The sequence below is a fragment of the Flavobacterium sp. genome (assembly GCF_044341265.1).
Taxonomy (GTDB): domain Bacteria; phylum Bacteroidota; class Bacteroidia; order Flavobacteriales; family Flavobacteriaceae; genus Flavobacterium.
This window is the reverse complement of record NZ_JBIISA010000003.1, coordinates 1-57,671: the sequence shown is the minus strand read 5'-3', so window position 1 is coordinate 57,671 and position 57,671 is coordinate 1. Positions and strand designations below refer to the sequence as shown.

Below are 57,671 nucleotides of genomic sequence, written 5' to 3'. Positions count from 1 at the left end.
GTATCTTAACTCCACTTATTTTAGGTGATGATCACTATAACTGTGCTCAAAGAGTAAAAGAAATTCTTCAAAAATACAAACAACTTCAAGATATCATCGCTATCCTTGGTATGGAAGAGTTGTCAGAAGAAGATAAATTATCGGTATCAAGAGCTCGTAGAGTTCAACGTTTCTTGTCTCAACCATTCCACGTTGCAGAGCAATTTACAGGTATTCCTGGAGTTTTGGTTGATATTAAAGATACTATCAAAGGATTCAACATGATTATTGATGGTGAATTAGACCACTTGCCAGAAGCAGCTTTCAACCTTAAAGGAACAATCGAAGACGCTATCGAAGCAGGACAAAAAATGTTAGCAGAAGCATAAAAAATAGTAATCAGTAATCAGTGTTCAGTATTCAGTCTGAACACTGAGCACTGAACACTGAACACTAAATAATTATGATTTTAGAAATAGTATCACCAGAAGCTACATTATTTAAAGGAGAAGTTACTTCGGTTTCTTTGCCAGGTGTAGATGGTTCATTTCAAATATTGAACAATCACGCTCCAATAGTTTCTATTTTAAAACAAGGAACAGTAAAAGTTACTGCAACAAGCTTTAAATTTGAAAAAGAAGTAGAAGATAAATTTACAAAAGTAAACGATCAAAACTACACTCTTGAAATCTCTTCAGGAACTATTGAAATGAAAGATAATAAAGTAATTGTTTTAGCCGACTAAGACAATTTAAAATAAAGTAAGAAAGCCAAGCATTTTTGTTTGGCTTTTTTTATTTTTGGAGAATGGATTTAGATAAAAAAGAAATAGTCGTTAGTCAAGGTAAAAGACCTTTTTGGCAAATAATTATAGCATCATTATTATTTACTTTATCTTTTTTTTTCCTTTTTTATGGGTTTTATAAATTTTATCTAATGGGTTTGCATGAAGCGAACACTAAAGTAATTAAAGGAAACGTTAGTTTTTTTTCATTATCAATTTATGCATTTTTAGGAGGTTTACACTTTTCAGTTTACAAGACTATTTTTATTAATACTGAAAAGCAAAAATTAAAAACACAGTTTTCTGTTGGAAACATTAAGGTTAATTACCACTCAGAAGTTCCTGAGTTAAAATATGTTTCTGTTTTTAAAAATCCGAATAGTGATTTTATCGAAGTTAATTTATGGTACGGCAAAAATAAACATTTCAACGTTTATAATTATGAAAACATTAATGAAGCAATGAGTTTTGGTTTATTATTCTCTAATAAATTAAATATAGATTTATTAGACGCAACCGAAAAAGGTAATTTCAAATGGATTGACAAAACTAAATCATGAAAAACTTCCCAAAATCATTAATCCAAAAACTGCAATTACGCGAGCAAAACAATGCCTTGCGAAAATTGCCAGTTTCTAATAATTTAATCGATTTTGCTTCCAATGATTATTTAGGTTTTGCAAATTCTGAGGAAATTTTCAATCAAACACATGATTTTCTTTTAGAGAATAACATCAAAATAAACGGCGCTACAGGTTCTCGATTAATTTCAGGAAACCACAATTTATATCAAAAGACAGAAGATTTTATTGCCAATTTCCATCAATCAGAAACCGCATTAATTTTCAATTCGGGTTACGATGCTAATTTGGGTTTCTTTAGTTCGGTTCCACAACGCAATGATATCATTCTTTACGACGAATTATGTCATGCATCAATTCGAGATGGAATCCAGATGAGTAATGCAAAATCTTATAAATTTAAGCATAATGATTTTGATGATTTAGAAACTATTATTAAACGTTGTCAAACTGAACTTATTGAAGTGTATATCGTTACCGAATCGGTTTTTTCCATGGATGGTGATGCTCCAAATGCAGAAGAACTAGTAACTCTATGCGAAAAATACAATTGCTATTTGGTCATTGACGAAGCACATGCACTAGGCGTTTTCGGAAATTCAGGCGAAGGTTTAATTCAATATCAAGGATTGCAAGATAAAGTTTTTGCAAGAATTATGACTTTCGGAAAAGGATTAGGTTGTCACGGCGCAGCCATTTTAGGCAGTCAAGAATTGAAATCGTATTTAGTCAATTTTGCACGAAGTTTTATTTACACAACTGGACTTTCTCCGCATTCAGTTGCCACAATTTTGATTGCTTATCAGTATTTAAAATCTGAAAAAGAAGAGATTCAAAAACTTAAAAACAACATTCAATTTTTCAATCAAGAGAAATTGCAAATGGGTTTGAAGCCAATGTTTGTTTATAGTAAATCAGCTATTCAATGTGCTATAATTCCAGGAAACGAAAAGGTAAAATCAATCGCCAATCAATTACAAGCAAACGGATTTGATGTAAAAGCCATTCTTTCGCCAACCGTTCCAGAAGGTCAAGAACGACTTCGTTTTTGTTTACATTCCTACAATTCTGAAAAAGAAATCTCGGAAGTATTGAAATTGTTGAGTACTTTTGTGTTTTAATTTTACACAGAGATTCACAGAGCATTTACACAGAGTTTTTTTAGCTCCTAAATCTCCTTTTCTCTGTGAATCTCAGTGAAAAAAACTATGAAACTATTCATCACAGGAATCGGAACAGATGTTGGTAAGACCATAACATCAGCCATAGTAACTCAAGCATTAGAAGCCGATTATTGGAAACCTATTCAAGCAGGCGATTTAGACAATTCTGATAGTCATAAAATTCAGCGTTATATTTGTAATGATAAAACCATCATTCACGAAAACAGCTATAAACTAAATACACCAGCAAGTCCACATTTAGCAGCTGCAATAGACGGAATTACAATAGATTTAAAAAAAATCGTCGAACCCAAAACTAAAAACTATCTTATTGTAGAAGGCGCAGGCGGATTATTAGTTCCGCTAAACGACAACGATACCATTATCGATTTAATCCAACCCGATTACAAAATAATATTGGTTTCACGCCATTATCTTGGTAGCATCAACCACACATTACTATCTTTTGAAGCTTTAAAAAGCCGAAATTTGAAAGTAGCAGGAATCATTTTTTCAGGTGATGAAAACAAAGCTACCGAAGAAATTATTCTGAATAAAACCAAAGCCAAATTCATTGGAAGAATTGACAACGAACCTTATTTCGATCAAAATGTAATTCAATATTACGCTGATTTGTTTCGAGAAAATCTCCAAAATTTATAAAGTCTTTGTGAAACCCTGTGCTATTCTCTGTGTATCTTTGTGTAATATTTTTACCCTATGAATTTATCTGAAAGAGACAAAAAACACAATTGGCATCCATACACACAACACAAAACAGTAGCCGATTTTCCTGCAATCGTTAAAGGAAAAGACGCATTGTTGTGGGATGAAAACGGTAAAGAATATATCGATGCCATCGCTTCTTGGTGGGTGAATCCTTTCGGACATTCCAACAAAGTTATGGCGGATGCTATTTATGAGCAATTAACTACTTTAGAACATGTGTTGTTTGGAGGTTTTACTCATAATAAAGCCGTAGAATTATCTGAAAAACTAATGGAAATTCTACCTTCCAATCAACAGAAAATTTTCTATTCAGACAATGGTTCCACTGCTGTTGAAGTAGGTATCAAAGTCGCTTTGCAATACAATCATAATAAAGGAATAGTAAAAACTAAAGTCATCGCTTTCGAAGATGCTTTTCACGGTGATACTTTCGGAGCTATGGCTGCCAGCGGAATTACTTTTTTTACAGAAGCTTTCAAAGGTTCGCTTTTAGAAGTTGTTCGCATTCCGGTTCCAACTCAAGGCAACGAAGACCAAACTATAAAAACGTTAGAAAATCTTGTAAAAACCAATGAATTTGCAGCGTTTATTTTTGAACCATTAGTGCTTGGAGCTGCAGGAATGGTAATGTATTCAGCAGAAGTTTTAGATAAATTAATTGCTATTTGTAACCAAAATAACGTCTTCACTATTGCTGACGAAGTTATGACAGGTTTTGGCAAAACAGGAAAAACTTTCGCTAGTGATTATCTAGAAAATAAGCCCGATATGATGTGCTTGTCTAAAGCATTAACTGGCGGAACAATTCCAATGGCAATCACGACATTCTCTCAAGAAATCTTCGAAGGATTTTACCATGATGACACCGACAAAGCGCTATTTCACGGACACACTTTTACAGCAAATCCTACAGGTTGCGCTGCAGCTTTAGCCAGTATTTCACTATTACAAACCGATGAAATCCAGCAAAATATTCAAACGGTTCATCAATCGCATTTAGCATTTCAATCCAAAATAAAAAACCATCCAAAAATAAAAACTACTCGAGTGCTCGGAGTAATTTTCGCCCTAGAAATCAAAACCGAAACCCAAGAAAGTTACTACGGAACTATGCGCAACAAACTCTACAATTTCTTCATCGAAAACGGAGTAATTTTACGACCTGTTGGAAACATAGTTTATATTTTGCCACCATACATCATCACCGAAAATCAATTGCAAAAAGTCTATCAAACCATCGAAAATGCTTTGGAAATAGTTTAAATTTGCATTCGTTAAACAAATATTCAAAGCAAAAATCAAAGACTTTATTTTTACTTAAAACTCTGTGATTCCTCTGTGAATCTCTGTGTTATTTAACATGAAAGAAAAAATTGCCATAACATCCTTAGCATCCATTTCACCATTAGGAAAAAATCCTGAGGCTATTTGGCGCAATTATCTTTCAAATGAAACCTTAATTTCAACCAAAGACTTTAATGGAACGCCACAATTTGTAGCCACAATTCCAGAAGAAATCAGACAAGAAATTGAAGAATTAAAAAAAAGTGAAATTAAGTACAAAGCTTTAGACGAAACCGTTTTACTTGCTATTTTAGTTTCAAGACAAGCAATAAAAAATGCAGGTTGGAAAAAAGGTGACGACTTCGGAATCAACATTGGTTCTTCTCGTGGCGCTACACAATTATTTGAAAAACACCACAAAGAATTTCTCGAAACCGGAAAAACGTCAACCTTAGCATCACCAACAACAACTCTTGGAAATATTTCTTCTTGGGTAGCACACGATTTAAAAAACAACGGACCAGAAATATCCCATTCTATAACGTGTTCAACAGCTTTACACGCAGTTTTAAATGCTGTAGCTTGGTTACAATCAGGAATGGCAAACAAATTTTTAGTAGGCGGAAGCGAAGCACCATTGACCGATTTCACTATTGCTCAGATGCACGCTTTAAAAATTTATTCTAAAGACTCGAGCAATAGCGAACTGGCGAAGCAAACTTCCGAATATCCATGTAGAGCTTTCGATTTTACAAAAACTAAAAATACTATGGTTCTTGGTGAAGGTGCGGCTGTTGCTTGTTTAGAAGTTGGAGAAAACCAAAATGCATTAGCTTACATAGAAGGAATTGGTTATGCAACAGACGATATTGAACACAATATTTCAATTTCAGACGAAGCTAATTGTTTTCAAAAATCCATGAAAATGGCGTTACAAAACACAAAATTAGAAGATGTTGACGCTATAGTAATGCACGCACCAGGAACTTTGAAAGGTGATACTTCTGAGTATAAAGCAATTCTAAAAGTTTTTGGCACTTCGACAGGCTCAGCACAAGCAAATCATCCAATGCTTACCACAAACAAATGGAAAGTAGGCCACACCTTTGGCGCATCAGGAATGTTAAACATGGAAATGGCAATTATGATGATGCAGCACAATCAATTCATCGAAGTACCATTTGCTGAAAAGCAAACCATAAGAAAAGAAATTAAAAAAGTACTAATTAATGCAGTAGGTTTTGGAGGAAATGCAGTAAGCATTTTGTTGTCAAAAGATTTCTAAAACTTCAAAATTCAAAATTCCAAGTTGAATATTCAAAATTCAAAAAACACAAAAAAACACAAAAAATAAAATCAGATTCCGTAAATTTCACTGAACACTGAACACTGAACACTGAACACTGAACACTGAAAACTATTTCTCCAACTCCTTAACTTTTTCATAAATCCTTTCGCTTTCCCATCCTTTACGAAGTAAGTAATCGCAGAATTTTTTACGTTTTTTCAAATCGTTTTTTTCGGTAATGGATTCCCAATGTTTTTCTGCTAAAGTTTCGAAAGTCATTTCATATTCTTCCGATGGGATTTCCTTCAGCGCTTTGGTAACCAAATAATCTGAAATTTTTCTCGCCTTCAATTCGTTTTTGATTCGAATTTTACCCCATTTTTTCTGATGAAATTTACTTATTGAAAAAATCGACGCAAAACGTTCTTCGTTTAGGAAATTACTTTCAATTAAATGAACAATTATTCGGTCTTTTTCGTCTTGATTTAAAACAAAACTGCGCAACTTTTCGGACACTTCAATATGGCATCTTTCTTGGTAAGAACAGTAATATTCCATCTTTTGTAGAATATCCTCTACAGAACTAGTTGATTTTGAGCTCAAAACGTTAAAAAGGCATGAAATTTGTTAATAATTTAATAACGCAAAAGTATTGAAATTGTGTGGATTAGAAGTAATTTTGTAGTCCCAAATTGTTATTGAAAAATTAAAAAAAAACTAAATTCATTTTTATGAAATTTAAATTACTTATTGTTGCGCTTTTGTTTAGTTGTTTTTCTTTTGGGCAATCAATTTTTACAAATCCAATTACCGGCGTTGATCCAAATACTAACAACCCATATATAATTGGTCAAACTATTGATCCTAATATAACTGTTTCAGGAATAGGAAGAGGTTCTGGAATCAATGGTACTGCAGCATCAAATAGATATAATGCAGACGGATGGAGTACTACGACTCTAGATTCCAATGATTATTTTGAGTTTACATTAACCCCAAATGCAGGTTATCAAATGAATTTTGTGAGTTTTGTTTATACTTCTCAAATTTCATCAGGAACCGCTAGTCATGTTTTTAGATCAAGCGTAGATGGTTTTACTACTAATATTGGTACACCCACTACCACAGGAACAACCATTTCTTTGTCAGCAGGTACTTATCAAAATATAACTTCATCTATCACATTTAGAATTTACTCATTTGGATTAACTGCAGCAACTACAACTTTTAGCATTAATGATTTTACATTCAATGGCACAGTAACAGCTGCTTGTACCTCTCCAACAACCCAAGCATCAACTTTTACAAGTCCTGCAATAACCACTACCACTGCAACTATAGGTTGGACAAGAGGTAATGGTAATAATGTTTTAGTAGTAGCAAGAGCTGGTAGCGCTGTTAATGCTGATCCAGTAAGTGGAACAACTTACACAGCTAACGCAGCATTTGGATCAGGTTCTCAAATTGGATCAGGAAATTTTGTAGTATACAATGGTCCTTTAGCAACCGTTAATCTTACTTCTTTGGCTTCTGGTACAACTTATCATTTTGCAATCTATGAATATAATACTTTAGGAACTTGTTATAATTTAACACAACTACTTGGAAGCTTTACAACAACAGCAATTAGTCCAGCTTCCTTAATGGCAAATAATGGAACTCAAGTAACGGCTGCAAATGTCTCTCAAGGTGTTACAGATCATGTTTTATATAAATTTCAGTTATCAATTACACTTGCAAATACTACTTTAGCAGGATTGACATGCACAACCACAGGTACCTATTTAACCACAGATATTACTAATTTAAAAGCAAGATATTCAACAGACAATGTACTAGATGCTGGCGACGCAACTTTAAGTACTATTCTAGCTCCAACTGTCGCTGGGCCAAAAGCTTTCTCAGGTTTTACGTCTCAAATTATAACAGCTGGCACAACAGGATATATATTTATAACAGCTGATATTTCTGCTACTGCAACAATAGGAAATACAATAGGAGTTAATACATTAGTTAATGGTAATGTTACTTTTATTTCAACTCCAGCAACAATAAAATCTGGTTCAACAACTGTTGGAGGTCTCCAAACCATTAGACCAATTGCTCCAAATACTCCAATTGCTTTAACCGAAATATGTACAACTAATACCACACAATCTTTATCGTGGTCGCCACCTGCAACTGGCACTTTTGATGGTTATATGTTAGTTGTTAGAGAAGCAGCAACACCTCACGCAGTAACATCGCTAATAGCATCTTCTCAAACATTTAATTCTAATTATACTTTAGCGCCAACCTATGGTTCAACTGCTGTTTTGTCAAGAGTTTTATATATTGGTACCGCTACAACTGCAACAATAACTGGTTTAACCCAAGGTGTAAATTATACTTTTGCAGTATATGCATACAAAAACGATGGTGCAACATCAATTTATTCAACTTCAGCTACGACAACAAATCAAACCATAAACTTACCTAATGTTTCAGGAGCAGGAAGTTCTCCAGCAAATGCTTCTGGTACAATTACTTGGAGTTCTCCTAACGCACTATGTTATAATGAGATTTTAGTAGTTGCAACAACAGCACCAGGGATAACATTTACTCCATCTGGAAACGGAAGTGCTTATATGCCCAATACTGTTTATGCAGGAAATAACAGTATTGTTTTCAACAATGCAGGAAACTTTGTAACTGTTACAGGATTGACCAATGGCGTTACCTATTATTTTGAGATATTTGTTAGAAATGGATTAGAGTGGAGCAGTGGTGTAGAGGTAAGTCTTACGCCTAATTTAGCAACCGTTTTTAAACCAGGTGAATTAATGTTTGTCGGATTTGATGGACAGGTAGAAGGTTCTGGTCAAAACGATGAGTATATGGTAGCTACGATGGTAGATATAATTGCTGGTACAACGTTCTCTATAGTAAATTCAAGATACGAAGCTGGTGCGGCCGCAAATGTAAGAACTGACAAATGGGGTGGATCAGGAGACGATGCGAGTTCTACGCCTGGAGTTGTAAATATAACTTACAATACAGGTCAACCATTAATTCCAGCAGGTTCTGTATTAGTTTTTAGAACAGATGGGACTACAGGAGTTTTTAGCTCAATTTTAGTAATTACAGGAACAACAGTTAGCGCAAATAGAATTAACGATTTTACAAGGACATTACCTTTTGTAACAGCAATTTCTGCCCCAAATATATCGACAGGCGCAAATGCTGGAGAACAAATATACTTAGTTCAAGGTAATTTTGTGTATGATGGTACTACAGAGCCCACAGAAGCTAACTATATATTATCTGGAACATTGTTACATGGTTTTACGTTAAAAATTGGTTGGATTCCCTTAACAACTGCATGCGATGGTTCAGTTGGATCAACTTTTCAAAGGCAATCTCGATTACCAGCGGCATTAACGTGCTTTAATGTTGAAAGTACCTCTAATAATGTTGTGGGTTATTATGAAAACTCAGCACAACATGGTTCCACTTCAGTAAGAAACATTATTCAAGGAATTGCAAATGTTACCACTAATTGGACAATAAGCAATAGCAGATATACGATTGATGCAACAAGTAATTTGGCTACAAGAGCAGGGAAAACCTTTATCATTGGAGCTAGTGAAACTGCTGGTCAATGGATTGGTGATTTTGATACCAACTGGTTCAATTGTGCCAATTGGGGTAGATTAACTGTTCCAGATGAAACTGTTGATGTAATTATAGATAATGTAACTTCTATTAATAATTCAGTAATAGATTACACAGCAACCTATTCAGATTTTTATGCTGATTTGGCGGTTTGTAACAATCTTAACATCAACGGAAGAAGATTAACTATTCAAGGAAATCCTAATAATGAGTTGGAAGTTTACGGAAATGTTACTATCGGAGCTTCTGGAACTTTAGACATGAATGATGGTTCTAACGGAACGCCAGATGGGCAACTTTATTTGTATGGAAATTGGAATAATAATGGTACAGAAACTAATTTTGATCAAGGCGAAAGCACTATTCATTTTAGAGGAAGCGTTGCACAAGTAATAAATAATGTTGCTCCAAGAGGAACAGAATTATTCTACAATGTAGTTTTAGATAATGACTTTAACACTGCTATTTCTAATGATTTAATTGCTCAAGGTGATTTAACAATTAACGCAACAAGAGCTTTAAATATTGATTCAAATGGATTTGTATTTGCCTATAGAAGATTAAATCACAATGGAGATTTGTCAATTGCTAATAACGGACAATTTATTCAAGTTGACGAAACAGATAACAATACAGGTGTATTTACAGGAACCAAATTTCAACTAACAAGAACTGCACAAGCTAAGAATTTTGATTATGTTTATTGGAGTGCACCAACAGAAAATTTTGCAGTTACTGGCGTTCCAACTAATAATCGTTACGAATGGAATACTTTATTTGCAAATGCTAACGGAACTTTAGGAAATTGGGCAACAGCATCTGGAAATATGACAAAAGGAAAAGGATATATTGCTAGAGCTTCTAATGGTTCTGCAACACCAGTTGGATTAAGTACAATCTTTACAGGAAAACCTCATAATGGTCAATTCAATTTTGATATTTATAGAGGAAATTATAATGGAGCAGACTATGATGCTGATTTAACCAATCCAAATAACGTATTGACAACAAGATTTGATGACAATTGGAATTTGGTTGGAAATCCATATCCATCAGCAATTGATGCTGAAGAGTTCTTGGTTCAAAATCAAACGAAAATAGAAGGTGCTGTATGGATTTGGACACACGGTTTGAATCCTACTTCAAATGTTAGTCCTTTTTATAATAATTATCAGTACAATTATTCGTCTTCAGACTATATCAAATACAATGGTTTAGGTTCAACAGATCCAGATACTTTTGCAGGAAAAATAGCTTCTGGACAAGGATTTATGGTGAACATGCTTCATACAACTGCAACTCCAAATACCATAACTTTTACTAATAATATGAGAAGTGATGCTTCAATGGTTCAGTATGATAATACCGATTTCTTTAGAGGTGTTTCAACAAATACTGTTGGTCCTGTTGAGGAAAAACACAGAATTTGGTTGGATATTATCAATACTACTTCTGGACAAATGGACAGAACATTGTTAGGATATTCAACAAGTTCAACCCTAGGTGTTGACCATTTGTATGATTGTATTTTTAGACCAACATCAGAACTAAGTATGTTTTCCATCATCAATTCAGAGCCGTTTATTATTCAAGGACGACCATTACCTTTCAATAATTTTGATCTTGTTCCAATGGGAATCAGAATTGTTGCTGCAGGAAATCATACTATTGCTATTAAGAAAGTAGATGGTTTATTTGAGCAAAATCAAGATATTTATCTAGAAGATAAGCAGTTAAATATCATTCATGATTTAAGACAAGCGCCTTATAACTTTACATCATCAGTTGGAACTTTCAATGATAGATTTGTTTTAAGATATACAACAGCAGCATTGAGTAATCAAGATTTCGAATCTATTGATAGTTCAGTTCTTGTATCTGCAAATGATGGACAAATTAAAATTAAATCTATAAATGAATCATTGAGTGAAGTATTAGTTTATGATGTTTTAGGAAGAGAAATTTTAAAGAAAACTAATATTGCTTCAAACGATTTAATACTAAATAATATTACAGCTACAAATCAAGCTTTGATTGTGAAAATAAAATTAGAAAATGGTGAAGTTGTTACTAGAAAAGTAATTCTTTAGTTAGTTTCTTAAAACTAAAAAGTCCCAATCTTATTAAAGGTTGGGACTTTTTTTATGCTTTAGATTTTTTATTTTCCTTTTCCAGAAGCTTCTAAATTTCTTTCAATTTTGTGTTCCGGACGAGACCATTTAGGTTTTTCTCCCAAAGCTTGAAATTGCGAATCTTCCGCCTCAACAGTTGTTGGTTGCATCAATTTGATGAAAGGTTTTTGAGGTTGTAATCCAAGAGTTTCAAACATTTTCATGTCTTCATTCACATCAGGATTTGGTGTTGTAAGAAGTTTGTCACCAGCAAAAATTGAATTAGCGCCAGCAAAGAAACACATAGCTTGACCTTCACGAGACATTTCAGTTCTACCAGCAGAAAGTCTAACTTGAGTTTCTGGCATTATAATTCTTGTAGTGGCAACCATTCGAATCATTTCCCAAATTTCAACTGGTTTTTCATTTTCCATTGGCGTTCCTTCAACAGCTACAAGTGCATTAATAGGCACCGATTCTGGTTGAGGATTTAAAGTCGATAGCGCCACAAGCATTCCGGCTCTGTCTTCTATAGATTCTCCCATTCCAATAATTCCACCACTACAAACCGTAACATTAGTTTTACGAACGTTGTCTATTGTTTGTAATCTATCTTCAAATCCACGAGTTGAAATTACCTCTTTATAATATTCTTCAGAAGTATCTAAGTTGTGATTATAAGCATACAAACCAGCTTCTGCCAAACGTTGCGCTTGATTTTCAGTTAACATTCCAAGAGTGCAACACACTTCCATTTCTAGTTTATTAATGGTACGAACCATTTCTAAAACTTGGTCAAATTCTGGTCCGTCTTTTACATTTCTCCAAGCGGCACCCATACAAACTCTTGATGAACCACTCGATTTTGCTCTTAGAGCTTGCGCTTTTACTTGGCTAACCGACATTAAATCGTTGCCTTCTATGTCTGTATGATATCTAGCTGCTTGTGGACAATAACCACAATCTTCTGGACAGCCACCAGTTTTTATAGATAATAATGTAGAAACTTGAACTACATTTGGATCATGATGTTCTCTGTGAATAGTAGCTGCTTCATACATTAAATCCATTAATGGTTTGTTGTATATCGCTATAATTTCTTCTTTAGTCCAATTATGTTTTGTAATGCTCATTGATAAGGATATTTAATGATGTTTCAAAAGTAGTTAATTACTTTGTAACAAACAATGATTTAAAAGTGGGTATTTATATAATTTACAGCAAAAATTTTATCTTCATTTATTTGATTTTTTAAGTCGTTTAAAGAATCAAATTTTTGTTCCTCTCTAATAAATTCAATAATTTCAATAGTTAAGGTTTCGTCATAAATAGTTTTATCAAAATCCAGAAAAAAGACTTCAATAGTTTGATTTGTTCCATCAACTGTTGGTCTTGTGCCAATATTCATTAATCCGAAAATTGTTTTTTTATCGTAATTACTTTTTACAATATAAACACCGTTTTTCGGAATCAACTTATAATCTTCGTTAATTTTAATGTTAGCAGTTGGAAATCCGATAGTGCGACCGAGTTGTTTTCCTTTTACAACAATTCCTGAAAAGAAATAATTGTAACCAAGGTAGTTATTAGCCAAAGTTATGTTTCCTTCTAAAATGGCATTTCTAATTTTGGTAGAACTTACCGCATTATCATTTATTTCTTGAGCTGAAATTTGCTCTACTTCAAATCCGTATTCTTTACCAAAAACTATTAAATCATTGATATTAGCAGTTCTGTTTCTTCCAAAACGATGATCGTATCCAATAATTATTTTTCTAATATTAAGCTGATTGACCAAGATTTCTTTAACAAATTCTTCGGCTGTAAGTCTTGAAAATTCTTGATTAAATGGATGAATGATTAAATTATCAATTCCTGTTTTTTCTAAAAGTAGTGTTTTTTCATCTACAGTATTTAGAAGTTGTACAACAGAATTATCTTGTAGCACCATTCTTGGATGAGGAAAAAAGGTTAAAACAACACTTTCACAATTAAGTTCTTTAGCGTTAAAAATTATTCTTTCAAGAATTTTTTTATGCCCGATATGAACACCATCAAAAGTACCAATGGTAACAACCGATTTTTTACTATTATATTCTTTAATATTGCTAAAGGTTTTCAAGAAAAATAAATTTTAGCTGCAAAGGTAATTTATTTATATTGATACTAAAAAATTAAGTGAATAGGCTACTATAGTGTTTTTTGAATTTTTTTTAATTCATAAATATATGAAATCTAGTTTTTTAGTTTTTTTATTAAACAACCTTTTATATATTTACCGCCTTATTAAACTAACTCAATTTATGAAAAAAACTACACTATTAACCTTGATTACTCTTATACTTAGTACAATAGGGTATTCACAATCTAACCGCTTTTGGATTTCTCATAATCCTAACGATAGAATAATCAATAAAGATAAAGCTGCTGAAAGGCTATCTTTCCCTAAAGATTTTAAATTATTTGATTTAAATATTACACCATTAAGACAACAATTGTTTTCAATTATTGCGAATGGAGCAACCACTCGCTCAACTATAATATCTCTTCCAAATGCTGATGGAGGTATTGAAGAATTTGAAGTTTATGAAGCTTCTAATTTTGAACCAGATTTGCAAGCACAATTTCCAGAAATTAGAGCCTATTCAGGAAAAGGTATTACAGATAGATATGCAACTTTAAAACTAAGTATTTCTCCTCAAGGAATTCAAACAATGGTTTTTAGAGCTGATAAAGAAAGTGAATTCATTGAAGCTTATTCTCAAGATCATACAACTTATGCAGTTTTTAAATCACAAAGACAAAAAGGTGGATTAGCTTGGACTTGCTCTACTGAAGAACAAAAATTAGTTCAAGATTTAAATCACAGAATTTCAACAAATCCAACGATTTTGTCAAACGCAGGACAATTAAAAACAATGCGTTTAGCTCAATCATGTAACGCAGAATACTCAAATTTTTTTGGTGCAAATAGTGCTGCTCAAGTAGGTTTAGTTCTTGCCGCATTCAATGCAACTTTAACAAGATGTAATGGTATTTACGAAAATGATTTAGCGCTTCATCTTAATTTAGTAGCTAGTTCAACCAATGTAATTTATTACAATCCTGCTACAGATCCATATACAACAATGGGAAACTGGAATACACAATTACAAATTGCTCTGAATACTACATTAACAGGAACAGGTACGTCGTTGGCAGTTAATAATGCAGCTTATGACATTGGGCATATGTTTGGCGCAAGTGGTGGTGGTGGAAACGCAGGTTGTATAGGTTGTGTTTGCGTTAATGGAACTGCAGCAGGAACAGGCGCAACTAAAGGAAGAGGAATTACCTCTCCATCTGATGGTGTTCCACAAGGAGATACTTTTGATATTGATTACGTTGCTCACGAAATTGGCCACCAATTAGGAGGAAACCATACTTTTTCCAATAGTAACGAAGGCGCAGGAGTTAATAAAGAAGTTGGTTCTGGTATAACAATTATGGGTTATGCAGGAATCACAGCTCAAGATGCTGCAAATCATTCTATAGATATTTTTCATCAAACTACAATTGAGCAAATTCAGAATAATTTAGCAACGAGGTTGTGTCCGATTACTACATCATTAACAGGAACAAATGCAACACCAGTCGTTGCTCCTTTTCAAAACTTCACTATACCAAGAAGTACTCCTTTTGTTTTAACAGGAAGCGCAACAGATGCAAATGTAAATGATGCTTTAACTTATTGCTGGGAACAAAATGACGACGGAGCCTCTTCTACAGGTGCAAATAGTGTGGCAAGTACTACAAAAACTATAGGACCAAATTTCCTTTCTTTTTTACCTACATCAAGTCCAACTAGATATTTCCCTACATTATCATCTGTTATAGATAATTCTGCTACTACAGAAACTACCACTGGAGACGCTGGAGTCTTAATTGAAGCTTTAAGTTCGGTTTCTAGAACATTAAATTTCAGATTGACTGTAAGAGATAATTCACCATATAGTTCAACAGCTCCAATAAAAGTTGGTCAAACAGCCTTTACCGATATGACAGTTACTGTTAATGCCGCAGCAGGACCATTCGTTGTAAATGCACCTAACACAGCAGTTTCATGGAATGTAGGTACAAACCAAACGGTTACTTGGGATGTGGCAGGGACAACAGGAAATGGAGTTAACTCTCCATTCGTAGATGTTTATTTATCTACAGACGGTGGTTTAACTTACCCAATTCAATTAGCTAATAAAGTTCCAAATAATGGAAGTACTGTGGTAACTGTTCCAAATAATGTTGGAAATAGTAATAGAATAATGGTAAAAGGATTTCAACATATTTTCTTTGATATTTCAAATGCAAACTTTACAATTACTGCGGCACCGTCAACATTTGCTGTAACTCAATCGAGCGAACAAAGTAGATTAGTTTGTTCTGTATCATCAATAACTTATAATTTTGACTATGTTGCGTTAGCTGGTTTTACTGGAACAACAACTTTTAGCGCAACTGGAAATCCAGCTGGAACAAATGTGACTTTTAGCCCAGCATCTTTAAGTTCTTCAAATGGAACTGTTGTAATGACAATAGATAATCTTTTAACTGCACCAGCAGGAGTTTATAACATAAATGTTAATGCAACTTCTGGGTCTGTTGTAAAAACCGTTCCTTTTCACTTATATTTAGGTTTACCTGATGTTACATTATCGACTCCAGCAAATAATGCAGTAGCACAAAATACATCACTTGCATTGACTTGGTCTGTGAATCCTAGTGCATCTTCTTATAATGTTCAAGTAGCTACAGACGCTGGTTTTAATACAATTATTAGTTCTGCAAATGTTACTACAAATGTTTACAACTTAAATGGATTAGTACAAGGTGTAGCTTATTTTTGGAGAGTTGCTCCAGTAAGTGCATCATGCACAGGTAATTTTAGTTCAGAATATAAGTTTGTTACAGGTATTATTACATGTGTAACGGCTACATCTACAAATGTTCCTGTTACAATACCAACAACAGCAAATGCAACAGTTAATTCAACATTGAATATTACTGGACAAACCAATACAATATCTGATGCAAACGTTACAATTGATATTACCCATAGTTGGGTAAATGATATGACAATTACATTAATAAGCCCATCAGGAACGCAAGTACAATTGGTAGCTCAACCATGTGCAGTTGCAGCGTTGGCTGGAATAACAGCTACTTTTGATGATGCAGGTGTTCCAATAGTTTGCGGAAACAATCCAGCAATTTCTGGTGTAGTTATTCCTACTCAAGCATTATCAGCATTTAATGGCGAGCCTATGAATGGTACTTGGACTTTAAGAGTACTAGATTCTTTTGCACAAGATGGTGGATCAATTAATGCTTGGAGCTTAAATTTATGTAATACAGCACCAGCATTGGCACTTAATCAAAATATATTTGAAAATTTTGCATTGTATCCAAACCCAAATAATGGAACATTCACTATTCAATTTAATTCATCATCTAACAATTCTATTTTAATTGGAATTCACGATATTAGAGGAAGAGAAGTGTTTTCTAAAGCTTATCAAAACAATGGATTTTTCAATGAAAAATTACAGCTAGACAATCTTCAATCTGGAGTTTATCTAATTAATATTCAAGATGGTGATAAGAAAATCACTAAAAAAATAGTAGTTGAATAACGATTATTAAAAATATTTTTTAAAGGGAAGTAATTACTTCCCTTTTTTATTTACTTTTGGAATCTTAAAAATTTTAAAAATGAAAAAGACTATTCTTATTTTATTAGCAATTAGTTCGTTAAATGCGTTTTCGCAACGAACATGTGCTACTACAGAAAAAATGAACGAGCTTAAAGCAAATAATCCTTCTTTTGCTATTCATCATCAAGAAACAATGGATTATTTACAAAATCCCAACACAACGCAATCTAATAAAAATGCTAACGTAGTTGTTACAATTCCAGTTGTATTTCATGTTTTGTATAAAACATCGATTCAGAATATTAGTGATGCTCAAATCAATTCGCAATTAACGATTTTGAACAATGATTTTAGAAAATTAAATTCAGATTTTTCTTCAGTTGTACCAGCCGCTTTTCAAGGTCTGGGTGCAGATACAGAAATATTGTTTTGCAAAGCAACAAGAACGCCTGCAGGAGATTCATCTACTGGTATTGAAAGAAAACAAGTTCCTTCGTCTTTTGTTTTTGAAAACAGCTATTATACAACAGCCGGTTTTACCGCATGGGATCCAACAAAATATTTAAACATCTGGATAGGAAGATTTTCTAATAATCAGTTGTTAGGCTTTGCATATTTACCATCAGCTGCAGGTCAAGCTTTTGATGGTTTATGTATTGGAGATCAGTTTTTTGGAAATACAGGTACAGCGACAGCTCCTTTTAACAAAGGCAGAACTGCAACTCATGAGATAGGACATTATTTTGGCTTGTTACATCCATGGGGAGATGATGGCAGTGCTTGTGGAACAGCAGAAAACAGTGATGGAGTTGCAGATACGGATGAAACAAACAATCCTTATTTTGGATGTCCTACTTTTCCTGATAATACTAATGCCTGTACTTCAACATCAGATGGATCAATGTTTATGAACTATATGGATTATGTTAATGATGCTTGTATGGCATTTTTTACAACTGGTCAAAAAACAATAATGCGAAATGCATTGAACGGACCTAGAGCAAGTTTGTTAACTTCAAATGGTTGTGCATCACTTGGTCTTGATGAAGTTGGAGCAATTGAAGCTATTGCGGTTTATCCTAATCCAGTTTCTCAGTATTTTATCATTACATCTCCTCACACCTCTATTGATTTTGTTGAGGTTTATAATGTAAATGGCCAGTTGGTAAAATCACAAAAACTTGAAGAAGTTAATAATAAAGTATATATCGAAGATTTAGAATCTGGAGTTTATTACTTAAGAATATACAATGGAGAAAGCTTTTTGAAATCAGATAAGATAATTAAAAAGTAATATTTTTTTGCTAAAATATTTTGCCTCAAATGTTAATAAACATTTGAGGCTTCTTTTTTTTTGATTCTAAATTGAGAAATTATCAATTTTTTTAATAAATTTGAACAATTAATAATAAAAACATTATGAAAAAAAACTTACTATTTACTTTTAGTGCGGTTTTAATTTTTGTTTCGAGTTTTGGTCAAGGTTCTCTATGGAATAAAACCACAGAGGAAAGAGTAAAAAATTTAAGCAAAATGGATCGTGCTTCAATGCCAAGAGAATATCAATTATTTTCTCTTGACTTCAATGCTTTAAAAGCACAATTACAACAAGCTCCTTCTGAAAATGCAAGAACTTCAAATGTAATTGTTGACTTTCCAAATCAAAATGGAGAATTTGCTAGTTATAAAATTTTTGATGCTCCAGTGATGGAAGCAGGTTTAGCAAATAAATATCCAAATATTAAGTCTTATTCTGGAGTAAGTGAAGATGGAACTTCTTCAATTCGCTTTAGTATTACTGATTTTGGTCTTCATGTAATGTCTTTTTCAGGCAAGTCTGGGACATTCTATATTGATACCTATACTAAAGATTTAAATAATTATATCGTTTATAGTAAAAGGAATATCGAAAAGACGAGAGATTTTGGATGTTTGGTGAGTGATGATGGGAATTCTCCTATAGATGCAGCTGTTTTAAGTAATAGAGTAAATGATGGAATGTTTAGACAATATCGTTTAGCTATTGCGTGTACTATAGAATATGCTGCTTTTCATTTAACTGCAGCAGGAACACCAGCAAGTGCAACTTTAGCAGTTAAAAAAGGGGTTGTATTATCTGCAATGGTAGTGAGTATGACAAGATTGAATGGTGTTTACGAAAGAGAAATGTCATTAAGAATGAATTTAGTAGCGAACAATGATTTAATTATTTTTATTGATTCTGATTCTTTCACTAATTCACCAGCTATGATTAATGAAATTCAACCAATTGTAGATGCAGCAATAGGTTCTGCAAATTATGATATGGGGCATGGATTTTGTACCACAGATTCAGGTATTGCTCAACTTGCATCGGTTTGTGGTTCAGGAAAGGCTAGAGGGATTACAGGTCAGCTTAGTCCAGTTGGTGATCCTTTTGATATTGATTATACAGCACATGAAATGGGTCATCAGTGGGGTGGATCTCACACACAAAATAATAATTGTAATCGTTCTACTGACTCTTCTTTTGAGCCAGGAAGCGGAAGCACAATCATGGGTTATGCAGGTATTTGTGCTCCAGATGTTCAAACAAATTCTAATGATTATTTCCATGCAAGAAGCATTTTACAGATGACAACATTTGTTGTTGGTTCAACCTCATGTGGTATTGCAACTTCAAATGGTAATATTGCACCAGTAGTTGAAGCAGGACCAAGTTATATTATACCAAGAGGAACTGCATTTATTTTAAAAGGAACTAGTACTGATGCAAACGGTGATGCATTAACATACTGCTGGGAACAATATAATAATCAAGTAAGCACACAACCACCAACTCAAACTGCAACAACTGGACCAAATTTCAGATCAGTTTCTCCAAGTACTTCTCCAAATCGTTATATGCCAAGATTTGCTGATGTTTTAAATGGTAATTTAGCACCAACTTGGGAAGTAGTACCTAATGTTGCAAGAACTATGAACTTTGCTTTAACAGTAAGGGATAATAGATCTGGCGGTGGTATGACAAATAGAGATGATATGACAGTTACAACTGCAAGTGTTGGACCTTTTACAATTACTAGCCCAAGTGTTCCTGATGTTTCATGGCCTATCGGTTCTTCTCAAACAATTACATGGGATGTTGCAGGTACAACTGCTAATGGAATTAATACGGCTAATGTAAACATTTTAATTTCTAATGATGGAGGTGTTACTTTTACAACATTAGTTGCTAATACTCCTAATGATGGAACACAAGCTATAGTTGTTCCTGGGCCAGCTTCAACAACAGGTAGAATTTTAATTGAAGCAGTTGGAAATATTTTTTATGCAGTTTCTAAAAATATTGCTATTGGTTATGCCGTTGTAAATTCTTGTAATACTTATAATGGTACTTCTTTGCCAATTGTAACTGCAGCTGGTATTCCTGCTAATCAAATAGGGACTGTAAATGTACCTATAACTGGTTCAATTAGTTCAGTATCTGTTTTCAATAACATTACTCATGCCTATTTATCAGATGTTGTTACAGACATCAGTAGTCCTCAAAATCCTACTACTTTCGTAAAAGTTTTTAATAGATTTTGTGGAAATAGTAATGCGTCGTTAAATATGAAATTTTTTGACGGTGCTGGAACATTAGATTGTGGTGCTGGAGGTACTACATTACAAAATGTTGCTCCAGGAGAGAGTTTTGCTCCTTTCGTAGGACAAAATCCACAAGGTAATTGGACATTGAGAGTATATGATATTTATACTGGAGATAATGGAACATTGAATTCTTGGGGTATTGAAGTGTGTACCCAAACGGTTACATTATTAACAGAAAGCTTTGGGTTTGATAACTTCTCATTATATCCAAATCCTAATGATGGAACTTTTACAGTTAAGTTTAATTCTAATACAGGAAATGATATTAATGTTGAAGTTTATGATATGAGAGGAAGATCTATCTTCAATAATGTATATCAAAATAATGGTGTGTTTGAACAAACACTTCAATTAGACAATGTACAATCTGGAATTTATCTTGTTAATATTCAAGATGGCGATAAAAAGATTGTTAAGAAAATAGTAGTAGAATAATTATTCTATTATAAATAAAAAGTCCCGATTTAATCGGGACTTTTTTAGTTTATAGAAGTTGTAATGGTTTTAATTATTTGAGGAACTTTAGTAATAGTAAAATCTAAATTTAAATTAATATTTTCGTTTATTTTTTTTAGATTTAATTTACCTTCTTCTACTTTATAATAACCTGTTTGTCCTCTGCAGAAACAAAATCTTCCAAAAAGCATTTTTGTTTGTTGAAGTTCCTTATTAGTTAAATTCAGTTCTGTATCGTTATTGTTTATTTCAAAAATTATTTCTTCTCTGTAACCAGCGTCTTGCAAATCACCTTTTACGATTCTATTGTACTGATAAACTATTACAGAAGTAGTTTCACTATCAATAATTTGTGTATACGTTGATCCAAATTCGTCAGTTTTAATAACTAAACTTTTGTTCTTCAGTATTTCTGTGGTGCAAACTCCGTCAGAAGGACAAGGAGATTCTGTCTTTGTAACGACTTTATTTTCTTCTTCTTTTTTCATTATTTCTTTGTTTGTGCAACAGAAAGAAAAGAGAATTGCTGTTGGGATTATGAATAGTTTTTTCATTGTTAACTTATTTAATTAGATAAAGATAATCAAAAAGAATACCATTATTTACCATTATAAATATTCATAGTGTTTGCCAATCCTGCCAAAGCAAAAGAGGATATAATTTCGCTACCCAATTCAAGTCGTTCAGGTAGTTTTGTTTTTTCTTCTTCATTCCATTCGCCAAGTACGTAATCTACTTGCCTTCCTTTTTTAAATTCGTCACTGATACCAAATCTAAATCTAGGATATTCAGTTGAATTTAATAAAAGTTGTATGTTTTTTAAACCATTATGACCACCGTCACTTCCTTTAGATTTTATTCTGATTGTTCCAAAAGACAAGTTTAAATCATCAGTAATAACTAAAATATTTTCTTTTTCAATGTTTTCTTTTTCCATCCAATATTTTACTGCCTTACCACTTAAATTCATGTATGTATTTGGTTTTAGTAAAATTAGAGTACGACCTTTTGTTTTAAACTCTGCTACATCACCAAGTTTTGCTGTTTGAAATGAAATGGATTCTTTTCTGGCAAAATAATCTAATATTTTAAATCCAATATTGTGTCGTGTGTTTACATATTCGGCACCAATATTACCTAGGCCAACGATAAGGAATTTCTTCATTGGGGTTTCTTCTTGTTTGTTGTTATTTTTGAAAATATTTGAAAACCAATTCATGTGGTAAAAATAGTATAATTGTTTTGAAAATGGAATTTTATGTAAATGGATTACTAACTAACCTTGATGGGAATGGAAATAAAAAAATGGTGGTTGAGGCTCTCGAAATCGCCATTTTTTATTGTAATGTACAGCAGGAATAAGGTTTGCAAGAATTCCTACTGATTCGTTCCAAATAAAAAAAAGCACCAGTAAATAAATACTGATGCTTTGATATAAAAGGTTTTGGAAAAATTATTTTTTCTTTCCTTTTGCAGCTGTTTTTTCTGCTTTTGCAGCTTCTTGAGCAGCTTTCATAGCAGCACGTGAAATCTTCACTTGACAAACTACAGTATTGTCTGGATGCATTAATTTGAAATTGTTTGTAGCTAATTTAGTTACATACAATTTATTACCCATTTGTAATTCAGAAATGTTAGCTTCTACGAAATCAGGAAGATTTTTTGGTAAAGCTTTCACTTTTAATCTTCTTTGATTTAAATTTAAAACACCACCTAAAAGTACACCTGGAGAAGTTCCTGTGATTTTTACTGGTACTTCCATGATGATTTCTTTATCATCTGACAATTGGAAAAAGTCAATGTGTAAAATTGCATCACTTACTGGGTGAAATTGGATGTCTTGTAAAATAGCATCAAATTTTTTACCTCCTAAATCAATGGCAACTGTGTGCGCATTTGGAGTGTAAACCAAACTTTTGAAAGCTTTTGCTTCTGCTTGAAAATGTACTGGTTGACTTCCTCCGTAAATTACGCAAGGAACCATTCCAGCATTACGTACCGCTTTGGTTGCTACCTTGCCCACGCTTTCTCTTTCTGATCCTTTAATCGAAATTGATTTCATTGTAAAAATATATAGTTAATAAATAATAAATTACATTAAAAATTTTCCACTGATGGAATTGTTGTGTTGCACCATGTGCATAACTTCTGCAAAAAGAGGCGCACAACTCACCACTTTTATTTTATTTGATTCTTTCTTTAACGGAATAGAATCGGTAACTATTAATTCTAATAATTTAGAATTTTCAATCTTTTCGTATGCGTCACCTGAAAGAATTGCGTGTGTACAAATTGCTCTTACACTTAAAGCGCCTTTTTCTATCATTAAATCAGCTGCTTTTGCTAATGTTCCTCCTGTGTCAATCATGTCATCAACAAGAACAATATTTCTTCCTTTTACATCGCCAATCAATTCCATTGAGCCAATTTCATTAGCGGCTTTTCTTTGTTTGTAACAAATAACTACGTCTGATTCTAAAAATTTAGAATAGGCATAAGCTCTTTTTGAACCACCCATATCTGGTGATGCTATAGTCAAATTTTCTAAATTTAAACTTTTCACATAAGGCAAGAAAATAGTTGAAGCAAATAAATGATCAACTGGTTTTTCAAAGAAACCTTGAATCTGATCGGCGTGTAAATCCATGGTCATGATTCGAGTTGCTCCAGCAGTTTCTAGCAATTTTGCTACTAGTTTTGCTCCAATTGGCACTCTTGGTTTGTCTTTTCTATCTTGTCTTGCGTATCCAAAGTAAGGAATTACTGGTGTTATATGTCTTGCTGAAGCTCTTTTTGCAGCATCAATCATTAATAATAACTCCATCAAATTGTCTGCTGTTGGAAATGTTGAGCAAACAATAAAGACGCGTAATCCTCTTATAGATTCTTCAAACGAAGGTTGGAATTCTCCATCACTAAATTTTGAGAACGTTACTTTGCCTAGCGGAATACCATAGTTTTTAGCTATTTCTTCTGCTAAATGAACACTTTGTGAACAGGCAAATATTTTTGCTTCTGGTTCTAAATGTGACATTATAATTTGTTGTTTTAATTCGAACTATTTTAATTCTAATTTGTCCTCAATTTTATAAGAGCAGAGAGAATTTAAATGCCTCGAATGTAGTTAGTTAGTTGTGTGTCGTTTTAACGAGGTGCAAATTTAGAAATAAAATCCGAGTCTGAAAGGATATTTTTAACTATTTTCTTGAAAATGTGTTTAAAATTTATTTACATTTGCAACGTGTTAAAACAAATTGATTTTTTTAATCGATTTTAATGCGATGAAATGACTGTTGTTATTTCTGTCTGCTAAGCCCGGATGGCGGAATTGGTAGACGCGCTGGTCTCAAACACCTGTGGGAAACCGTGCCGGTTCGACTCCGGCTCCGGGTACTGATAGAAACTCATCACTTTTTAAGTGGTGAGTTTTTTGTTTTTTACCATTGTAACCTTCATTAAATGAGTTAGTTAACTTAAAAAGTTTATTGGTTTTTGCGGTTCGATATTCTCTTTTTTTAATAGAGTAGGAGATACCTTCAGGAAATAGCATAGTTTGGAACTTTCTTTTTTTGTTGTAATCTAAAGAGGTATAGAATTTACTAGGGTTTTCAGCAATTTGTAAAAAATATTTTAGTACTTTTTCATGGTTCGACATTTTTGAAGGCAAATTTTCAGATTCTTTGATTTTTTCTAGAATCGACTCGTTTACCTTTTTACTTTGTCTTTCAAAAATATCTTTTGATATTTCTCCAATTGCATACTTATATTCCATTTTATCAAGGATATTCTTTAACTCATTTATTTCAGTTGTTAGTAATCTTTTACTTTCTGAAACATTAGACATAGAATCATTTAAAATTCTTTTCAACTGTTCGGAGAATAGTTTTAGGAGTTCATCTGATAACTGAAAATTGTCTAACTTTTCTAAAAACGCTTCATGTAAACCTTTGTTCAATGTTTTTTCTGTTGAATTTGCATTCAATGTTTTGTTGCATTTTGTGCATTTATAATAAAACAGATTTTTCTTCTTATTTAAATAGGAGGTCATGTTAACTTGACATTCATGACAAATTACAAATTTCGGTGCAAGAGGTGTTTCTTCTTTGCCTTCAAGATGAATAGCTGTTTTTAATGATTTGCCCTCTAATATTTTTTGAAGCTCAATAAATTCTTTTCTTGTGATTATTGGTTCCCAATTACCTTTCACATAAGTATCTTCTAAGAGTGAATTATTTACTTTTCCTGAGTAAAATTCTGTTCTCCACATGGATGAAATTGAGCTGTAAGATATGTTTATACCTTTTGTTTTTAACCACGTTATTATTTCTTTGTCATTGTATGACTTATATATCTTCATTTTAAAAGCCTCTTTCAATAGCTTTCCTTCTTCGTTTAATTTAATTTCTTGGAATGCTTGAACTTTCGCAGGGTCTGTAACTCTTGGTCCATAATGATCGTAACCTCGTGGACTTCTACCAAATGATTTACCATTGTTTAAAGCATTTATTAGTCCAGGGATTATAGTGTCTTGTCTGTTGAAGTTTTCTTTTTGCGCATAAAGAAGCTGCGTTGAAAATTCATTTTCCGCTCTTTCGTTAAAAGTATTGTGTTCTGTGCTTATTGAGTAAAGAAACACATTGAACTCTTTTCTAAGTTTTACAAACAATTGAATATGTTCTGAACCTGCTCTACCAAATCTACTTGGTGACCAAATCAATATAATTTTAGGTCTTTTATTGACGGAGGTTTTCTTTAGCTTATCAATAAGTTCTCTAAGAGTATTTTGGGTATTTATTCTTTTTGAGCTTTCATATTCTGCATCAAACTCTTCAGTAATAATCAAACCATGATCTTTGGCAAATGATTTGATTCTTTTTACTTGTGTTTCAATACTTCCATTATTTACAAATTGTTCTTTAGTAGAAACTCTTGTGTATGACCATACGTTTGCTCCATTGAAATCACTTAATGTTGGATTTTTCTTTTTCATCTTGGTATTGCTCAAAAATTAGATTAGTAAATTCATATAATTGTTTTGAAAACTCAAATGCGCTTTCTTCATTTAGTTGCTGTGATAAGTTAGGTGCAATTGCAATTATTTCATCATAGCTTAGTAAATGTTCTTTGTTTGAAACCCTTTCCTTCTGGCCCATATCTTGATATAGATAATACGGGCTGAATTATCAGGAACCGAATGGATTTTACATGTTTCATAAATTATGATTTTATCGTTACTTTATAATTTCCTTGAGATCTTTTTTCAACTAATGCGCTTGATCCTGTAGGCAGTTTTGTATTTTAAAAGAACTTTGCTAGTTCTTCTTGATTCTTATGACTTTCAGTTATGGAATGAATCTTTGATTTTCCATTTTCATTTACCACAACCTCCATTAGTTTTGGTTTATCAAAAATTATAGTTCTTCTTATTTGATTTTCTATATCGGATAAATATTGCAAATCCTCCTTGTGTCGTTCCATATCCAATCCAATTAACTTTGCCAAATGTGGTAAATATGGAATGGATATTAGAGTTTCACCATAAAAAAGATTATTCATTTCAGATGTTATGGCTTTATTGTAATAGGAAAACAAATATTCCTCAGTTCTCGGACAGTAGATAAATGTCACAATCTGTCTTTCCAATCGCAAACATGATTTTATAGAATCCATGTAAGGAGTAATATCTCTTCTAAATACAGAATGCATAGCAATCTCATCATTCAGCAAGTTTTTAAACCATTCAACATCTTCTTGTGAATGTTCTCCTTTTTTATTTTCAATGGCGCTTTTTAGTGCTTCGTCAGCATATCGACTGAATAATGGTTCAATCCAAATTTTATTAGTTAATGCTTCAATTTTGTCAGCAGGAATTCCAACATTTGATAATTCATTAATTATCGACACCCATAATGCTTCTGGCAACGTCATAAGTGCCATTCTATTTTTTTTGAGAAATGGGAATACATCATTGGTCCTCCAATAATTCATTGTTTCAGAAGTTGTCAAAAGATCACTGTCTGAATATTGCTTAAAGGAAATTATTTCACCAAGTTGATTAAATATGTTAGATTTCATGATGTATACTTTGTATCGTTATTTAAATTCCATTTTATCTTACTTTAAATAATTTTTTAATGTTTGTTAGTCAAGTACTAAATTCTACTTAGTCTTGATTTTTCTCTTTTCTCATGTTATAAAATGTAACAAGTTCACCTTTTCTATTTACTATTTCTGCTTTTTGATATTGTTTTAAACCAAGTATTCTTCTCAGTTCATTAGTTTGTTCTCCTTTTAATTCCTTAGAGTGCGTTGTCGTAATTGTATAATTATTTTCATTTTCTCTGTATATAGTAATCTCTTTAAAATCATCATTTCTGAATATCTCAAGTATTTGTTCCTCCTCTTTTGAAAACAACTTGTATTCTCTATTATACTTTTCAAGATTTTCATTTTCAAACAATTTAACAAAAGAATCTATTACTGGAATATTAGTAAAATAATGGTTTGAAAACTGATGCATAATCATGTTATAAAAATCATTTTCTCCAAATAATTTTATATGCCCTTCTTTATTAAGTATCATAAAATTCAAACCTTCCTCTGATTTTAGTATAACAATTGATGGTCTTTCATTCAATATTAAAATACCAAAAAAAAGGAATCCAAAATTCGAAGTAAAATAATTGATCTCTTTAGATTGAGTTTCCAACATCTTAAAAACTTGTTCCTTTGTCAATAAATTTCCATCTATTAAGTCTTTTATCTCCTTTGGCAATATAATTTGACCGGTTTCCACCATAAAATCAAAATCAACATTTTCAATACCGACATCATCAAACTGTCCCTTTTTAAGAAACTTTTTTAATTCAATTATTGTCTTTATATCAACATTCAAACTCCTTAAATCTTTGACCATTAAAAGCCAAATAGCTTCAAAAGCATTTAAAATAACCCATTTCCTTTTCTTTTGTTCTCCTTTTACACCAATATCATCCTCATTAACTGAATCATCATAATCTATAACTCCCTCTTTTTTCCATTTATGAAATACTCTTGGACTGATATTCAACTTTGAGAGAGGAATCTTTTTTTCTATTAAATTAGGAAAAAACTCAAATAAGTTCATTAGCTTTCTATTTTTATTACCCAAAAGTAATAAAAATATTTATCTTTGTACTTATAAATTAATTTTTATGAAAAAAAATACTAAACAATGTAAGAATCCTGAATGTAAAGACGATATTATTGATTACAAAAGTTCTAAACGAATTTATTGTAATGATAGTTGTCGAAATAGAGCAGGTTATTTAAAACGTCTTGTCGAAAACAAAGAATTTGATTTAGTGAAAAAGCATACTAAATTAAATTATCAAGCCTTAGAAAAATGTATTGAAAAAAGCGCTTTTGAGGTAGACTTTAAAACTTTAAACATACTTGGGTTTGACATCAATTATCTAACAAATCCTAAACTCTATAAAATAGATAATGAAGTTACATCTGTTTATTCTATTAAAGAGATACAATTCTATTATAATAAAACAAAAGAAATAATAACCATAATAAAACAATAACCATGGAAGAAATTTTATTAACACCGCACCAGAGATTGCTATCTCCTTTAGATCAAAGTATCGATCTAGGATTTATTGAAAAAGACTTAGTAATAGCAAATAGCAACATGAAAATGTATAGGTATTTACTAATAGGTTCTATTATTACATTAGGGTTTGTTATAGTATTAAACGCTTTTGAAAAAAGTAAGTTCAAAAAAAATGAAAATGAAATTATGTATTAAATACAAAAAATGAAAATCAGTGAAAATCAGTGAAAATTGATGATTATCGATTATAATCAATCTTCCCAACCACAAAGTTCTAATCCTAAGTCTTTGGCTTCTTTTAAGGTCTTTTTTACTACTTGATGCTTACATGCATTAAGACCTCTACAATCTTCTTTTAGGTGGTATTTTTTAGCACCATTAGTAACAAATATAAACATCCTGTTTTAATACGTTAAACGATGTAAGACAATACAAACTCAATAGTAAAAGCATTTTTTTCATATTAGGATATGTTTATTTTGTAAAACAAATATAATGTATTATTCTACTTCAAGTTCGTATTGATTACTATGATTATCTATAGCTTTCAGTTTTCCGTGACCTGTCCATTCAACGGTCACTTTTATTTTGTTTTGATTTGTATCAAATAGATAACCAATTCCTTCTTTTCCTTCTATTGAAATGTTACCAGTTACTTCGTTTCCTTTACTATCAAAACCTATTACATCATAGTTGTATTTATAGTTGCCAGAGGTGCCTGTTCTGTTTTCATATTGATACGTCGTGTCAATATGATAATTACTAGTATCTTCTATAGTAGAAACAGCATTTTGTATAGAAGTTTCATTTTTCTTTTCTATTGGACTTTCTTTACAATTCAATAGAAGTAATACAAAACTTAAAAGAATTGTTTTTGTAATGGTTTTCATAGGTAACGTATTAAGTTTACTATTGCTTTTACAAAAATATCTTTACTGTCTTTTACTATTTTACGGAAAACCGTAATTTGTGTTAATTAATAGAAAAATTTATTGCAGTTGGTATATGATCTGATATTTCTCTAGCGTCTTTTAATGAAGTAAAATTTTTGTAAAAATGAAGTACCTCTGCTTTAATAAGTACAATTTTAGATGATTTGAACCAAATGTTGTCAAATTCTGAAGCGAGACAATTATTTTCTTTACATTCTTTTTTGAGGGATGTTTTTTGATTTTGAAAAGCACTTACGTAACCCATTTTCTTTAATGGATTAAAAACGGTATGCGATTGCGGACAATTAAAATCTCCTACAAATAACAAATTTAGATTTGGATATTGTGCAGGTAAAAACTTGAAATATTTTATCTCAGTTTCGGGTTGTTTGCTTTTTGTGATGGCGTGAAAATTAACTAGGGTAAATTGTTTTTTGTTGTATTCAAAAGTGGCATAAAAAGGTTCTCGGTCTATTTCTAGATGGTACTTTTTTTCTAACCAAGCTTTGCCAATTTTCTTGACTTTTGATGTTTTCCATAGAAATGCATAACGCTCTGTTTTGTAGGCACTACTGCTAGTTGGATCGCTAACGACATAATCCCATTTTGCTCCTTTTCTATTAAGTTCATCTGCTAACTTGGCTACAGCTTGTGCGCCGCCATCACCTGCAACTACTTCCTGCAAAGCCACAACATCATAATTTTTAATAGTATTTGCAATGTAAGTTATAGTACTGTCTGACTTTGAACTGCCTAGGTTTTCTACATTCCAAGATAGGAGTTTTACTTGGGAGAAAGTTGTTGTGGTTAGGAGAAGGAAGAGGAAAATTGGGCGCATTGATTTTTTTTCAAAAATAGTTCATTATTTATCTATTAAATTACGGTTTTCCGTAAAATTAAAATTTTGGTTATTAATAAATTTAGCATAAAAACTGATTTATTATGCTAAAAAAAACTATTTTACTAGAAAATAAAGCTTCATTAACAGCTAAAAATCTTCAATTAGTTATTAAATCTGAAATTCGTGAAAGTTCTATTCCTATAGAGGATATTGGGTTTTTAGTACTTGATAATCCTGAAATTTATTTAAGTATTCCAGCAATGAATTTATTAATTGAAAACAACACCTCAGTTATTGTTTGCAATTCAAATCATTTGCCAAATGGAATGTTTTTAAACCTCAACAGTCATCACATTCAACAAGAAATTTTTAAAAATCAAATCAATGCAAGTATACCTTTGAAAAAACAATTGTGGCAACAAACCATTGTTGATAAAATTACTAATCAAGGAATTTTGTTAGAAAAGATAACTGGAACTAAAAACAGTTTTGATTTTTTAGCAAGTAAAGTTTTAAGTGGTGATAGTTCTAACATGGAAGGCGTTGCAGCAAGTCAATACTGGAAATCATTTTTTGAAATAAAATTTAAACGAGAACGTTTTGGCGATTATCCTAATAATTTTTTGAATTATGGATACGCCATTTTGAGAGCTGCAACTGCTAGAGCATTGTCTGGAAGTGGTTTGCTAAATACTTTAGGAATTCATCACAAAAGTAAGTACAATGCTTTTGCTTTAGCAGATGACATTATGGAACCTTTCAGACCAATTGTAGATGAGAAAGTTTATGAACTTATGCGAAATTATGATGAGCAAGAACTGAATACTTTACTCAAATCAGAATTATTGCAGATTCTTACTCGAACTGTTTATTTTAAAGAGGAAAAAAGCCCTTTGATGGTTGCTTTGCAAAAAACAGCAAGTTCATTGCAACAGTGCTACACTGGCGACAGAAAAAAGATAAAATATCCAAAATTATGGAACTAAACGGATACCGAATTATGTGGCTATTTGTATTTTTTGACTTACCGACCGAAACTAAAAAAGATCGCAAAAATGCCTCTGGTTTTAGAAACAATTTACTAAAAGATGGTTTTAGTATGATGCAATATTCTGTATATGTACGTCATTGTGCTAGTAGTGAAAGTACCGATGTACACGAAAAAAGAATTCACAGACTTTTACCTCCGATGGGAAAGGTTAGTGTTTTGCGTATAACCGATAAACAATTTGGAAATATTTTAAATTTTTGGGGTAAAGCAGAAGTACCTAAAGAACCTGAACCCACGCAATTGGAATTATTTTGAAATAAAAAAATGCTTCAGTCTTGCCTTATCACTGCAAAAAGAAACATTTTTTTTCACGACACAACACTTTATTTACTTGATTATTAGAAGGTAACAAGCCAACTAATATCGTGTTTTCTAATCTTTAATCAAACCACAACTACCAACGAAACAACTATTATTTATTGAAAAATATCGTGTTTTCTAATCTTTAATCAAACCACAACCAATCGCTAGGATTAGATTGCGCAAGGAGAATATCGTGTTTTCTAATCTTTAATCAAACCACAACAATGCCTGCGATTGGTCTTTATCGGAAGTAAATATCGTGTTTTCTAATCTTTAATCAAACCACAACATGTCTAAATTAAAAGCATCCACAAAGTTTAATATCGTGTTTTCTAATCTTTAATCAAACCACAACTAGAAGAGGACGTATAGAGTTGGCAGCAATAATATCGTGTTTTCTAATCTTTAATCAAACCACAACTTACTGCATAGTCCTCATACTCGTTGAAGTAATATCGTGTTTTCTAATCTTTAATCAAACCACAACGAAATTTGCTCTTTTTTCAAATCATCAAAAAATATCGTGTTTTCTAATCTTTAATCAAACCACAACTGCTATATGCTCATCGGTTAAACTTCAGTAAATATCGTGTTTTCTAATCTTTAATCAAACCACAACCAGTAATCAATAATGTAGATTCTATTTACTAATATCGTGTTTTCTAATCTTTAATCAAACCACAACCAATTCCACCACCAACTAAAACACGTAGAAAATATCGTGTTTTCTAATCTTTAATCAAACCACAACTACAAGGGTTTACGATAAAAGTAAAGTGCAAATATCGTGTTTTCTAATCTTTAATCAAACCACAACACGTTATAATTAATACAATGAAAAAAATTAAATATCGTGTTTTCTAATCTTTAATCAAACCACAACGACATACTGAAGTTTAACCGATGAGCATATAATATCGTGTTTTCTAATCTTTAATCAAACCACAACAGGAAGCTATCAATTAAAAATTGAATTAATAATATCGTGTTTTCTAATCTTTAATCAAACCACAACGGTTTAGCATTGCTTTTTTAGCATTATTGAATATCGTGTTTTCTAATCTTTAATCAAACCACAACTAACTGCAGGTTCTAGCGATTCATTGAATGAATATCGTGTTTTCTAATCTTTAATCAAACCACAACGGGGTCAATACAATAACTTAACACGTGAGTAATATCGTGTTTTCTAATCTTTAATCAAACCACAACTTTGATACTCCTATTACTCAAAGTGGTGTAAATATCGTGTTTTCTAATCTTTAATCAAACCACAACCTGGCATTAATGTTGGAATAACTTGATTTAAATATCGTGTTTTCTAATCTTTAATCAAACCACAACTAGCGGTAAAAGTTTACCCATTATTCAAAAAATATCGTGTTTTCTAATCTTTAATCAAACCACAACCATCAGGTTCGTTTATTCTGATACTTTCTAAATATCGTGTTTTCTAATCTTTAATCAAACCACAACTTCGCATATCGTCTTCACAATTCTCATATAAATATCGTGTTTTCTAATCTTTAATCAAACCACAACTGATGAAAATGGGTGCCAAAATAGGAATAGAATATCGTGTTTTCTAATCTTTAATCAAACCACAACCACACGAAAGCACCATTGAATTCAAGATTGAATATCGTGTTTTCTAATCTTTAATCAAACCACAACAGCGTGATGCGTTTATGAAATGTACTGATAAATATCGTGTTTTCTAATCTTTAATCAAACCACAACGGTAACGATTTTGAAAATTGGTTAGATAATAATATCGTGTTTTCTAATCTTTAATCAAACCACAACATCCAATAGGAGAAGTTTATATAGGACAAAAATATCGTGTTTTCTAATCTTTAATCAAACCACAACCAGTTGTTTTAATAAGTGTTTTAATACTTGAATATCGTGTTTTCTAATCTTTAATCAAACCACAACATGGTGGCGGTATTAAATTACTTTCTGGTTAATATCGTGTTTTCTAATCTTTAATCAAACCACAACACAAAGGTATTTTAATGTAGGTTTCTTCTTAATATCGTGTTTTCTAATCTTTAATCAAACCACAACAAAGGAATATTTGAACCATTGCGTTGTACTAATATCGTGTTTTCTAATCTTTAATCAAACCACAACTGCCTAACAGATTGGGTGCGTGAAATAGTAATATCGTGTTTTCTAATCTTTAATCAAACCACAACTGTCCATACAAAATCAGTATTATAGTCTGTAATATCGTGTTTTCTAATCTTTAATCAAACCACAACGTTCTGTTTATTCTCTTAGCATCTTCAAATAATATCGTGTTTTCTAATCTTTAATCAAACCACAACACGTTAAACGTTATCGGGTCAAAAGGAATGAATATCGTGTTTTCTAATCTTTAATCAAACCACAACAATATGAATGAAAGCGTTGCAATGCAATGGAATATCGTGTTTTCTAATCTTTAATCAAACCACAACCTGGCATAGGTTTTATTTTGTTTTAAATCGAATATCGTGTTTTCTAATCTTTAATCAAACCACAACGCAGGATTAGTAAATAATGTTTGTACTGAAAATATCGTGTTTTCTAATCTTTAATCAAACCACAACTGGTCAGAGGAGCTTCAAGAGAAATTTGAAAATATCGTGTTTTCTAATCTTTAATCAAACCACAACGATGATGTTGCTCAAAAAGCATTAGTTAATAATATCGTGTTTTCTAATCTTTAATCAAACCACAACTACTATGCAGGAAAAGACATAATGGATTACAATATCGTGTTTTCTAATCTTTAATCAAACCACAACAGTATTTTTCAAAATTGTCTAAAGGTTTATAATATCGTGTTTTCTAATCTTTAATCAAACCACAACAACCTAAATAGAACTAAGATAAACAACAGTAATATCGTGTTTTCTAATCTTTAATCAAACCACAACGTATCTGGAACAAATATAAAAACAATTAACAATATCGTGTTTTCTAATCTTTAATCAAACCACAACGATACGTCAATGTTAATCTATAAATGTCTTAATATCGTGTTTTCTAATCTTTAATCAAACCACAACTATAACGTTGTTTTATTTGCTCAATCGTAGAATATCGTGTTTTCTAATCTTTAATCAAACCACAACATGCGGGTCTTGATTCACTTGATTTCACAAAATATCGTGTTTTCTAATCTTTAATCAAACCACAACCCACCAGTTTCACCAATAACATTAAAATCAAATATCGTGTTTTCTAATCTTTAATCAAACCACAACAGTAACGAGAGTTCGAGTTACGAAATTAAAAATATCGTGTTTTCTAATCTTTAATCAAACCACAACAATGATAGTCGTAGAAGTGTTTTTATTCCAAATATCGTGTTTTCTAATCTTTAATCAAACCACAACACGCCCTCAAGGATTAGATTTTACAGATGCAATATCGTGTTTTCTAATCTTTAATCAAACCACAACCTAATGGAATAACATTTACAATAGTATGAGAATATCGTGTTTTCTAATCTTTAATCAAACCACAACTGTTTAACAATAATAAATACAAAATGGTACAATATCGTGTTTTCTAATCTTTAATCAAACCACAACCAATGATAAAGAAAGGACTATTACATTTATAATATCGTGTTTTCTAATCTTTAATCAAACCACAACTACTATGCAGGAAAAGACATAATGGATTACAATATCGTGTTTTCTAATCTTTAATCAAACCACAACTGGCAAGGATTTTTGCTTCCAGATATCTACAATATCGTGTTTTCTAATCTTTAATCAAACCACAACAATCCATGCGCTATATCTTCAATACAGATAAATATCGTGTTTTCTAATCTTTAATCAAACCACAACGTTTTTAGTTTTTAAATCTTTTGTTGTGTTAATATCGTGTTTTCTAATCTTTAATCAAACCACAACACGTTAATTATAACGCTAATTTCGTTGTAAAATATCGTGTTTTCTAATCTTTAATCAAACCACAACCATACCTTCAACCAAGTGTTACAGGTAAAAAATATCGTGTTTTCTAATCTTTAATCAAACCACAACAGGTTTAACTTATCTTTATGCTTTCTTTTTAATATCGTGTTTTCTAATCTTTAATCAAACCACAACGACCCATACATTGTAAGTTTTTATATTGATAATATCGTGTTTTCTAATCTTTAATCAAACCACAACACTCGGGTGTTAGTTTTGAAAGGTCGATGTAATATCGTGTTTTCTAATCTTTAATCAAACCACAACCGTGTGTGCCTAAAATGTCGCACTCTATTTAATATCGTGTTTTCTAATCTTTAATCAAACCACAACAAGTATGAAACAATTCTTTATAAAAAATAAAATATCGTGTTTTCTAATCTTTAATCAAACCACAACGCCACTTGCACGTCAACATATCCGTTTTGAATATCGTGTTTTCTAATCTTTAATCAAACCACAACGTATCATAATGCTTCAATTCATCCCAACATAATATCGTGTTTTCTAATCTTTAATCAAACCACAACTTAGAGCCAGTAAAAGATATTGCAGGAGAAAATATCGTGTTTTCTAATCTTTAATCAAACCACAACATCGATGGTGCTTATACTAAAGACACAAAGAATATCGTGTTTTCTAATCTTTAATCAAACCACAACATATAAAATCTAATTGTCAAAGCATTTGCAAATATCGTGTTTTCTAATCTTTAATCAAACCACAACACGATTACGATTACATAATGGCTGCATCTTAATATCGTGTTTTCTAATCTTTAATCAAACCACAACGATATGCATCCTACTTCAGAAATGAAAAGAAATATCGTGTTTTCTAATCTTTAATCAAACCACAACCGGTTTCGTCAATACATTCCCACTCGTTTAAATATCGTGTTTTCTAATCTTTAATCAAACCACAACGTTACACCTGTTTTAATTCCTAATCAGAAAAATATCGTGTTTTCTAATCTTTAATCAAACCACAACTGTAAGTTTAAAACTGTTATCATGGTGAAAAATATCGTGTTTTCTAATCTTTAATCAAACCACAACCGGTTTTTTCACTTGGTGTTACAAATACTCAATATCGTGTTTTCTAATCTTTAATCAAACCACAACTTGGTAATCAAAGTAACATACCATACCAAAAATATCGTGTTTTCTAATCTTTAATCAAACCACAACTTAAAAACCTTTGTAAGGTTGGTTGTAAATAATATCGTGTTTTCTAATCTTTAATCAAACCACAACAAGAGGTGCAAAGAGTTTTAACGATTGAAAAATATCGTGTTTTCTAATCTTTAATCAAACCACAACCGTTTGCATCTGTAACATCTACATTAACGAAATATCGTGTTTTCTAATCTTTAATCAAACCACAACGTGGTTCTACTACTTCGATGTTGTTTGCTAATATCGTGTTTTCTAATCTTTAATCAAACCACAACGGTGCAGACTTCCAATTAAATACTGGTGGTAATATCGTGTTTTCTAATCTTTAATCAAACCACAACTATTGTGGCTTACCAAAAGCAGTAACCACTAATATCTTGTTTTCTAATCTTTAATCAAACCACAACACTAAATTAAGATCCTGTAAAAATTCCTCAAATATCGTGTTTTCTAATCTTTAATCAAACCACAACAAGCTAAGCGTTGAATCAAACTCTAACAATAATATCGTGTTTTCTAATCTTTAATCAAACCACAACGTTGTAAACATTCTCTTTAAAATATTGTTGAATATCATGTTTTCTAATCTTTAATCAAACCACAACATTTAATTGGTTAAAAATTTCTACTGCTTTAATATCGTGTTTTCTAATCTTTAATCAAACCATAACTTATCGGTAAAATTACTAAAATAAGTAAGTAATATCGTGTTTTCTAATCTTTAATCAAACCACAACGCTCTTTGTGGGTTAACTATTGCGTCTGAAAATATCGTGTTTTCTAATCTTTAATCAAACCACAACAATTAGTCTTAACAAAATCTGCTAAATCAGAATATCGTGTTTTCTAATCTTTAATCAAACCACAACTACATACTTAAAACCTATGTTTATCTATTAATATCGTGTTTTCTAATCTTTAATCAAACCACAACATTTTTTACTTTTTTTATTAGTTGTTTTCTAATATCGTGTTTTCTAATCTTTAATCAAACCACAACTTATAAAGCGGTGCAGATATGAAAGAGTTAAATATCGTGTTTTCTAATCTTTAATCAAACCACAACGGAAAATCCGTAAGCAGAAAATCGCAAGATTTTCCGTTGTGCTTTGGTTGTTTAAGACTATGAAAAATTTATGTCAAAGAACTTTCTATTTTTACAATTTAAATCCTGCTCGATACTGGTCTAAAGTATCATCTGCTCTTTTATTCAGTAAATCTGTTTGAATAACTTTTGGGTTTTGTATTACAATAGTAGTATAGATTTCAATTGCTAACGCGTCAAACAAAACTTCTTTTGTATCTATTTTACTTATGAAAGCAGAAAACTCCACTCCTTGTTCTAACATATTGGCTATAGCAATGTTTTCATAAGCTGCTAAATATCCTAATTTATGTTTTTCACAATAAACTTCAACGGCAAAATGATCATAACTATTTTCAATTTCTCTTTTTAGAAAAAGTTGTTGACCAATTGCTAATTGGCTTCTTATTTTTTCAAATTGATAATGCGCTAATCCTTTTACGTAATTATCATAAATCTTTACAGGTCTTTGAGACCAAGTTGTATTAGGAATTATTAATCCTGTTGTTCCTAAGCCAAGTACTTTTAAAAAATCGGAACGGTTCATAACTTTTGAATTTTTCCAGAAACTGAAATTTTTACTTTGATTGGATTATGAGTTAACCAACCACCAATTCCTTCTCCATAGCCTGTAATTCTTCTGTAAAATGGCTGGAAATTATTTTGAATTGAAGCTTGTGAACTTTGTCTAAATTCATAAAACTTGGAAGATAATTTCTGAACTCTATACAACTTTTCTTTTAAAACATCATAATCAGGATTTTCCCAATTGATTTCATCTTCGCTTAGTCCCATTAAAAACATATCATTTATATGTAATGTGGTCACAATTTCTTTTCCGTCTGGTGGTAATTGGTATGCTGGAAATCCTTTACTTTTCCTTTCGACAACAGTCCAAAATGTAACTACATCTTCTTTAAGATTTCCTTTTTCATCTTTATATATTAAAACATGATGGTTGTTTCTTGGATTTACCCATTGATTTACATTGTCTTTCAGTTTTTCTGCACCACCAATATTTTCTTTTACTCTAACTTTTATGATTGGAACTGGATCTCCATTTTTATTGGGTAAAAATATTTGTGGTTGTTTTATTCCGTTTTCATCAACAACAAAAAAAGTATTGGCAGGAACTTTATCTTTTACAAATCCACCTAATTCGTTAACTCTTTTTAAAATTAATAATCTTGTTGTTTCATCAACAACTTTATCAATTTGTTTTGCAGTTTCTAAACTTTCAATTGGTTTTCTAACATGGTAAGCTTCTTCGCCATTAAAACTTCTTTTGCCAAATACAGTTTCTTTGTGCAATTGTCCGCGAGCAGCAACTCCTTTGTTGGTGTGCTTTTTGCCATTTTTTTCAACAGTTTTAAAACGAACCGTAATATCGTTTGAAACTTTTTTGTGAGAAATTAATATTTTTTCAACAGCAACCTCTGCATCTTTTCTAAATGTCTCCCACGGTAATGGAAAATTTTTTAATTCTGAATTTCTATTATATCTATTCCATTTTGCTAATTCTTGAACATAGGAAACTTTTGTACAAGCCATGACCAAAGCATCAACAGCATGATGACGATGGTCTTCTCTTGTTTTTTCGTTTTCATCATTCAAGATATTATTCATTCCCCATTTTTGTCTCAAATTTGAAGTTGCTTGACCAGGAGAAACTATAACATTTTTACAAATTTTAGAAAGATAATTTTTTGCTTCTTTACTTATAAATCGAGTATCATTTAACTGTCTAGAAGAAAAATCGTCATCAAATTTTTGTTGTACAAAACGTTTGAATTTTTGATAGGCATTTGGATATTCTTTGGTGTCTGAAAATAATTTTAAGGCTCTTTCTTTTAAGGCTGACCAATTTGATTCGTCATTTCCATAAAATTCAAAAGGTGTTTTATTTCCTTTTTTACGATTTTCATCGGCATAACAAAGCGTTTTATTTGAAAAACTATCATTTAAAGAACGACTCCAAGGATGAATATGTTCAATTTGAATTTCTCCTGAAAATAATTGTGTAACAGAAATAGGTTTTCCTGTATACGGACAAGTCTTTTTACATTCTTCCCATAATTTATAGAGTAAAATGTTATCATGAGTAATTCTAATTCCCTCTTCATTTAATCTTTCTTTTACCCTATCATTTTCACGTTCTAATCTTTTTTGATCTCTTCTTATTTTATTACGTTGCGATTTAGAAATTTTTAAGTCTCGAGCCATCTCGACTTTTATTTCATCTATTCTCCCATGTACGTCAATTAACTCATTAACTAACTTACGTAATTCGAATAACGCAGTTATCACAATTGGATTTCTAATAGCTTGAATTTCTTTATCAGCATCTTTGCCTAAAGGCAATTTTTCTGATAAGTCTGTTAAATCAATTGTGGCAGAGTGATGATATAATTTCCTCATTTGATTATCTGAAACACCATAATCATTTCGTAAAATATCTTTTATAACATCAATAAATCCTCCTTTAGTTTTAGAACGAACAATTCCTTCTACATTATCTATCAAAAAATTTCTTTTATCATCAGATAATTTTTCCCAATCAGAACCAAAAACATTTTTGATTCCACCAAGTACAACCGCTACATCATAGGTAAATCCTAATTTTAAATATGGTAATATATTAGATATTGCTTTTCTACTTAAACTTGAATATCCATCTTTAACATTAAATTTTGAGATAGAAGTAGCTTGCTCATCTGAAAAATTCCAATTCTTAATTGCATAATCTTTTAGGTTAGATTTACTGTCAAAGAAATATAATACATGCCAAATATCTTCTTGTTCTTTCTCTGAAAACTCAAACCATTTTTTCCCAAAATATTTTTTATTTGATAAATTTGAAATTGTATAAGTTCCTACAATTTTATCATCATCTTTATAATTGAACTTGAACTCTGCACTTTCTTTCCCAATTACTTTTTTAATCTTTTTGAAATCAGGCTTTTCATTTGCATACAGAAACTCAACTATTTTTTCTTTTTCTGCTTGTGAAATTTTCTTTCCATTATATTCAACTGTATTTACCCATTGCCAAACTCTAAATTGCTCAAAAGTAATGTTGCTTAAAGGACACTTTGTTTTAGTTGGTTCAAAAGAGCAATTGCCAACTAAATGTTTTTGTGAACGCAAAGGTCTCTGATAAAACAAAATCCCATCTTCTTTATAACCATCTAATTTTCTTCCTCCCAGTAAGGATTTTAAATCTTCATTTAAATTAGAATGAAATTGAGATTGCTTATTCCAAATCAATTCGAACTCATCAACATACATTTTTCTTGTTGTATATCTATTGCGAATTCTTTCTATACCATCTTGATAAGGTTGATTCTCTTTTGGATAAATTTCAAACAGATAAGATCCTAAGGTTTTATCTTGAATATTATTTTGTGTTTCTGTAATTCCAATTTTCCCTTCTTTTGGATTTCCTTTAAAAATAGCTCCATCATCAGATCCTCCTTTTCTACTATTACTTAAAAATCCTCTTCTTTGAATTAAATGGTAAAATATTCTACCAATTTCCTCTAGAGATAATTTTTCGAACAATGCTTTTTGACGCAACTCATAAGGATTTAAAGCAAACCAATTAGCTAATTTTTCAGATGGAAATTCTTTTGTTTTTTTCCAATCTTCAAAATCTTTAGCAACCATGGGACACATACTGTTTTCAGATAATGCTTTTAGTAATATTTTTTTTCGCAATCTTCTTCTAAAGAATTGTCTTCTTACTCCTCTTGCTCCAGTACGGCTTGCATTTTTAGATATTTCTCCATCTCCATCTCCTAAATTCTCAACTCCCATTGGAAATATTCTACTTCCAACTCCTAAAATTTCACTCTTAACATCATCAATTAAAGCCCAACCGATCGAGTTTGTTCCTAAATCTAATCCTAATATTTTTGCCATAATTATCTGCTTTTAAATCAATTTTTAAAGATAAATAAAAAATAATTTACTATTTTACGGTTTCCCGTAAACCAATTAAAAAAGTTTTTGTATATATTTGTAACAGATTAAAACAATTCTAATCTTTAATCTTATCACAATAAGGCTATATGCCGTAGATGAAAATCTTTAGTCCTGCTTCGGTGGGACTTTTTTATTTCTAAATAACATCAAAATGATATTTGCACTGTATGAAATCGAAATAAAATTCTTCGACGTCGTCGGCTTTCATAAAAGCCACAAACTCGTCTAGTGGCACTTCAAAATAGTGGTGAATTACATTGAGTCTGAACTCTATTTCTAAAATTTGGTTGATTTCGTCATATCCTACAGCAAGGATGTTTGTGGCGTTTATTGGGTATTTTGACATGTTTTCTATACTTATTTGTTCTTTTCTTTAAATCCATATATCAAAAACATAAATCCGGTAAAGATGTCTATGGGCATCCAAATTGATTTTTTGTAGAGATAAATAGGGATTATGGGATTGAAGAGAATTGCTAAACAAATGAAGATTATCCCAAAAAGGTTTACGTCTTTTTGAACCTCTTTGAATAGCACCAAAATGGATCCGATTGTAATTGCTATTCTTAAAAAAGTATAGTAGGCTATGGGCATATCAAAGCAAGCTATCAAAGCAATAGCAGCGCATATTATACATATTGTTCTCATGAATGAAATCTTATTTTTAAATAATTTTTCAAACTTAAAACCAATAAAAGAGCATTCCTTACGGGAAACCGTAAAGAATACTTTTTTTTAAATTAAATAGTTTAAGTAATAAGATTTTCGATTACTTATTGTAGTCGTAGTATTTGTTAACTTTGGCTATGCAAGATTCGCAAAAACGCAATTGCCATGTTAAAGAAAGCTCATGTATTCCTTGTGTTCTTCCGATTTTTGACGTGCTAAAATCATATGAATACCCAAAGTTAAAATCACTAAAGTGAACAGAAATATAAGGATTGATTGAAGTAATTAAATGACTGTTTTTGCTTTTACCCTCAGGATTAGTTGCTAGATTAGCACCAACTGTTAATGCTTGAAATTTTAATGCCGTTCCAATATCCAATCGATTAAACTGTGATTGTCTCATATAGTTAGCATTGACTAATAATTTTGTTTCTTCAGGAAATAAACCAGATGGTGTTCCATCCATATCAAATGCATATCCAGCGTGAAGTGACAAAAATAAATCTAGTGGTACATGATTATCGTTTAAAAAAGAAATATTTGGTCGAGTAAGATGTTTAACACTTAATCCAAACCAACCATCTTGATTATCAATTACAAAACCAGCAGAAACATCAAAAAAATTGATATTATCCTTTTGATTTAATACTCCTAAATCTACACTACCACTACTAATTACTCCAGTATTGATATTTATTTGATCTTCTAGCAATAAATTTTTGAAGTTGTAACTTTTTCTGCCATAACCAACTTCAAGTCCAGGTCTAAAACTCCATCTATAATCTATCTCGACTTTATAGGAATAGGCCATATTTACTTGAAGAAAATTGTAATTAGTAAATGCCTCTCTGTTGTTCAAAATTGTCATTCCAACTGCTGCGTGCTCACCTACCATTTTATTTACAAAACCAAAGTCTGTATCTACTACTCTATTGCCATCTGGCCATTGCCTTCTGTGTAAAAGTCCTGCTCTCCAATTGTATTGAAAACCAGTAAATCCTGGATTCAAGGTTTCAGGCATTAAGGTAAATTGAGTGAATATTGGATCTTGAGCATTGCTTTGAAGAGTGAAAAAACTCAGTACAATAAACAAAACATAATTTAATTTGGTTTTCATTTCGTGTTTATTTTATTAGTACAAAAGTTTGATTTTCATTTATGATAGTTCCATAGAAAGTTTCACCACTTACTTTAGCATAGTAGTTCCCATTTTCAGAATTTACTTCTTTTATTTTTCCATTCCATCCTACCAAAACTTCTCCAACTTCGGAGTAAATTAATGATCCCCAAGTATCGTAAATATCAAGACGAACATTTTTTAATCCTTTAGTGACGGGTCTAAAGGTGTCATTGATGCCATCATTATTGGTTGGTGTGAATGCAGTTGGTACAACTAGCAAATATCCTTTTTCAACTTTCAAAGTTATAATTTGACTGTAAACACATCCAAAAGGATAAGTAACCGTTTGAGTGACTACATAATCGTTTGGTGAAGAATAAGTATGAATTGGATTTACTTCATTTGAAAATGTTCCATCACCAAAATCCCAAAGTACAGAAATATAATCTCCAGTTATTACACTAGTAAATTGAATTGGATCCAAAATGGAATAAATTCCATAGGAAGTATAACCTATTGAATTTGTATTAAATGAAGGATTCCCTAAAGTAGGTATTGCAACATTTAGTGAATAATTTGTAGAGCAACCAATTGCATCTGTGACTGTAAGTGTAACAAGTCCATTTGTTGTCGTTGTCATTGACTGATTATTAGTTCCAGAAACAGTTCCGCTTGACCAATTATAAGTGTATGGTGGAACTCCTCCAGAAGCAACAGCAGTAAAATCTTGAGTCACTGTAAAAGTGCTGCAAGTTGCATTTGTAGTTGTATTAACCGATAGTGATAATGGATTAGGTCTAGTAATTGAATATTGAGCTGTTTTTACACAACTTCTTGCATCAGTCACTGTAACTTGGTAATTTCCTGCTGGAATACTATTCAAATCTTCAGTTGTAGCACCATTATTCCATAGATATGAAAATGGTGGCGTACCTCCTGAAACCAAAAGATTTATTTGCCCTGAATTAGCGTCATTACAATCAAGAGCATTAACAGTATTTGCTGACAAAACTAAAAGTTGAGGCTCTAAAATTGTAAAGGTTCTTGTAATAGTGCATGGTTTAGAATCTGTAATAACAACTGAATAGGTTCCTGGTCCAAGATTATTTCTTGTTGTTCCTGCTGTACTTCCATCACTCCAAACTAAATTAACTGGTGCTATTCCTCCAACAAAGTTCAAAACAATACTTCCGTCATTGGCTCCAAAACAAGAGATGTTAGTCGCAACTGGACTTACGTCAAATAATGGTGGACTTGGAATGTTTATGGTAGAAGATTTTTGGCATCCAAGAGCGTCTGTAACAGTAATTGTATAATTTCCGGGCGAAAGATTATTTTGATTTAATCCAACCGCTAAATTACTCCATTGCACCTGATAAGGAGCATTACCGCCAGATAATGTTACAGTAATAGTTGCATTATTGTCACCATAACATACTATTGGAGTTGTTGTAGCATTTATTATTATTTCTGGAGATTGTGTCAAATTTACTGATAATGTATCTACACACCCTTGAGCATCTGTTACTGTAAGATTATAATTTCCTGCAATTAGGTTTGAGATATTTTGATTGGAACTTGTATAACCATTTGGGCCTGTCCAAGAATAGTTATAATTAAAAACACCCGGAGTTATCTCTATTGGAGTTCCTCCAATAACAGAACTATTTATGGCGCCAGTTGCAAAACCATAACAATTAATATTGGTTTGACTTACCAAATTTACCTGCAACAAAGGCGGTTCTGTAATTACAAAAGTGGCTGTTTTTGGTCCGCAATTATTGGCATCAGAAACTGTTACAACGTAAGTTCCTGAACTCAAATTTGAAATATCTTCGGTTGTTGCATACGGATTACTATTTTGTGTCCAAGAATATGAATAGGCTCCAGTTCCACCAATAACTGAAATTGCAATGGATCCATTACTACTTCCAAAACAGGTAATGTTGGTATTTGAATCTGTTGATAATACTATATCTGAAGGCTCTGTTATTGTATATGAATTAGCAATTGGACATCCACCAGCGTCTGTTATTGATAGATTATAAGTTCCAGGCACTAAATTAGAAATATTTGCATTTGATGATGAAAAACCATTTGGTCCAGTCCATTGAATACTATAAGGAGCACCAGTTGTAAAAGGAATTCCACCAGTTGTGTTGGTTGTTATACTTCCATTATTAATTCCAAAACAAGTACTATTTGTTACCACAGCATTCGGATTCATAGCTGGATTTATAGTAATTGTGATTGTAAAAGTAGCCCCAACACAATTTCCAGATATTGGTGTTATTGTATAAGTTGCAGTTGCTGGTGCAGTTGAAGTGTTTATCAACGTTTGACTAATTTCAGTTTGACCTACTGGTTGTGCTGATGATCCAGTAATTGTACCAATAGGATTTATTATTGGAGCAGACCAAGTATATAATGTTCCTGTTGGAACTATATCAGACGAAGTGGAAACTGGAATTATTGTAAATGTTGCACTACTACAAATGGTTTGATTCTGAGATGAAATTACTGGAACTTGATTAATAATAATCGTTGCTACTGAAGATGTAATTATTTCGCAACCACCATTCAATGATGGAAATGTGATCACACAGTAATAATAAAATGTTCCGGAAGCTGATGCTGGTGGTGAAAATGATGCATTAGTTCCATTTAAAATAACAGAACCACCACTATTGGAATTGGAAGTATTACTGTACCATTGATAATTTGGTGTTCCAACGCCGTTTATATAATTTACAGTTAAAGGCGCAATTGCATCTCCTAAACAAACTGTTTCAGAAACTGGATTTGTAGAAATTGCTGGTGCTAAATTTACATTTATCTCTGAAGTTGCGCTTGTAACATTACATCCAATTCCATTAGGTTGGGTAATTTCACAATAATAGTAAACAGTTCCATTGTTTAGTGTTGGTGGCGTAAATGTTGCATTCGTCTCTCCAATTAAGATTGTGCCGCCAGAATTTGAATTTGAACTATTAGAATACCACTGATAATTAAATGTTCCAATACCACCAGTTGCGATTACTTGTAATATATTTGGAGTTGCATTTTGACAAAGCGTTTGAGATGCAATTGGCTGAGTTGAAACAATTGGATCTGGAAGAACTACGACACTTGACACATCACTAGTTACATTTCCGCAACCATTTCCTGTGAAACTTATGACTACATAATAATAAAATGTTCCTGCTGAATTAAAAACTGGAGGTAAATAGGTTGGTAAATTTGTTCCTACAGGAGTTCCGCCAGTTGTTGAATTATTTGTATTTGAATACCATTGGTAACTTGGAGTTCCTGTTCCGTTTAAATAGGTAACAGATAATGGGTTTGCAATTGTTCCGCCTACGCAAATGTTCTGTGTTGATAATGGTTGCGTGTCAATTGTACTTTGTGGATTTATAGTTACAACGGCAACATTTGTAGATACGCTAGAACAACTTCCAACTAAAGATGGAAATGTAATAATTCCATAATAATAAAAAGTTCCAATGGTATTTGAAGGTGGATTAAATGTTGCATTAGTTTCTCCTGGGATCAAAGTTCCTCCAATTGGTGAATTTGTGGTGTTTGAATACCATTGATAGGTTGGAGTTCCAACTCCGTTGATGTAGGAATATGTTAATGTTGTTGGTGTTCCGTTTTGGCAAACCGTACTTGAAATGGGTTGGTTTGCAATTGTTGGTGATGTGTTTACAATAACTGTTGCTGAATTACTTGTTACCGAACATCCAATACCTGTTTGCGTGATTGCACAATAGTAATAAAAAGTTCCAACAGCATTTGTTGGAGGAGTAAAACTTGCAGTATTTGTTCCAACTGCATTTCCACCAGTTGTAGTAGCAGTTGTTGTGCTGAACCATTGGTAGTTGAAAGTTCCAGTTCCACCAATTGCCGTTACGGTTAGGGTTGTAGGCGTTTCGTTTTGGCAAAGCGTTTGTGTTAATAAAGGTTGTGTTGATAAAATAGGATCAGGAAGTACATCCACGCTTGCTACAGTGCTTGAAATATTTCCGCAACCATTTCCAGTAAAACTGATTACAACATAGTAGTAAAATGTTCCTGCTGTATTGAAAGCTAATGGAGTATAAGCTGCGTTCGTTGCTCCTGAAATTAAAGTTCCACCTGAATTAGAATTGGTAGTATTGGAATACCATTGGTAACTTGCAGATCCAGTTCCGTTAAGAAAGGTAACTGATAAAGGATTTGCTATTGTTCCGCCTACGCAAATACTTTGACTTGGTGATGGTTGCGTATCGATAGTTGGCGAATTATTTACGGTAATAATTGCTGACTGTGTAAGAGTATTTATACAAGAAGTAGCATTAGAATCTTGGATATTAACTAAATTATAAGTAAATGTCCCGACTACATTTGTAGGTGCATTTATTGAGGCACTATTTCCTGATGTCGTTGTAATTGTTTGATTGGTTCCGCCATTTAAATTATAGGTAAAAGTATAAGGCGCATTTCCAGACGATCCTGTGAAAGTTATCTGAGGATTAGTTGCATTTAAACATACACTAGTTGTTCCAGAAATAGTCGCAATTGGACTAGGGTTAACTTTTATTGTAAAAATTTGATTTGGTCCGTTACAATTTACTCCTTGAAAGGTGAAAGTCGGTGTAACTGTAATGGTTGAAGTTATTGTTGTCGCAGTACTATTATTTGCTGTAAAACTCGGAATTGCTCCGTTTCCATTTGCTGCTAATCCAATAGCTGGGTTAGAATTAGTCCAAGAAAAGGTTGTAGTTCCAACTAAATTAGTGGTTGAAAATACAGTTGAAGGAATAGTATTCCCATTACAAACTTCAATATTGGTTGTACTATTTACTTGCGCTGATGGATTTACAGTAATAGTAAAAGTTTGCGTTAAACCTGAGCAAGTTAAACTACCGCTTGTAAATGATGGTGTTACTGAAATAGTAGCGGTAATGGGAGATAATCCATTGTTAACAGCTGTAAAGTTTGGAATATTTCCAGTTCCAGATGCTGATAAACCAATACTCGGAGTGTCATTTGCCCAACTATATGAGGTAGTTCCACCAGTCGTTGTATTTGAAAAATTTATAGCTGATGAAGGACTTCCGTTACAGATTGTTTTATTTGGTGTTGCAACTAAACTCGCATTTGGTAAAACCGAAATTACAAATTGTTTTGTTGTTCCACTGCAAGAAGTAGTGCCTGTTAAAATTGATGGAGTTACAATTATCGTTGCGTTAACTATAGTTGTGCCATTATTTATTGCTGTAAAAGAGGGTAAATCACCAGTTCCAGAAGCGGCTAATCCAATTGAAGGATTGGAATTTGTCCAAGTATAAGTCGTAGTTCCAGTTGTGTTTTGTGTAGAAAAAATGGTAGTTGGAATGCTATTTCCATTACAAACGGATACTGCTGTAGGTTGATTTACCTGAGCTGAAGAATTAATTGTAATTGTAAATGTTTTGGGTGTTCCAACACAACTTAAAGTTCCAACAGTGTAAGTTGGCGTAACCGTAATGGTTGCTGTTAAAGGATTGTTAGTTGTATTAGTAGCGGTAAAATTTAAATTTCCGGTTCCCGAAGCGGGTAATCCTACAGCAATAGTGTCATTTGTCCAATTATAAATCGTTGTACCACCTGAATTGGAGCTAGAAAAATTTACTATGACATTACTACTATTACAATTTGTAATATTATTTGGCTGATTTACTTGCCCTATTGGATTTACAGTAATTGTGAATGTTTTTGCCACACCACTACAAACAGTACTTCCACCAGAAAACGAAGGAGTAACAGTAATTGTTGCAGTAATTGGTGTGTTGGTTGTGTTCACTGCCGTAAATGTTGGAAGATTTCCATTGCCAGAAGCGGCTAAACCAATTGCGGTATTTGAGTTCGTCCAACTATAAGTTGTTCCTGTTGAAGTATTGCTCGTTGTGAATATTGGAGGAGTAATTAAATTGTCATTACATACCGATAGTGCTAGTGGTTGATTTACTTGCGCGGCAGGATTTACAGTTACAATATAATTTACAATTGTTCCGGTACAAGTTCCAATTGTTGGCGTTATAACATAAGTAACTGTTCCAGGATTGGTATTAGAGGTAGAAATTGTTTGTGCTGGAATTGTATTTGTAGTTCCTGATGGAGTAAATCCAGAAATTCCTGACGTTGCAGTTGCAGTCCAAGTGAATGTTGCAGTGGCTGGATTAGTTGTTATATTTACAGGAGTTGTTGCTGTTCCGGAGCAAATAGTTTGACTTAAGTTGGTGTTAGTAATTACTGGTGATTGATTTATTACAAGTGCTTGTGATGCGGTGTTTGATGCACCACATTCATTAGTAACAACTAGTGAAACAGTATAATTTCCTGGCGTTGTATAGTTTATCGCTCCAGGATTTAATGTATTAGCCGTTGAAGGATTTCCTCCAGGAAAACTCCAAGCATAAGTGAGTGTTGAACTAGATGGCGCGCAATTAGTAACTGTTGTAACTGGATTTATTGTGGCGCTTCCGCAATAAGAAGTTAATGCAGCTATTGAAACTGTCGGCGGTTTTTTGACAGTGACTGTTTGTTGGGATGTAAATGTACCACACGAGTTTGTCATTGATAATGTTATGGTATATGTGCCTGATTCTACAAAATTAAAGTTGGCATTGGCTGTAGTTTGATTTGGAATTTGAGTTATTGTAGTTCCACAAAAGGCAGGAGTATAAGCTACTTGCCAAAGATAAGTTGGTGGATTGCACGAATTAGTTGTATTTGTAGTGTTTGTTGTTGTAACAGCCAAAGGAGCACATCCAGTTGTAGTGTTTAAAGTGAATGTTGGTGTTAATGGTGGTTCAATGCAGATGGTTTTGGAAATTGTAGTTATTCCACAAAAATTTTGAGCCGTTAATGTGACTGTATATGTTCCTGGTGTTGAAAAAGTATGATTAATATTCGTTGGAGGTGAAAGTGGAGTGGTAATTATTGGTGTTCCATCACCAAAATTCCATGTGTAAATCGAACTTTGAACACAACCTTGACCATAACCACTAATTGTTGTATTATTAAATGTAATGCTAGAATTAACGCACCCACTTGGTGGAGAAGTAAAATTTGCAGTTGGTTTTGTTAATATGGAAATATTTCCTAATGTAAAAGGAGTTGTACCACAAGCATTTGTGACATCAAGAGTTACTATAAAACTGGTAGCAGGACAACTACTAGATAAATAAGTATGTGGAATTGGATAATTTAATGAAGATGCTGGATTAGTCGAATTATAATAAGTTGAACTATTTAATTGATTTTGATTTAATATTAAAGGAGGAGAACCATCTCCATAATTAATGTTATACGTTGTATCAAGAGAATTAGAACCCCAATTTGAAATAGAGAACTGTAAATTTGCAGTAGGAGCGCATAAATTTTGAGTAGAGCCAGGACTATTTAAACCACCCAATGGATTGGATACGTTTTTTATTATATAAGTTTTTGTATTTACACATCCATTATTTCCAACAGCTGTTACAATCATGGAATATGCTCCAATAGAATTATAAGTATGAGAAATTGGAAATACTACATTAGATTCAATATTACCATCTCCCCAATTTATTGAAAAAGAAGAAATGCATGTAGAAGTTGAAGTATTTCCAACATTGATTGTAAAAATTGGATTTGATGATGCGTTTGAACAATTACTAAATGGGTCAAAAGGATTTGTAACATCAGAAAAATTTATATCAGGCCTTTGTAAAACAATAACTTGGTTGGTTCTAGAAACAGAACAACCATTACTTGTAACTGTTAATACCACATTGAATGTTGTTGTTCCACATCCTAAAGAATTAAAAATATGACTAGGATTTTGAGATGTTGATGTTGGGGTTCCGTCACCAAAATCCCATAAATAAGTATAAGAACCGGAACCAGTTACTGATGGAGTGAATTGAATTGCCGTTCCTGAACAAGAGTTATTATTGGTAAAACTAAAGTTTACAATTGGTAATGCATTTATGATAACAACTTCAGTGTCATTCTGAGGAATTACAACTGTTGGCGTAGTACTATCCGAAACACTAACCAAAGTATAAGTAAAATTACCAGCAGTTGTTGTAACTATAGGAAGTGTAACCGTATTATTAGTTCCAGTTGTTACAATCTGAGTTTGTGTACCGTTATTAATTGTGTAGGTAAAAGTATACGGCGCAGTTCCACCACTTCCAGTGAAAGTAATAACACTTCCAGTAGCATTTTGGCACAGGGTTGTTCCACCAGAGATTGTTGCAGAAGGGACTAGAGTTTTATTAAAACTAAATCCTGTTGTTAGATTAAGAAAAAATATGGCTATAAAGTATATCTGTTTCATCTGATGATTTTGCTAAAAAAATAGTATTGAATAATAATGTAAAAATAGGTTTGGCGAATTTTAATGAAATACGTTTATTTTCGTATTTTAATCACTACATACAAAATCATAGATAGCAGACATTACTGATCCTGGGACCACTCTATTTTCATAACTTGATATATCAATATTACTTTTTACATTTCCATTTTCGTAATAAGTTATAGATTCTCCAAGATCATATGTTGATTCACCACATTTAATAGTCATAAAAGTTAGAATATAACCACCTCCTGTTTTTATTGTTTTACCGCTTTTATTTTTTTTATACTTTATTGGTTCTGTTTTTTTTACCCATAACTCAGTTGAGTAATCATCAATTTTTTTTATTAAAACAGAATAATCTTCACCGTTTTTGCTAGAGGTAACATATGTAAATTCTTCATTTTGAGAATAAATGTTACTAAATGAAAGAAGTAGTAGCAGTGTTATAAAAATTTTAGTTTTCATAATTGTTATTTATTTTGAATGATTTTTACAAAAGTATAACCAATAAAAGAGTATTCCTTACGGGAAACCGTAAAGAGAATAAAAAAATAAAAAAGAGAGTTTTTAGGCTATTCCTAAATCTTTAGCAATAGAGATTAAATGAACGGTATTGTTGGCTTTAAAGTAATCTTTGAGTTTGCCAATTCTTTTTTCAATAGTGCTTTTACTACTAGGTGTAATGCCTAATTCTTTGAATTTGATGTCCATTTTTTCTTGTGGAACACCTAATGATAATTGTTTTATAAGTTCAATATCAAAATTATCAATTTCATTTATTGTTTTGTCCTGAAGTAAATGTTCCATTTCAGGTGAAATATACTTTTCATTGGTTTGAAAAAGGTTTTTGATTGCCGTTTTCAATTCATGAATACTTCTACGTCCTTTAATCACAAAACCATCAATATTTTGATTTTCAAAAAGTGATTTTATATGAAAGGTTTTATCTTCAACAGAGTGCACTATTATTTTTAAATCGGGTTGTGCTTCTCTTACCCATTTTATCAAATCATCTCCGCTAACTAATTGTACTTTTCTATGATCAGCTCTAAAAGACAAATCACTTATCAATAAATCAAATGGCTCGTTGTCAAGAATTGCTTTCTTAATTTTTAATTGTGCATCATCACAGTATTTTGCATGGTGAATTTCTGTAACACCAAGCTCACTTAGTACTTGCATCACTGCTAAGTTAATGCTATCAAAATCTTCTGCTATTATTACTTTCTTAAACATGACTTTGTAATTATTTAGGTATTTTCAATTTTGCTTTGAATCCTTTATTAGTTTCCGTTTCAAAAGTAATAGTTCCATTTATGGATAAAATACGGTTTTCCGCATTTTGCAAACCTTTTTTTAAATTTAACAAATCTGAACATCCAATTCCGTTATCAGAATAGTTGATTTCGACACCTTTTTTATAGGTTTCAAATCCAATCACTACCAAGCTACAGCTACTGTGTTTTCTCATGTTCACCATCAATTCTTGCAAAGTTCTGTAGATAACTATTTTGGATTCTTTCTTGAGTTTTAGCCAATCCGTTGAAGAAGTATTATTTTTTATAATAACATTAATATTGTTGCTGTTATAACTTGAAAGCATAGCTTTAAGAACAGCTTCAAAATTATCACCAGTATCAATTTGGCTGTTTTCTTTTGAAATGTTTCTTGATTGTGTATAAATCTTATCTAAGTTTTCAAGAAGAAATTCTTTATTGGTTGGATTGTTCAAATCTTGTGTATCTGCATAAGTCATAGCGTTAAAAACATCATTAGCTAATTCATCATGAAGCTTTTTGGAAATTCTAGTTTCGGTATCGTAAGTTGCTTTTTGGAGCTTTCTTCTGTTTTTTGAACGAATTGTAAAAAACACAAATAAAGATATTGTGGATACAAAAATGAACAATGAAAGGTAGAGTTGTTTTTGACTTTTTTGCTTTTCACTTTCTTTTAAAGCTATGTTGGCATCGTACTTTATTTTAGCAAATTGTGTCTTTGAGTTTTGTCTTACTTTATTAATGCTATCCGAAATATTCATTTGCGTTAAAGCAAGAGACTTTACCTCATTAGTATTGGATGAGGCAATAAGAAACTTAATAGCTTCAATTCTATCATCTGGACTGTTGATTGCTGATGCAGCATTATAGGCTTTTTGTGCAAAATCATTAGATAATTTCAAATTCGATTTTTGATAATATTCCGCCATATGCATGTAAGAAGCAATAAGCTCAGAATTATTATTAATACTATCACGGATTTTTAAAGATTGATTTAAATAATCAATTGCTTTAGGATTGTTTAATTTAAAATAAGTATATCCAAGATTATCAAGAACTTTGGCATAATTGGGTTTGTCTTGAATGAGTGAAATATCTTTAGAAAGATTTAGCAGTAATTGTTCCGCTTTATTATATTCTTTCGATTCTAAAAAAGTATAAGCTATATTATTTATATGAACAAATTTATCTTCTTCAGTTAAGGCAGTACTTTTTGCAAGATTGAAATATTTGTGGGCACTTTCATAATTATACTGTTCCAAGTGCGATATTCCAATTAGATTATAAGTTGTATTTATACTTTTATATTCAGGTAAAATAGAAATTATGCTTGTTGCAGTTGCTTCACTTCCTGAAAAATCACATCGTTTTTGTTGTATTTCTGCAAGATAATATAAAGCATATACCCTTCTTTCTTTTTCCTGATCTGAACAAGCATCATTAGCTTTATAAAAATAATAGTAAGCACTATCATATTCTTGTTTATCATAAAACGAGAATGCTTTCTTTACATTTAAACTATATTTTTCATTTTTTGGATTCTCTATCTTTTTATTACATGAAATAAAAATAGAGAATGCTATTACAATAAAAATCGGGAAATATACTTTTTTAAATATCATTTCCCGAAATTATTGATTTTAATTAGAATAGAAAAATATTTCTATTTTAATTGTGGTGTTACAGGTGGTGGTGGCGGAGGAGTGTTTCCACCTTGTCCACCTGTGGTATCTACTATTGCTTTAGTTAACAACATTTCGCTGTGTTGAATTGAAATGTTTTCTGTATTTGTGTTTTCTTCAATTGCATCATTTGTGCAAGAAGTAAATGAAATTGACAATGCAGCAATAGCCGCGAAAAATATTTTTTTCATGATGTTTTAAATTTTGACATGGTTGTGGCTGTTCGAGACTTTCTCGAAAGCGTTTTGAAACAGAAAAACTGTATCAGATTTGAGTACTCGGATTTATTTTTTTGGGAAGTGAAGTGAGCTACTACAGAACCTTTTAGTTATACTTCCCTGAATAAAAAATCAGTTCTGTATAGCATCACTTTTTTGAACTAGTTTTGTACATTTGTTCCTATCGCGAAATAGAGCAAGAACTAATTCTGAGGCAAAGGAATGTGGTTTTTGTTTGAGTGTTTATAAGGAATTCCTGAAAATCCTACTATTCCTAAAAAATCCTACTATGACTACAACACATGATTCTCTTGAAGCCTATAAGAAAGCCATAAGAGCAAAATTTGAAAAAGAAAAAACAAAAGAATATTCCAGTTTTTTGTTAGTTCCATCTAGAGCGAAACTTCGTCAGCTTTGCATTGAAAGATTTAAGAATAATGAAAGTAATGATGATTTAAAAAGCTTTGAGATTTTTTTTGGATTTCCGTTTGAGTCTGGCAATAAAAATAAATTGCAAGCTGCTACAGATAGGTTTCGACCAATAGAAAATTTTTTAAAAGGAGAGAGTGATTTAGCAGATATTGAAGGGATAAATATGTCGGCTATTTTATTGGATTTTGAGCCAAGACCATTTAAGAAGTTTGCTAAGTTAAATTCTGATGATTTTGTAGAAGATGTAAAAGAAAAAAATTTTGATAAAAATAAATCGAATGATATTATCAAAAAGGAAGAAAAACCTGTTTTTTTTAAAGATGAAATAATTGTTGCTTCTAAAAGTAATTTAAAGAAGAAAGTTGGAATTAGCTCACTAGTAGTTTTGGGATTGTTTGGTGCGAAAAGTATGTTTTTCAAAGAAAAAGAATGCATGGAATGGAAGGAAGATCATTATGAATTGGTTGATTGCCAAAGTGAAGAAGTTGGATTTGCAAATACAAAAATCATAAAGCCTTACAATGAAATTGAATTTAGTAGAAAAGAGTTAACAGTTTGCGATACTACAAAGTTTTTTAATGGAGATAAACCTCTAGTTTGGTACAGTAAGAAAAACAATGAGGTTCAATTTTTTAATATGGATGGTGAGAATCCCGAGAATGGTGCTGAGATTAAAAAAGTTACTCAGTATATTGTTGATAAGTATGTTGGAGATTGTGAGTAGTTATCCCCAAAAATAAATTCTTAAAATACATTGTAAAATGATAAAACTTTTTGAATAACATATTGTCTTTCTATTCAACCGTTTTAAATGTGTTCTCAACGAAAGGTTTTTTCTTTCAATGTGATTAGTGCCAAAAGGTTTTGTATTATGAATTGTTTCGTTTAACAATGATTTATAGTGAATTAATTTATCTGTAAAAATTCTTTTAGGGTTGGATAAAAGTAATGTATTGGTCACATATTGAAGTGTTCTTTTTGTTCTTTTACCTATAGTAAAGTTTACAACTTGCCTTGTTTTTCTTTCGAGAGCATAAACTATCCAAATTGGTTTTTCTTTATTTTTTATAAAGGTTCTCATTTCATCTACTTCATAGATTTTGTTTTTATAAATGATTTGATTTGGAATTTTCTTTGCAATGGCAATTATCCTTTTTAATAAGGTTGTAGTTGAAATTTTTAATATTCTAGCCGTACTTCTAATGCCTAAACCTTCTTTTGTAAATTGAATAATTCTTTTGTTTACCCATGTATTACATGCTTTGTAACTATAAAAATCAATAAATCTACTTTTGCAAGAATTACAAACAAATTGTTGCTTTTTATTTTTTGTAAAACCATTTTTTATTATTTCTTTAGACTTGCATTTTGGACAAATTCCTGTATCACTAACTCTGATACACGAGGTCTCATTTTTTATCATTTTATTAGATTTAAAAGCTTTAAACATAAAAAAAGATGAACTATATAGGAGGGCACTGAAAAACATCGTTTATTTTGATTAGCACCGTTTTTTAGAGAATAAAAAAACGCTTATAGTAGGATTTTATACATCCGTTATAAGCGTTTTACTTTTTGCAACTGTTTTTTATTG

Annotated in this window: 41 protein-coding genes, 1 tRNA gene and 1 CRISPR repeat array (1 of these 43 running past the window's edge); of the genes, 17 read left to right on the top strand and 25 right to left on the bottom strand. The window is 31.8% G+C overall.

Annotation, left to right across the window (positions count from 1 at the left end):
* From atpD to ACIQ06_RS02040, 7 genes are all read left to right on the top strand, one after another.
* Positions 1-368: the 3' end of a F0F1 ATP synthase subunit beta gene (gene atpD / locus ACIQ06_RS02070; protein WP_396143567.1), read on the top strand. The gene continues 1,144 nt to the left of window position 1, outside the view; only the last 368 of its 1,512 coding nucleotides appear in the window; its start codon lies off the left edge, out of view; the stop codon is at positions 366-368.
* Between the two features lie 74 nt (positions 369-442).
* Entirely contained in the window at positions 443-724 is a 282-nt protein-coding gene (locus ACIQ06_RS02065; protein ID WP_298307422.1) for a F0F1 ATP synthase subunit epsilon, read from the top strand.
* Between the two features lie 62 nt (positions 725-786).
* A complete protein-coding gene (locus tag ACIQ06_RS02060; RefSeq protein WP_396143565.1) occupies positions 787-1,323 on the top strand; it encodes a hypothetical protein in 537 nt (178 codons plus the stop codon).
* Positions 1,320-2,465 (top strand): aminotransferase class I/II-fold pyridoxal phosphate-dependent enzyme, encoded by a 1,146-nt coding sequence (locus ACIQ06_RS02055; protein WP_396143563.1) that lies wholly within the window; start codon positions 1,320-1,322, stop codon positions 2,463-2,465. The genes ACIQ06_RS02060 and ACIQ06_RS02055 overlap by 4 nt, the downstream gene beginning before the upstream one ends.
* Before the next feature lie 87 nt (positions 2,466-2,552).
* On the top strand, positions 2,553-3,170 hold the full coding sequence (gene bioD / locus ACIQ06_RS02050) for a dethiobiotin synthase (RefSeq protein ID WP_396143561.1): 618 nt from the start codon (positions 2,553-2,555) through the stop codon (positions 3,168-3,170).
* 57 nt (positions 3,171-3,227) lie between these two features.
* Positions 3,228-4,499, top strand: coding sequence for an adenosylmethionine--8-amino-7-oxononanoate transaminase (gene bioA, locus ACIQ06_RS02045; protein ID WP_396143559.1), 1,272 nt, complete (start codon positions 3,228-3,230; stop codon positions 4,497-4,499).
* Positions 4,500-4,596: 97 nt separating this feature from the next.
* Positions 4,597-5,805, top strand: a complete 1,209-nt coding sequence (locus ACIQ06_RS02040) for a beta-ketoacyl synthase N-terminal-like domain-containing protein (protein ID WP_396143557.1) — start codon at positions 4,597-4,599, stop codon at positions 5,803-5,805.
* Between the two features lie 132 nt (positions 5,806-5,937).
* Here ACIQ06_RS02040 and ACIQ06_RS02035 read toward each other — a convergent pair whose 3' ends face one another.
* Entirely contained in the window at positions 5,938-6,366 is a 429-nt protein-coding gene (locus ACIQ06_RS02035; protein WP_396143555.1) for a regulatory protein RecX, read from the bottom strand.
* Positions 6,367-6,539: 173 nt separating this feature from the next.
* Between ACIQ06_RS02035 and ACIQ06_RS02030 the strand changes: the two genes are divergently transcribed.
* Positions 6,540-11,552, top strand: coding sequence for a T9SS sorting signal type C domain-containing protein (locus tag ACIQ06_RS02030; protein WP_396143552.1), 5,013 nt, complete (start codon positions 6,540-6,542; stop codon positions 11,550-11,552).
* A gap of 68 nt (positions 11,553-11,620) precedes the next feature.
* Here the strand turns inward: ACIQ06_RS02030 and bioB are convergent, their stop codons facing one another.
* The gene (bioB, locus tag ACIQ06_RS02025) at positions 11,621-12,706 is read right to left on the bottom strand and encodes a biotin synthase BioB (RefSeq protein WP_396143550.1); all 1,086 of its coding nucleotides are present in this window, start codon (positions 12,704-12,706) and stop codon (positions 11,621-11,623) included.
* A gap of 59 nt (positions 12,707-12,765) precedes the next feature.
* The gene (locus ACIQ06_RS02020) at positions 12,766-13,695 is read right to left on the bottom strand and encodes a bifunctional riboflavin kinase/FAD synthetase (protein ID WP_396143548.1); all 930 of its coding nucleotides are present in this window, start codon (positions 13,693-13,695) and stop codon (positions 12,766-12,768) included.
* A gap of 181 nt (positions 13,696-13,876) precedes the next feature.
* Between ACIQ06_RS02020 and ACIQ06_RS02015 the strand changes: the two genes are divergently transcribed.
* The 3 genes from ACIQ06_RS02015 to ACIQ06_RS02005 all read left to right on the top strand — a co-directional run bounded on the left by ACIQ06_RS02015 (position 13,877) and on the right by ACIQ06_RS02005 (position 21,331).
* Entirely contained in the window at positions 13,877-17,242 is a 3,366-nt protein-coding gene (locus ACIQ06_RS02015) for a reprolysin-like metallopeptidase (protein ID WP_396143546.1), read from the top strand.
* A gap of 79 nt (positions 17,243-17,321) precedes the next feature.
* Positions 17,322-18,557: a M43 family zinc metalloprotease gene (locus ACIQ06_RS02010; RefSeq protein WP_344817291.1), complete on the top strand. Its 1,236-nt coding sequence runs from the start codon at positions 17,322-17,324 to the stop codon at positions 18,555-18,557.
* Positions 18,558-18,682: 125 nt separating this feature from the next.
* Positions 18,683-21,331 carry a reprolysin-like metallopeptidase gene (locus ACIQ06_RS02005; RefSeq protein ID WP_396143543.1) on the top strand — a complete coding sequence of 883 codons (2,649 nt, stop codon included), beginning with the start codon at positions 18,683-18,685 and terminating at the stop codon, positions 21,329-21,331.
* A 44-nt stretch (positions 21,332-21,375) separates the two neighbouring features.
* Here ACIQ06_RS02005 and ACIQ06_RS02000 read toward each other — a convergent pair whose 3' ends face one another.
* The 4 genes from ACIQ06_RS02000 to ACIQ06_RS01985 all read right to left on the bottom strand — a co-directional run bounded on the left by ACIQ06_RS02000 (position 21,376) and on the right by ACIQ06_RS01985 (position 24,386).
* Positions 21,376-21,906, bottom strand: coding sequence for a hypothetical protein (locus ACIQ06_RS02000; RefSeq protein ID WP_396143541.1), 531 nt, complete (start codon positions 21,904-21,906; stop codon positions 21,376-21,378).
* A 44-nt stretch (positions 21,907-21,950) separates the two neighbouring features.
* On the bottom strand, positions 21,951-22,571 hold the full coding sequence (gene pth / locus ACIQ06_RS01995; RefSeq protein WP_396143539.1) for an aminoacyl-tRNA hydrolase: 621 nt from the start codon (positions 22,569-22,571) through the stop codon (positions 21,951-21,953).
* Positions 22,572-22,805: 234 nt separating this feature from the next.
* On the bottom strand, positions 22,806-23,414 hold the full coding sequence (locus tag ACIQ06_RS01990; RefSeq protein WP_396143537.1) for a 50S ribosomal protein L25/general stress protein Ctc: 609 nt from the start codon (positions 23,412-23,414) through the stop codon (positions 22,806-22,808).
* Between the two features lie 30 nt (positions 23,415-23,444).
* Positions 23,445-24,386, bottom strand: a complete 942-nt coding sequence (locus ACIQ06_RS01985) for a ribose-phosphate pyrophosphokinase (RefSeq protein ID WP_344817285.1) — start codon at positions 24,384-24,386, stop codon at positions 23,445-23,447.
* 279 nt (positions 24,387-24,665) lie between these two features.
* Between ACIQ06_RS01985 and ACIQ06_RS01980 the strand changes: the two genes are divergently transcribed.
* Positions 24,666-24,745 (top strand) — tRNA-Leu (locus ACIQ06_RS01980).
* On the opposite strand, the gene ACIQ06_RS01975 is transcribed toward ACIQ06_RS01980, so the two are convergent.
* The 4 genes from ACIQ06_RS01975 to ACIQ06_RS01960 form a co-directional block, all read right to left on the bottom strand.
* The gene (locus tag ACIQ06_RS01975) at positions 24,699-26,342 is read right to left on the bottom strand and encodes a recombinase family protein (protein WP_396143728.1); all 1,644 of its coding nucleotides are present in this window, start codon (positions 26,340-26,342) and stop codon (positions 24,699-24,701) included. The genes ACIQ06_RS01980 and ACIQ06_RS01975 overlap by 47 nt on opposite strands.
* Positions 26,314-26,505: a hypothetical protein gene (locus ACIQ06_RS01970; protein WP_396143534.1), complete on the bottom strand. Its 192-nt coding sequence runs from the start codon at positions 26,503-26,505 to the stop codon at positions 26,314-26,316. Before ACIQ06_RS01970 ends, ACIQ06_RS01975 begins: the two co-directional genes overlap by 29 nt.
* Before the next feature lie 145 nt (positions 26,506-26,650).
* The gene (locus ACIQ06_RS01965; protein WP_396143531.1) at positions 26,651-27,427 is read right to left on the bottom strand and encodes a hypothetical protein; all 777 of its coding nucleotides are present in this window, start codon (positions 27,425-27,427) and stop codon (positions 26,651-26,653) included.
* 88 nt (positions 27,428-27,515) lie between these two features.
* Entirely contained in the window at positions 27,516-28,478 is a 963-nt protein-coding gene (locus ACIQ06_RS01960; RefSeq protein ID WP_396143529.1) for a hypothetical protein, read from the bottom strand.
* Positions 28,479-28,545: 67 nt separating this feature from the next.
* Between ACIQ06_RS01960 and ACIQ06_RS01955 the strand changes: the two genes are divergently transcribed.
* A complete protein-coding gene (locus tag ACIQ06_RS01955) occupies positions 28,546-28,923 on the top strand; it encodes a hypothetical protein (RefSeq protein WP_396143526.1) in 378 nt (125 codons plus the stop codon).
* A gap of 2 nt (positions 28,924-28,925) precedes the next feature.
* Complete coding sequence (locus ACIQ06_RS01950) at positions 28,926-29,147, top strand: hypothetical protein (protein WP_396143524.1); 222 nt, start codon at positions 28,926-28,928, stop codon at positions 29,145-29,147.
* A gap of 56 nt (positions 29,148-29,203) precedes the next feature.
* Here the strand turns inward: ACIQ06_RS01950 and ACIQ06_RS01945 are convergent, their stop codons facing one another.
* From ACIQ06_RS01945 to ACIQ06_RS01935, 3 genes are all read right to left on the bottom strand, one after another.
* The gene (locus ACIQ06_RS01945) at positions 29,204-29,350 is read right to left on the bottom strand and encodes a hypothetical protein (protein WP_396143521.1); all 147 of its coding nucleotides are present in this window, start codon (positions 29,348-29,350) and stop codon (positions 29,204-29,206) included.
* A gap of 102 nt (positions 29,351-29,452) precedes the next feature.
* Positions 29,453-29,842 carry a hypothetical protein gene (locus ACIQ06_RS01940; protein ID WP_396143518.1) on the bottom strand — a complete coding sequence of 130 codons (390 nt, stop codon included), beginning with the start codon at positions 29,840-29,842 and terminating at the stop codon, positions 29,453-29,455.
* Between the two features lie 82 nt (positions 29,843-29,924).
* Positions 29,925-30,722 (bottom strand): endonuclease/exonuclease/phosphatase family protein, encoded by a 798-nt coding sequence (locus ACIQ06_RS01935; RefSeq protein WP_396143516.1) that lies wholly within the window; start codon positions 30,720-30,722, stop codon positions 29,925-29,927.
* Between the two features lie 104 nt (positions 30,723-30,826).
* Between ACIQ06_RS01935 and cas1 the strand changes: the two genes are divergently transcribed.
* Positions 30,827-31,711: a type II CRISPR-associated endonuclease Cas1 gene (cas1, locus tag ACIQ06_RS01930; RefSeq protein ID WP_396143513.1), complete on the top strand. Its 885-nt coding sequence runs from the start codon at positions 30,827-30,829 to the stop codon at positions 31,709-31,711.
* Positions 31,702-32,031, top strand: coding sequence for a CRISPR-associated endonuclease Cas2 (gene cas2 / locus ACIQ06_RS01925; RefSeq protein WP_396143510.1), 330 nt, complete (start codon positions 31,702-31,704; stop codon positions 32,029-32,031). The genes cas1 and cas2 overlap by 10 nt, the downstream gene beginning before the upstream one ends.
* Positions 32,032-32,135: 104 nt before the next feature.
* Positions 32,136-38,303: a CRISPR direct-repeat array (repeat unit 36 nt; unit sequence AATATCGTGTTTTCTAATCTTTAATCAAACCACAAC).
* A gap of 91 nt (positions 38,304-38,394) precedes the next feature.
* Here the strand turns inward: cas2 and ACIQ06_RS01920 are convergent.
* The 10 genes from ACIQ06_RS01920 to ACIQ06_RS01875 form a co-directional block, all read right to left on the bottom strand.
* Positions 38,395-38,868 (bottom strand): HIRAN domain-containing protein, encoded by a 474-nt coding sequence (locus tag ACIQ06_RS01920; RefSeq protein WP_396143508.1) that lies wholly within the window; start codon positions 38,866-38,868, stop codon positions 38,395-38,397.
* Entirely contained in the window at positions 38,865-42,242 is a 3,378-nt protein-coding gene (gene cas9, locus ACIQ06_RS01915; RefSeq protein WP_396143506.1) for a type II CRISPR RNA-guided endonuclease Cas9, read from the bottom strand. Before cas9 ends, ACIQ06_RS01920 begins: the two co-directional genes overlap by 4 nt.
* Before the next feature lie 199 nt (positions 42,243-42,441).
* On the bottom strand, positions 42,442-42,651 hold the full coding sequence (locus tag ACIQ06_RS01910) for a KTSC domain-containing protein (RefSeq protein ID WP_396143504.1): 210 nt from the start codon (positions 42,649-42,651) through the stop codon (positions 42,442-42,444).
* A gap of 11 nt (positions 42,652-42,662) precedes the next feature.
* A complete protein-coding gene (locus ACIQ06_RS01905) occupies positions 42,663-42,953 on the bottom strand; it encodes a DUF6804 family protein (protein ID WP_396143502.1) in 291 nt (96 codons plus the stop codon).
* A 121-nt stretch (positions 42,954-43,074) separates the two neighbouring features.
* The gene (locus ACIQ06_RS01900; protein WP_396143499.1) at positions 43,075-44,091 is read right to left on the bottom strand and encodes a PorP/SprF family type IX secretion system membrane protein; all 1,017 of its coding nucleotides are present in this window, start codon (positions 44,089-44,091) and stop codon (positions 43,075-43,077) included.
* Between the two features lie 7 nt (positions 44,092-44,098).
* On the bottom strand, positions 44,099-52,444 hold the full coding sequence (locus ACIQ06_RS01895) for a PKD domain-containing protein (protein WP_396143497.1): 8,346 nt from the start codon (positions 52,442-52,444) through the stop codon (positions 44,099-44,101).
* Between the two features lie 87 nt (positions 52,445-52,531).
* Entirely contained in the window at positions 52,532-52,933 is a 402-nt protein-coding gene (locus ACIQ06_RS01890) for a hypothetical protein (protein ID WP_396143495.1), read from the bottom strand.
* A gap of 102 nt (positions 52,934-53,035) precedes the next feature.
* Positions 53,036-53,704: a response regulator gene (locus ACIQ06_RS01885; RefSeq protein WP_396143492.1), complete on the bottom strand. Its 669-nt coding sequence runs from the start codon at positions 53,702-53,704 to the stop codon at positions 53,036-53,038.
* A 10-nt stretch (positions 53,705-53,714) separates the two neighbouring features.
* Entirely contained in the window at positions 53,715-55,367 is a 1,653-nt protein-coding gene (locus ACIQ06_RS01880) for a hypothetical protein (RefSeq protein WP_396143490.1), read from the bottom strand.
* 41 nt (positions 55,368-55,408) lie between these two features.
* Complete coding sequence (locus ACIQ06_RS01875; protein ID WP_396143488.1) at positions 55,409-55,618, bottom strand: hypothetical protein; 210 nt, start codon at positions 55,616-55,618, stop codon at positions 55,409-55,411.
* Positions 55,619-55,934: 316 nt separating this feature from the next.
* On the opposite strand from ACIQ06_RS01875, the gene ACIQ06_RS01870 reads away from it, so the two are divergent.
* Positions 55,935-56,801: a hypothetical protein gene (locus ACIQ06_RS01870; RefSeq protein WP_396143485.1), complete on the top strand. Its 867-nt coding sequence runs from the start codon at positions 55,935-55,937 to the stop codon at positions 56,799-56,801.
* On the opposite strand, the gene ACIQ06_RS01865 is transcribed toward ACIQ06_RS01870, so the two are convergent.
* Positions 56,802-57,500, bottom strand: coding sequence for an IS1 family transposase (locus ACIQ06_RS01865; RefSeq protein ID WP_396143482.1), 699 nt, complete (start codon positions 57,498-57,500; stop codon positions 56,802-56,804).
* Between the last annotated feature and the right edge of the window lie 171 nt (positions 57,501-57,671).

Bases quoted from the DNA above. Each gene is read 5' to 3' on its own strand.
- ACIQ06_RS02065 (WP_298307422.1), top strand. From the start codon at position 443: ATGATTTTAGAAATAGTATCACCAGAAGCTACATTATTTAAAGGAGAA.
- ACIQ06_RS02060 (WP_396143565.1), top strand. From the start codon at position 787: ATGGATTTAGATAAAAAAGAAATAGTCGTTAGTCAAGGTAAAAGACCT.
- ACIQ06_RS02055 (WP_396143563.1), top strand. From the start codon at position 1,320: ATGAAAAACTTCCCAAAATCATTAATCCAAAAACTGCAATTACGCGAG.
- bioD (WP_396143561.1), top strand. From the start codon at position 2,553: ATGAAACTATTCATCACAGGAATCGGAACAGATGTTGGTAAGACCATA.
- bioA (WP_396143559.1), top strand. From the start codon at position 3,228: ATGAATTTATCTGAAAGAGACAAAAAACACAATTGGCATCCATACACA.
- ACIQ06_RS02040 (WP_396143557.1), top strand. From the start codon at position 4,597: ATGAAAGAAAAAATTGCCATAACATCCTTAGCATCCATTTCACCATTA.
- ACIQ06_RS02035 (WP_396143555.1), bottom strand. From the start codon at position 6,366: ATGGAATATTACTGTTCTTACCAAGAAAGATGCCATATTGAAGTGTCC.
- ACIQ06_RS02030 (WP_396143552.1), top strand. From the start codon at position 6,540: ATGAAATTTAAATTACTTATTGTTGCGCTTTTGTTTAGTTGTTTTTCT.
- bioB (WP_396143550.1), bottom strand. From the start codon at position 12,706: ATGAGCATTACAAAACATAATTGGACTAAAGAAGAAATTATAGCGATA.
- ACIQ06_RS02015 (WP_396143546.1), top strand. From the start codon at position 13,877: ATGAAAAAAACTACACTATTAACCTTGATTACTCTTATACTTAGTACA.
- ACIQ06_RS02010 (WP_344817291.1), top strand. From the start codon at position 17,322: ATGAAAAAGACTATTCTTATTTTATTAGCAATTAGTTCGTTAAATGCG.
- ACIQ06_RS02005 (WP_396143543.1), top strand. From the start codon at position 18,683: ATGAAAAAAAACTTACTATTTACTTTTAGTGCGGTTTTAATTTTTGTT.
- ACIQ06_RS02000 (WP_396143541.1), bottom strand. From the start codon at position 21,906: ATGAAAAAACTATTCATAATCCCAACAGCAATTCTCTTTTCTTTCTGT.
- pth (WP_396143539.1), bottom strand. From the start codon at position 22,571: ATGAATTGGTTTTCAAATATTTTCAAAAATAACAACAAACAAGAAGAA.
- ACIQ06_RS01990 (WP_396143537.1), bottom strand. From the start codon at position 23,414: ATGAAATCAATTTCGATTAAAGGATCAGAAAGAGAAAGCGTGGGCAAG.
- ACIQ06_RS01985 (WP_344817285.1), bottom strand. From the start codon at position 24,386: ATGTCACATTTAGAACCAGAAGCAAAAATATTTGCCTGTTCACAAAGT.
- ACIQ06_RS01975 (WP_396143728.1), bottom strand. From the start codon at position 26,342: ATGAAAAAGAAAAATCCAACATTAAGTGATTTCAATGGAGCAAACGTA.
- ACIQ06_RS01970 (WP_396143534.1), bottom strand. From the start codon at position 26,505: ATGGGCCAGAAGGAAAGGGTTTCAAACAAAGAACATTTACTAAGCTAT.
- ACIQ06_RS01965 (WP_396143531.1), bottom strand. From the start codon at position 27,427: ATGAAATCTAACATATTTAATCAACTTGGTGAAATAATTTCCTTTAAG.
- ACIQ06_RS01960 (WP_396143529.1), bottom strand. From the start codon at position 28,478: ATGAACTTATTTGAGTTTTTTCCTAATTTAATAGAAAAAAAGATTCCT.
- ACIQ06_RS01955 (WP_396143526.1), top strand. From the start codon at position 28,546: ATGAAAAAAAATACTAAACAATGTAAGAATCCTGAATGTAAAGACGAT.
- ACIQ06_RS01950 (WP_396143524.1), top strand. From the start codon at position 28,926: ATGGAAGAAATTTTATTAACACCGCACCAGAGATTGCTATCTCCTTTA.
- ACIQ06_RS01945 (WP_396143521.1), bottom strand. From the start codon at position 29,350: ATGTTTATATTTGTTACTAATGGTGCTAAAAAATACCACCTAAAAGAA.
- ACIQ06_RS01940 (WP_396143518.1), bottom strand. From the start codon at position 29,842: ATGAAAACCATTACAAAAACAATTCTTTTAAGTTTTGTATTACTTCTA.
- ACIQ06_RS01935 (WP_396143516.1), bottom strand. From the start codon at position 30,722: ATGCGCCCAATTTTCCTCTTCCTTCTCCTAACCACAACAACTTTCTCC.
- cas1 (WP_396143513.1), top strand. From the start codon at position 30,827: ATGCTAAAAAAAACTATTTTACTAGAAAATAAAGCTTCATTAACAGCT.
- cas2 (WP_396143510.1), top strand. From the start codon at position 31,702: ATGGAACTAAACGGATACCGAATTATGTGGCTATTTGTATTTTTTGAC.
- ACIQ06_RS01920 (WP_396143508.1), bottom strand. From the start codon at position 38,868: ATGAACCGTTCCGATTTTTTAAAAGTACTTGGCTTAGGAACAACAGGA.
- cas9 (WP_396143506.1), bottom strand. From the start codon at position 42,242: ATGGCAAAAATATTAGGATTAGATTTAGGAACAAACTCGATCGGTTGG.
- ACIQ06_RS01910 (WP_396143504.1), bottom strand. From the start codon at position 42,651: ATGTCAAAATACCCAATAAACGCCACAAACATCCTTGCTGTAGGATAT.
- ACIQ06_RS01905 (WP_396143502.1), bottom strand. From the start codon at position 42,953: ATGAGAACAATATGTATAATATGCGCTGCTATTGCTTTGATAGCTTGC.
- ACIQ06_RS01900 (WP_396143499.1), bottom strand. From the start codon at position 44,091: ATGAAAACCAAATTAAATTATGTTTTGTTTATTGTACTGAGTTTTTTC.
- ACIQ06_RS01895 (WP_396143497.1), bottom strand. From the start codon at position 52,444: ATGAAACAGATATACTTTATAGCCATATTTTTTCTTAATCTAACAACA.
- ACIQ06_RS01890 (WP_396143495.1), bottom strand. From the start codon at position 52,933: ATGAAAACTAAAATTTTTATAACACTGCTACTACTTCTTTCATTTAGT.
- ACIQ06_RS01885 (WP_396143492.1), bottom strand. From the start codon at position 53,704: ATGTTTAAGAAAGTAATAATAGCAGAAGATTTTGATAGCATTAACTTA.
- ACIQ06_RS01880 (WP_396143490.1), bottom strand. From the start codon at position 55,367: ATGATATTTAAAAAAGTATATTTCCCGATTTTTATTGTAATAGCATTC.
- ACIQ06_RS01875 (WP_396143488.1), bottom strand. From the start codon at position 55,618: ATGAAAAAAATATTTTTCGCGGCTATTGCTGCATTGTCAATTTCATTT.
- ACIQ06_RS01870 (WP_396143485.1), top strand. From the start codon at position 55,935: ATGACTACAACACATGATTCTCTTGAAGCCTATAAGAAAGCCATAAGA.
- ACIQ06_RS01865 (WP_396143482.1), bottom strand. From the start codon at position 57,500: ATGATAAAAAATGAGACCTCGTGTATCAGAGTTAGTGATACAGGAATT.